We start from the raw sequence: 57671 nt of genomic DNA, 5'->3' as shown, positions 1-57671 counted from the left end.
GTAACGGCAACCGACCGCGCAGGAAATACTTCAGAACCACAGAGCATTACATTCACCTTGTCTACCAGTGCGTGGGTACGGTTCTATAACAATAAGCAAAAACTCTATGGAACAATTGCAGGTGTAGCAGGAACGCTGGGAGTGATCTGTCTGATGATTATGATCTGGCGAAGAAGGCGAAGGAATTGATTGCCAGGCTGCAGATGCAGACTTAAGCATTTCATATTTTTGTAATGGCTGATAATAGATGCTGAAAATCATAGATCGCATAGAAGAACGCAGAAAAATTTTCTGCGTTCTTTTTGAAATCATTTAAAAATTCTGTATATTTTGTTAAAAAATAAATTATTCTTGATAAAACTGTATACAATGATACAATAGTACAAAAATACAGCACGTGAACAAGGAGGAGAAAGCAGAATGGAAATGATCGTAAATTTCATCAATGAACTGGACGGACTTGTGTGGGGATGGCCAATGATCATCTTATTGTTGGGAACACACATTGTAATGACAGTCTGTACGGGAGGTATTCAACGGAAGATCGGAACAGCAATCAAGCTTTCCGTGACAAAGGATACAGAAGCAGAAGGTGAGGTCAGTCAGTTCGGAGCATTGGCAACGGCGTTGGCTTCCACTATTGGAACCGGAAATATCATTGGTGTGGGAACTGCAATTTACCTTGGCGGCCCGGGAGCGGTACTGTGGTGCTGGCTGACTGGTGTATTTGGAATTGCTACCAAATATGCAGAGTCTCTGATTGCAGTGAAATACAGAGTGAAAACTTCTGACGGACGCATGCAGGGAGGCGCTATGTATGCACTGGAGAGAGGACTGAACATGAAATGGCTGGGTCTGATTTTCGCATTCTTTGCAGCCTTTGCATCCTTTGGAATCGGATGTGCGACACAGGTCAACGCCATCGCAACTGTTTGTACTGAGAATCTTGGCATTCCGACATGGCTGGTAGGAGGTGCAGTTGCATTCTTTACAGCGTTGGTTATTTTTGGAGGAATCAAGTCCATTTCCAGCGTATGTGAGAAGCTGGTTCCGTTCATGGCATTATTTTATGTGCTTGGATGTTTCGTAATTCTTTGTATCAACGGAGATTTTCTTCTTCCTGCATTGAAGACGATCGTAACGCTGGCATTCCAGCCGGGAGCAGCTGCAGGCGGTCTGACTGGCGGAGGTATCATGCTGGCACTGCATTATGGGGTTGCGAGAGGATTGTTTTCAAATGAGTCCGGTATGGGTTCTGCCCCGATCGCAGCTGCAGCTGCACAGACGAGAAATCCGGTGCGCCAGGCACTGGTATCCGCAACCGGAACTTTTTGGGATACTGTGGTTGTATGCGCCATGACCGGTCTGGTACTGGTTACCAGTATTATGAAAAATTCAAATATTGATATTTCCAGAGTGGAAAATGGAGGTGTTTTAACGACACTGGCTTTTGATCAGATTCCGTACATAGGACCGATGATTCTCGTATTTGGAATTATTCTCTTCGCATACTCCACTGTTCTTGGCTGGGCATATTACGGAGAACGCTGTGTAGAGTACTGCCTGGGTAAAAAAGCATTGGTTCCGTATCGTGTTCTCTATATTGTAGTAGCTGCCATTGCTCCGGTTGTAGCGTTGGATCTGGTATGGACTATTGCTGATATCCTGAATGCATTGATGGCGATTCCGAATCTGGTGGCAGTGCTCCTGCTGTCTCCGGTGATTATGAAAGAAACCAGAAAATATATCAATAATCTGGATGCACACAGTAATGAAGCAGTTCCGGTGCTGAATACAGAAAAAGAAGACGTAGCTTAACATTATTATGAGATAGAAAACAGGAAAGAATAGGGCCCCGGGAAAGCGGTATTGCTTTCCCGGGGCTTTCTGTATTATAATACTATGGAATCTATAAAGATAAAGGAGACTACATCATTTATGATGAACATTTTATTTGTATCTCTTGGCTGTGACAAGAATCTGGTGGATTCTGAAGTTATGCTGGGACTGCTTTCAAACAAAGGTTATGCGTTTACCGATGATGAGACGGAAGCTGACGTCATTGTGGTAAATACCTGTTGTTTTATTGGTGATGCTAAGGAAGAGAGTGTTAACACAATCTTGGAGATGGCAGAGTATCGGAAAGCAGGAAAATGTAAGGCACTGATTGTGACCGGATGTCTGGCTCAGCGTTATAAGCAGGAGATCATTGACGAGATACCGGAAGTAGATGCGGTTCTCGGCACCACTACCTATGACAGCATCGTGGAAGCCATTGAGCAGGCTATAGGTGGTGAGCATATGCTCAAATGTGAGGATATTGACCGTCTGGTGCTGACTCCGGCAAAGAGAATACTGACTACAGGTGGACATTATGCACATCTGAAAATTGCAGAGGGCTGCGACAAACACTGCACCTACTGTATTATTCCAAAACTGCGCGGTAATTATCGGAGCTTCCCTATGGAGCGTCTGGTAAAGGAGGCAGAAGAACTGGCAGAGCAGGGTGTGAAGGAACTGATTCTGGTAGCCCAGGAGACAACCCTCTACGGAACCGATTTATATGGAAAGAAAAGCCTGCACCTGCTGCTGAAAGAACTTTGCAAGATCAAAGGCATCCGCTGGATTCGTGTGCAGTATTGTTATCCGGAGGAGATTTATGATGAATTGATCCAGACCATCAAGGAGGAGCCGAAAGTCTGTCATTATCTGGATCTTCCGATCCAGCATGCCTCCGACAGGATCTTAAAGAGAATGGGCCGCAGAACTTCCCAGGCAGATTTAAGAGCGATTGTTGCAAAATTAAGAGAAGAGATTCCCGATATCTGTCTTCGTACGACGCTGATCAGTGGTTTCCCGGGTGAAACTCAGGAAGACCATGAGGAGCTGATGGCATTCGTGGATGAGATGGAATTCGACCGTCTGGGTGTATTTGCTTATTCTCCGGAGGAGGACACTCCGGCTGCCACTATGCCGGATCAGATCCCGGAAGAAGTCAAAGAAGAGCGCCGGGACGAGATCATGGAGCTTCAGCAGGAGATTTCCTTTGAAAAAGCAGAGGATATGGTTGGAAAATCCCTGTGGTGTATGATTGAGGGAAAAGTAGCGGATGAGTATGCTTATGTGGCAAGAACTTATAAGGATGCTCCGGGTGTGGACGGTTATCTGTTTGTCCAGACCCTGGAGGAACTCATGTCCGGTGATTTTGTAAAGGTCAAAGTGACCGGTGCGGATGATTATGATTTGATAGGAGAGATTGACGATGAATCTGCCGAATAAACTGACGATTTTCCGGGTGATCCTGGTAATTCCTTTTGTGGCACTGATGCTGAATGGCTATGATCTGTGGGCAGTAGCTGTATTTATTATTGCGAGTCTTACAGATCTTCTGGATGGAAAAATTGCAAGAAAATATAATCTGATTACAGATTTTGGAAAATTCATGGATCCGTTGGCGGATAAGCTTCTGGTATGTGCGGCTATGATCTGTCTGGTGGAGATGGGACGTCTTCCGGCATGGATGGTGATTGTTATCATCAGCAGGGAATTTATCATCAGCGGTTTCCGTCTGGTGGCTTCTGACAATGGTGTGGTCATTGCGGCCAGCTACTGGGGAAAATTTAAGACAACTTTTCAGATGCTCATGATCATTGTATTGATTCTGAATCTGGGTGGTGTGTTCGACATGATTGGTCTGGTGCTTACCTGGATCGCATTGATTTTGACGGTTGTGTCCCTGATTGACTACCTGGTGAAGAACAAACAGGTGATTCTGGAAGGAGAAATTTGAGATGGAGAACGAAAGCGGATTTGTAAAACAGGTGAAGCTCTGCGGAGCAGAGATTCCGGAAGTGAGAGAAAAGATCAGTGATCTTCTGACTGCACAGGATGCAGCGAAGATCGATCTCGAGGGCGCTTTCGGTGAAGTGATGATAAAGATCTCTTCCGACGGGGAGAATGCAAGAGAAACGGTGAAAGCTGCCGTGCGAGAATTGAAGGTCCGCTTCGGAAGCAGTATTTATACAACCAAGAAAAGTGTATCTCTGGAACAGACTATAGTGGACCTGTTAAAAGAACAGCAGATGACCGTATCCACGGTAGAATCCTGCACAGGCGGAATGATCAGTGCGCGTCTGACAGATGTACCGGGATGCTCAGAGGTATTCCGGCAGGGATTTGTAACTTATTCAGACCGTGCGAAGAGAAAAATGGTCGGGGTAAAGAAATCTACACTTAAAAAATATACGGCAGTAAGTGAGCAGACTGCAAAAGAGATGGCAAAGGGAGGAGCTTTTATGGCAGAATCCGATGCCTGTGTCAGTGTGACCGGCTATGCAGGACCGGATGGCGGGGAGAACGGTGACCCGGTGGGGCTTGTCTATGTCGGCTGCTGTGTACACGGAAATGTTGAAGTGGAAGAATATCATTTTGCAGGAGACCGTGCAGCTGTCCGTGAACAGGCAGTTATTCGTGCGCTGACACTTCTCAGAAAATGTATTTTGGAGAATTATGACATATAAGTGGGGCAGAAAAAACGATGAGATATCATAATATTACCAAGGATGATATGTTGAACGGAGATGGACTTCGGGTAGTTTTGTGGCTGGCCGGATGTTCTCATCACTGCAAAAACTGTCAGAATCCCATTACCTGGGATCCCGACGGAGGTCTTATATTTGATGAGACAGCGAAGCAGGAAATTTACGAAGAACTGGATAAAGATTATGTAAGCGGTATTACATTCAGTGGCGGTGATCCACTTTTTGAAACCAACAGAGAAGAACTGACCGCTTTTGTCCGTGAAATAAAAACAAGATATCCGGATAAGACCATATGGCTTTATACCGGTTACCAGTGGGAACAGATTCAGAAATTGGAGTTGATTCAATATCTGGATGTTCTGGTGGATGGTCGTTTTGTAGAAGAGTTAAAAGACAATGCTCTTCCGTGGAAAGGAAGCGAAAACCAGCGTGTAATTGATGTGCAGATGACGAGAAAGCTTGGAAAAGTGGTGCTGTACGCATAATAGAAGGAGTTGCAACAGAAGAATGGAGACAATTAAGATTAAGTATTTTTCAGATAAAATCGAGAAGCTGACTTATGTCGCAGGAAAATCTGACTGGATTGACCTGCGCGCAGCAGAAGATATAACCATGAAACAGGGTGAGTTTAAACTGATCCCACTTGGTATTGCCATGGAGCTTCCCAAAGGATATGAGGCACATGTGATTCCGCGAAGCAGTACTTTCAAAAATTTCGGACTGCTGCAGACCAATAGCTGCGGACTGATTGATGAGAGTTATTGTGGAGACAATGACCAGTGGTTTTTTCCGGCACTCGCTATGAGAGATACCGAGATTCATGTAAATGACCGGATCTGCCAGTTCCGCATTATGGAACATCAGCCGCAGATTGTATTTGAAGAGACAGAAAAACTCACAGGAAAAGACAGAGGCGGATTCGGAACAACAGGACGTCAGTAAAGAAAAAGACGGGGGAACAGATATGGGTTGCAGGATATTCGGCGCAATTGATGTGGGAAGCTATGAAGTAAATCTGAAAATCTATGAGCTTTCTGCAAGAAACGGAATACGGGTGCTGAACCATGTGCGGCATCGGATGGAACTTGGAAGAGATACCTATGCAACCGGCAAGATCAGCACGGAGCTGACAGATGAGTTGTGTGCTGTGCTGCTGGATTTTAAACAGATGATGAAGGAATTCGGAGTGGAAGACTACCGTGCCTGTGCGACCAGCGCGATCAGAGAGACAAGGAATACACTGGTGTTCCTTGATCGCATTTTCCTGCGGACTGGTATCCGGCTTGAGATTCTAAGCAACTCTGAACAGCGTTTTCTCGGGTATAAATCCATCGCATCCAATGAGGAAAAATTCCAGGATATTATCGAGCAGGGAACGGCCATTGTGGATGTGGGTGGCGGAAGTATTCAGATCTCACTGTTTGATAAGGAAAATCTTGTGACTACGCAGAATATCCGCCTGGGTACTTTAAGGCTCAGGGAACGGCTGACCGACGTGGCGGAGCGTACGGTACATTATACGGCGGTTATGGAAGAGCTTCTGAATAATGAACTGCGCACATATAGGAAACTGTTTCTGAAAGATCGGAATATCCAGAATATTCTGTTGGTGGGAAGTTATATTCAGTATGTGAATCAGTACATTCACAGCAGTTCTGAGAGCAGTCGTATTACAAGAACAGAATTTTTTAACTTTTATGATGATTTCATGAATCAGGGATCGCAGGTGATGGCTGAAAAAATGGGAATTTCTCAGGAAAACAGTTCACTTCTCCTTCCGACGCTGGTGATGTATAAAAGGCTGATGGATGAGACCGGTGCGGAAAATGTAATCATCGTCGGCACAGATCTGGGAGATGGTCTTGCTTATGATTATGCGGAACGCAGCCGGATTGTAAAACCGAAGCATAATTTTGAAAACGATATCATTGAATCTGCGCGTAATATTGCAAAGCGCTATCATACGAACAAAAGCCATGCGCAGATGATGGAACATCTGGCACTGACTATTTTTGACAAGATGAAGTCGGTTCACGGACTGGATAGAAGGGAACGGCTGCTGCTTCAGATCGCGGTACTGCTTCATGACTGCGGAAAGTATATTAATATGGCACAGTCTTCTGCGTGTTCTTACAATATTATTATGGCAACGGAGATCATCGGCCTCTCTCATGCAGAACGTGAGATGGTGGCCAATGTGGTTCGGTTTAACAGCAGTCTGTTCATGTCCTATGAAGAACTGGCAGCAGGATCTCTGCTGGACAGAGAAGAATATCTGATTATTGCCAAGCTGACGGCAATCCTGCGGGTAGCCAATGCCCTTGACAGAAGCCATAAGCAGAAGATTAAAGATATTAAAGTGAGCATGAAGGGTGGCCATACCATGCAGATTCTGGTGGATACGGCAGAAGATCTGACTCTTGAGCAGGCACTGTTCAGGGAAAAGGCGGAATTCTTTGAGGAAGTATACAGTATTCGTCCGGTGCTGAAAGCAAAAAAACTCTTGTAGGAGGAGCGGAATATGAAAAACGAATATACCAGACCAGAATATTATGAAAACCGGGAATTGAGCTGGCTGGGATTTGACGAGCGTATCCTGAGTGAAGCGAGAGATAAAAGTATTCCACTCTTTGAACGCCTGAAATTCCTAAGCATTACCGCTTCTAATCTGGACGAATTCTTTATGGTTCGCGTGGCATCCCTGCTTGATATGGTAAATGCAGAATATAAGGGGAAAGATATTGCCGGCATGAATGCGAGAGAGCAGCTTGATGCGATTCATGACCGTGTGCATGAGTTTGTCAACGTACAGTATTCTACCTGGCAGCGTTCTCTGCTTCCGGGACTTCGCCAGTGCGGTCTGCAGGTGATTCAGGACTATCATGATCTGACAGAGGAGCAGGCGCGTTATGTGGATGAATATTTCATGGAAAATGTGTACCCAGTGCTGACACCCATGGCAGTAGATTCTTCCAGACCGTTTCCTCTGATTGTAAATAAAACGTTGAATCTCTGCGCACTTCTGAAGAAAAAGAATGAGGAAGATGCAGAACTGGAGTTTGCTACTGTGCAGGTGCCTGCAGTGCTGCCGCGTATTATCGTGATTCCGGAGAGCAGGAAGGGAGAGCGTTCCGTGATTCTCCTGGAGGAAATGATATCCAGGAATATGCAGAAGTTATTTTTGAGCTATGACATTCTCTGTGTACATGCATACCGGATTATGCGAAATGCAGATCTGACTATTGATGAAGATGAAGCATCCGATCTTCTGAAAGAAATTGAGAAACAGCTGAGAAAGCGGCAGTGGGGAGAAGTCATCCGGCTGGAAATTGATGAAAAAGTGGATAAACGGCTTCTGAAGATTCTGAAAAAAGAGTTTTCTGTTAAGGAAGATGGAATCTATCGGATTGGAGGTCCGCTGGATCTGACGTTCCTGATGAAGATGTACGGACTGGAAGGCTTTAATGGACAGAAAGAGCCGAAATATATCCCACAGCCGGTGCCGGAACTGACTGGAAAAAGTGATATTTTTGAGGAAATCCGTAAAGGGGATATTCTCATGCACCATCCATATCAGACGTTTGATCCGGTGGTGGATTTTGTAAAGCAGGCGTCGAGAGATAAAGATGTGCTTGCAATTAAACAGACATTGTACCGTGTCAGTGGAAACTCACCGATTATTGCTGCACTTGCTCAGGCGGCGGAGAATGGTAAACAGGTATCAGTGCTGGTAGAACTGAAAGCACGGTTTGATGAAGAAAATAACATCGCATGGGCGAAGATGCTGGAGCGCGCAGGCTGTCATGTGATCTATGGACTGGTAGGCCTGAAAACGCACAGCAAGATTACGCTGGTGGTGCGCAGGGAAGAGGACGGCATTCGCAGATATGTGCATCTGGGAACCGGAAACTATAATGATTCCACAGCAAAGCTTTACACGGATATGGGACTGCTCACCTGCTCAGAAGCAATCGGGGAAGATGCAACGGCAGTATTTAATATGCTGTCAGGTTATTCGGAGCCTGCCGGATGGAATAAGCTGTCACTGGCTCCGTTGTGGCTTCGGGATCGGTTCCTGATGATGATTCACAGAGAGACGGAGCATGCCAGAAATGGAAAATCCGCTCATATTGTGGCAAAGATGAATTCACTCTGCGATCAGGGGATCATTGCGGCGCTCTATGAGGCAAGTGCAGCAGGGGTGAAAATCGATCTTATTGTCAGAGGTATCTGCTGCCTGAAAGTGGGGATTCCGGGCATTAGTGAGAATATTAGTGTCCGCTCCATTGTGGGAACATTTCTGGAGCACAGTCGGATCTATTATTTCCTGAATGGCGGAAATGAGGAAGTTTATCTGTCCAGTGCTGACTGGATGCCGCGAAATCTTGACCGCCGTGTGGAGATTCTGTTCCCGATTGAGAATGAACATCTGAAAAAAGAAGCCATGCATGTGTTGGAAATTCAGCTGAAAGATACGTTGAAGGCGCAGGTGAAAAAACCGGACGGCACTTATGAAAAAGTGGACCGCCGCGGGAAGCAGGCACTCAGCGCACAGCAGTATTTTATGGAATATGCAAAGAGCCTTGTGAAAAAGCATGAAGAAGAGCAGGTACATGACCGGGTATTTATTCCGGCAGAACCCATGTAGGAGAGTATAAAAAATGGAACGAAAAGCACTGTTTCTGGATATGGATGGTACAACGCTGAATGACGAGATTCAGATTCCGAAGGAAAACTATGAGGCTATGGAAGCTGCCGCGAAGGCGGGACATGAGATTGTGATTACGACGGGAAGACCATATGCCAGTGCCAGAGGTCTTTTGAAAAAATGGGATCTGGAGAGGATCGGCCTTCGATATATTATTGCATTTAACGGCGGGCTGGTGCTGGATGCAGTGACAGGAGAGATTCTGTATCAGAAGACGATTCCGCTTCCACTAATGAGGACTGCAGTGCAGAAGGCAAGAAAAGCAGGACTTTACATTCAGACCTATGAGGGAGATTATGTCATTGCGGATGAAGACGGGGAATGTCTGCATCATTATACTCACAAAACAGGTATGATGCCGAAAGTGCTTCCGGATCTTTATGAGGGTATGCACGAGGAAGCCTGCAAAATGCTTGCCATTGATCTTCATGATTTTGAAAAGATCGATGCGTTCCGCAAAGATGACGCCTGGACAAAAGGGCAGATCAGCATGTGTTTCAGCTGCCGGGAGTACCTGGAGATTCTGCCCACCGGTGTGGAAAAAGGGGAAGCACTGAAAGCATTCTGCAAGCGGCTTGAGATTCCGATTGCGAATTCTCTGGCAGCAGGAGATGAGAATAATGATATTTCCATGATCAAAGCTGCAGGCACAGGCTGTGCAGTAGCCAATGCACGCCCGGAAGTGAAAGCGGCAGCAGATTATGTGACGCTTGCTGATAATAATCAGGGAGCTGTCAGGGAAATTATTGAGAAATTTATGTTATAGAAATCATACATTTTCTTTTTTCGGCTGTCAGCGGTTGACATTATAATCACCGGCGAGGTACAATAAGAGGAGTAAAGACAGATCGCCATGGAGAGAATGTAATGGCCAGAAAATTTCCTTTGTTTCTTGATATTTCAGATAAAAAGATTGTGGTGTATGGAGCCGGCAGAATCGCTTCCCGGAGAGTGGAAACGTTGCTGGCTTTTACGTCGTCTTTGACTGTTTTTGCACCGGAAGCTTCCGAACCGGTGCAGAAAGCGTGGAAAGAAGGAAGGCTCTCCTACAGTCAGGAGGCATATGCGCCGGACAGCATTCCGGAGGATGCTTTTATGGTACTGGCAGCGACTGACAGCGCAGAAGTAAATGAAGCCATCTGGCAGGAATGTCGGAAGAAAAAAATTCTGGTAAATGTCTGCAGCAACAGAGAACACTGTGATTTCCAATTTCCAGGAGTGGCAGTGAATGGCGATCTGGTAATAGGAATCAATGCCGGAGGCAGTGACCATCATCTGGCAAAGACATGGACAGATAAGATAAGAAAAGAGGTTTTTCAAGATGGATATGACGATTAGACCGAGAAGACTTCGGACGTCAGCAAAACTCAGAAAAATGGTGAGGGAGACCAGAATGGATAAAAGTTCCCTGGTATATCCTATGTTTGTGATGGACGGGGAAAATAAAAAAGAAGAAATCCCGACCATGCCAGGGCAGTTTCGTTATACGCTGGACCGTATGCCGGAAGCACTGAATGAACTGGCAGATGCAGGAGTTGGCAGTGTTATGCTGTTCGGAATCCCGGAGCACAAGGATGAAGTGGGAAGCGGTGCCTATGCCTGCGACGGTATCATTCAGAGAGCTCTGGAGAAGGCAAAGAAGGAAGTTCCGGATCTGTATTACATAGGTGATGTCTGCATGTGTGAGTATACCAGCCACGGACATTGTGGAATCCTGAAAGGAGAGTATGTGGACAATGATCTGACGCTGGAAAAACTGGCACAGATTGCAGTGTCCCAGGTACAGGCGGGAGCTGATATGGTAGCTCCGTCCGATATGATGGACGGACATATCCGTGCCATTCGTGAGGGCCTGGATAAGAATGGTTTTGTGACCACTCCGATCATGTCCTATGCAGTTAAATATGCGTCTGCTTTTTATGGCCCGTTCCGTGATGCGGCAGGTAGTGCACCGGCGTTCGGAGACCGGAAGAGTTATCAGATGGATTATCACAACAGAAGAGAAGGTATCAAGGAAGCAATGCTGGATATCGATGAGGGCGCAGACATTATTATGGTAAAACCGGCAATGTCTTATCTTGATATGGTGCGTGAGATCAAAGATCTGACGGATGTACCGATGGCAGCTTACAGTGTCAGCGGGGAATATGCCATGGTAAAAGCAGCTGCAAAGCTTGGTTATGTGGATGAAGCGGCCATTCTCTGCGAAATGGCAGCATGTGCATATCGCGCAGGCGTGGATATTTACATGTCCTATTATGCAAAAGAAATCGCGCATTTTATGGATGAGGGGAGAATTGGCTAGATGAAGACAGAAAGATCAGAAAAGCTTTTTAAAGAAGCAGTGAAAATGATTCCGGGTGGTGTTAATTCACCGGTTCGTGCATTTGGTTCTGTAGGAATGACACCGAGATTTATTGCATCTGCAGAGGGTGCTTACATGACAGATGCCGATGGCAACCGTTATCTGGATTATGTAGGTTCCTGGGGACCGATGATTCTTGGACATGCCAATGAGATGGTACTGGAGAAAGTAGCAGAGGCATGCAAAAAGGGATTGAGCTTTGGTGCAGCTACGGAAGCAGAAGTAGATATGGCCCGTCTGATCTGCGATATGGTACCGTCTATCGAGATGGTGCGTATGGTAAACTCCGGTACGGAGGCAGTCATGAGTGCTGTCCGTGCAGCAAGAGGCTATACAGGAAGAAATAAGATTATCAAATTTGAAGGATGCTATCACGGACACAGTGATGCCATGCTGGTAAAGGCAGGTTCCGGTGTTATGACTGCAGGAGTTCCTGACAGTTCAGGAGTTCCGGCAGGTGCAACGGAAGATACACTTCTGGCAGTTTACAATGATCTGGCAGGCGTGGAGAAACTGTTTGATAGCTGGGGAAAAGAGATTGCAGCCGTAATCGTGGAGCCGGTCGGTGCTAATATGGGTGTGGTTCCTCCGAAGGAAGGATTTCTGAAAGGTTTAAGAAAACTCTGTACAGAGAACGGTTCTCTTCTGATTTTTGATGAGGTAATTACCGGATTCCGTCTGGCAAAAGCGGGTGCGCAGGAGTATTTTGACGTGCAGTCTGATCTGACTACTTACGGAAAGATCATTGGTGGCGGTATGCCGGTCGGCGCATACGGCGGACGTAAAGAAGTGATGGAAGTCGTATCTCCGGTAGGAAAGGTATATCAGGCAGGTACATTGAGCGGTAACCCGGTAGCTATGGCAGCAGGTCTTGCGCAGCTTCAGTATCTGAACGGACATCCGGAAGTATATGCGCATCTCAATGCTTTGGGCGAGATGCTTTACGGAGGGATGGAGAAGATGTGTAAAGATCTGCAGCTTCCTTATCAGGTAAATCATGTTGGTTCTCTGGGAAGCCTGTTCTTTACTGACCAGCCGGTTGTGGATTATACCAGTGCAAAAACTTCTGATACGAAGAAATTTGCAGAGTACTTCCGCTATATGCTTGAGAACGGTGTGTATATTGCAGCCTCCCAGTTTGAGGCAATGTTTATTTCCGATGCACATACAGATGAGGAAATTCAACATACGTTGAATATTATGCACAATTATTTTGAAAAATAATCCCAAAATGCTTAACAAAAAAATAAAAATATGTTAATATTTTATTGATTGTGAGCAGAACCTTTGTCAGATTTAGAGAATTGCCAAATGGAGGAAAGCCATCATGGAAGAAAAAAATTATGTGGCATATGTAGGCACCTACACGCATGGCAGCAGCAAGGGAATTTATATCTATGATCTGGATGTGGAAAACGGACAGGCGAAGGAACGAAAGGTAGTTCCTATCAATAATCCGTCTTATATCAAAAAATCCCACAACGGGAAATACCTGTATTCCATTGCTGATGAAGGAGTCCGTTCTTTTCGGATTCTTCCAGACGGAGACCTTGAACCGATGAACAGTGCATCCATCTGCGGCATGCGAGGATGTTATCTGTCGACGGACAAGCAGGATAAGTTCCTGTTCGTTGGAGGCTGGCATGACGGAAAAGTCACGGTGATGCGCCTGAATGAGGACGGCACCATCGGAGAAATGACAGATGAGATCTTCCATAAAGGACTTGGAAGCGTAGCAGAACGGAATTTCCGTCCACATGTAAACTGTGTGAACATTACGCCGGATCAGAAATATCTGTGTGCGGTGGATCTTGGTGTGGATCAGGTGAAGATCTACAAGTTTAACCATGAAACCGGAAAGATCACGCTGGTAGACATGCTCCGCTGCGAACTGGAAAGTGCTCCGCGCATTATCAAGTTCAGCCCGGATGGACGATTTGCCTATCTGATCTGTGAACTGAAAAACTATATCAGTGTGTATTCTTATAAAGATGGTCCAAGAGGGCCGGTTTTCGAACTGCTACAGACCATTTCCACGCTGAATGATTATCATTCCAGCGGAAGCGCGGCATGTGTACTGCGTTTTTCCAGAGACTGGAAGTATGTGCTCTGCTCCAATGCAGGAGACAACAGCATTGGTATCTTCAAGATTGACAGGGAGACCGGAAAGCTGGAGAAGATCTGCATTCTGCCTATCAGCGGAGATTATCCGAAAGCGGCAGATTTCTTCCCGGATAACCGCCATATTATGTCTCTGAACCATGAGACGAATACCATGACGATTTTCAAGATTAATTATGAGAAGAAATACTTCAGTATGTGGGGCAAACCGTTAAAGGTGGAGACACCAAACTGCATTCTCGTATCTGAGATTGAAAAATTACCAGGTTAGTAAAGCTGCCAGAGACAGCGTTACCATTATATAATATTCTATTTATCAGGAGGATAATAAATTATGAAATTTATTGTTGAAACATCTGCACGTCACGTACATGTAACTCAGGAGGACCTGGAGGTCCTTTTCGGAAAAGGCTATCAGCTGACCAAGAAAAAAGACCTTTCTCAGCCGGGACAGTATGCTTCTAATGAGAAGGTAACCATCGTTGGACCGAAGAAAGAGATGACCGCTTCCATTCTTGGACCGGTTCGTTCCGCAAGCCAGGTAGAGATCTCCCTGACAGATGCACGTACTCTTGGAATTGCAGCTCCGGTTCGTGAGTCCGGTGATATCGCTGGAAGTGGTGCCTGTAAGCTGGTAGGACCGTGCGGCGAGGTTGAGCTGAAAGAGGGCGTTATCGCAGCAAAACGTCACATTCATGCTACTCCGGAAGACGCTGAGAAACTTGGTGTACAGGACAAAGAAGTTGTATCTGTTAAGATCGATACTGACGGAAGAAGCCTTGTATTCGGTGATGTAGTAGTTCGTGTAAGCCCGAAATTTGCTCTGGCTATGCATATCGACACTGACGAGTCTAACGCAGCTGGATGCGGCAGAGAAGTATACGGCGAGATCGTTAAATAAAAATTGCGGACATGAGCGGCTGCTCTGCGCACAGAAATATTATTCAAGTATAGGAGAAACATATCCATGAAAATTTTAGTTATCAACTGCGGAAGCTCTTCCCTGAAATATCAGCTGATCGATATGGACGATGAGAGCGTAGTAGCAAAAGGTCTCTGCGAGAGAATCGGTATTGAAGGCTCCAAACTGACTCATCAGGTACCGGGAAAAGACAAATACATTGTAGAGCAGGCTATGCCGGATCATAAAGTTGCTATCGGTCTGGTTCTGGATGCGCTGCAGGATGCTGAGCACGGTGTTGTTAAGAGTACTGACGAGATCGCAGCTGTAGGACATCGTGTACTGCATGCAGGAACCAAATACTGCGAGTCCATCGTTGTAAACGAAGATGTTAAGAAAGTAATCCGTGAGTGCTTCGATCTTGGACCGCTGCACAACCCGGCTAACCTGATGGGAATTGAGGCTTGTGAGGCTGTTATGCCGGGCAAAGCTAACGTAGCTGTATGGGATACTGCTTTTGGTATGTCTATGCCGGAGAAAGCTTATCTGTACGCAATTCCGCATGAGTACTATGAGAAATACAGCATTCGTCGTTACGGCTTCCATGGAACCAGCCATATGTTTGTATCTGGCGAGGCTATCAAATTCGGCAATCTGGATCCGGAGAACGCAAAAGTAATCGTTTGCCATCTTGGAAACGGTGCCAGCGTATCTGCTTCCATTGGTGGAAAATGTGTAGATACCAGTATGGGTCTGACTCCTCTGGAAGGTCTGATCATGGGAACCAGAAGTGGTGATATTGATCCGGCTGTATGCCAGTTCATCTGCAACAAAGAGGGTATCGACATCAACGAGATGCTGAATATTCTGAACAAGAAATCCGGTGTACTTGGTATGAGCGGCGGAATTTCCAGTGACTTCCGTGATATTGAGAAAGCAAAAGAAGAGGGAAATCATCTTGCAGATGTAGCTCTTCAGGCATTCGTATATCGTGTAGCAAAATATATCGGTGCTTACACTGCAGCTATGAATGGTGTTGATGCCATCGCATTTACTGCTGGTGTAGGTGAAAATGATAAAGTCAGCAGAAAAGCAATCTGCGATTACCTTGGATACCTTGGTGTTAAGATCGACGACGAAGCTAACAATGTTCGTGGCGAGAGAAGAGTGATCTCCGCAGCAGATTCCAAAGTAAAAGTTATGCTGATCCCGACCAACGAGGAGCTGGCTATCGCAAGAGAGACTCTGAGACTGACAAAATAAGAAAAAAACGCTTGACACACTGCTGATGCGTGTGTATAATTGATAAAGTGTGAGTGAGACGGACCTCCTGTGCAGGTTCGACGAACGATAAAATGAATCGAGAAAGCATAGAGGAGGTGTAACCTGTGTCTATTTGTCCTAAGAATAAATCTTCCAAAGGAAGAAGAGATAAGAGAAGAGCAAACTGGAAAATGAGTGCTCCGAACTTGGTAAAATGCAGCAAATGTGGTGCGCTTATGATGCCGCATAGAGTTTGCAAGGCTTGTGGAAGCTACAACAAGAAAGAGATCGTTTCTGTTGACTAAGCCAAAAAACATTGAAAAATCAAGGGTTTCTGAATGAAACTCTTGATTTTTTTTGCTTCCGTATCCCAATTTGGGATATATTCAAAAAAGATAAGGCATATATCAGTAGGTGATCGTTACGCAGAATTGTCGCAGCGAGTAAATAAGAATACCAATGCCAATATTGATTTAAGTGCCGATGACTATGCTGAATTCTTAGATATTAACAAACGATTGGCCGTATGCTTGATATCTTATGATAAAGAAAGTGTCAACCTATAAAAGGAACGTCCACAGTCCCAGTACTTCATGAGAACGAGCCAAAGGCGACGTTCGAATGTTAGTACTGCTGGACGAGGACTTAGCGAGAGCGGTTCCTTTTATAGGTTGACACGTCTTTTTTTCATGCGTATGCGCTGCATAAGAACAAATTGCTTTTTTATACAGATGAAGCACCACCGGCTCTGTATTCAGACGGTGTGACACCATAATAGCGTTTAAACAGGCGGCTGAAATACAGCTGGTCTTCAAAACCTACAGAGATGGCGACTTCCTTGATATAACTGTTCTTATCGGCCAGCAGTTCACCGGCGTGGGTCATACGAAGATTATTTATGTAGGCATTGATGCTGACACCTGTTTCTTCCTTAAAGATCCGGCAGAGATATCCGGAGCTTAATCCTACATGCTCGGCCACAGAAGCCAGACTGATCTTACGGCTGTAGTTCTCATGGATGTAGGAAATGGCCTGCAGAACCTCAGAACTGTACTGTTCCGTCTGCGCAGCAGAAGTGTCTGTCGGGCGGAAAAAGGTGGTTAGTGCCTGTTCCAGATGAAGACTCAGTTCTTCCTGACTGACGGCATTACGGATGCATTCGATTCTTTCCACGATCTGATCATGGGAAGCAATGCTGACACCGGAAATGTGATAGCCAAGCTCGTCCAGAAAACGGACGAAATATTGGATTACCCGGGAGGGCAGTACATTTTTTTGGCTGCAGGCATTGAGAATCTCAGAGACACGTTCCAGTGCGCTGTCCAGGCAGGTTTCTTTTGGCAGAGCCAGAATATCGGCGGCCAGATCCTTATAGGAAATAGCTGGGATCGTGGAGGTTGTATCAAGTCCGGCAGCGTCGGTGAGACCGAACATATGATAGAAGTTTAACTCCAGCAGATCCTGAAAACGATGATAGGTCTTGCGGGCTTCCTCGAGATTGGCAATTCCGTCCTGATAGAGGATAGCGGGAGACAGAGGCATATAGTACCGAAATAACTGTTCGATACGTGCAGCCAGTCCGGCTATGGTATTCTGATGAGCATTTAACTCTTCTTCAGGAATAACAATGAGCGTGTTGCTGGAACTGAAGAAGATGATTCTTCTGCGGTTGAAATGTTCCAGTGCGTTTTTCAGAGTACTCCGTATCAGTTCGGTTGACGGAAGAGTCTCCATCTGCTGATCATACCAGTCAAAAGAGATCTCGCAGAGCGCGAGAGAGCCGAGATTTGATGTGTCTGTGCCGGTGATGGAGAGCAGATCGGAGAGAGGATAGCTTTTGTGAGTGAAAAATTCACGCCATGCAGCATGCCGACCCTGATGGATCAGAGATTCCTCGACAGTATCTGCCTGTGTCTGCTGCTGTGTTTTCTTTTTCAGTTCCAGTTTTTCCCGGATCTTCTGTAACTGTGAGGTCAGCTCTTCCGGGCTGATACTCACCTTTAGGATATAATCGGATGCACCAAGAACCAGAGCAGTTCTTACATAATTAAAGTCTTCGTAGTTACTGATGACAAGAAATTCACAGTCCATCTTACGGTCTTTTGCTGTCTGGATCAGTTCAATTCCGTCCATAACCGGCATTTTCAGATCGCAGATAATGAGATCGGGTCGGTATTTTTCTGCCATTTCCAATGCTTCCTGCCCATTGGAAGCAGTAGCGCAGATATGAAATCCGAGAGTACCCCAGTCCAGCATGGAACGGAGTGCAATTTTAACAATGGGTTCGTCATCGACGATCAGTACTTGATACATAATTTCCTCCCTTTGCATCTTCTGTCTCAGAAACAATTGCCGGAATTAAAATTCTGCAGGTTGTTCCTTTGCCAGGGGCGCTTGTGACCGTTAAACCGTAATTGTCTGAAAAATACAGATGGATACGGTCATTTACATTACGGCTTCCGATACCACCCAGTCCTTTGGGGGCGGAAGCTTTATCATTCATATCAAATCCTTTGCCGAGATCAGCTACTTCCAGGACAATGTCATCCTGTTTACGGAAACAACGGACAAAAATTTCCATAATCGTTCCATCGTTATAAGAACCGTGAAGGACAGAGTTTTCTGCCAGCGGCTGAAGAATTAGCTTTGGCAGCATACAGTGTTCCAGTTCCGGGTCGATTTCATAATTCGTATGGAAGCTTCCGGCATAGCGGATCGCCTGTATGGAAAAATAATGTTTCAGGTTGGCTATTTCTTCCCGGATCGTAATAAATTCATGATCATTGATCAATGTGTTTTTCAAAAGTTCGCTCAAGGAACAGATGCCTTCTGCGACGACTTTGTCCTGATTCATCTGGGCAACCAGTCGGAGCGTATTCAAAGTATTGAAAAGAAAATGCGGATTGATCTGATACTGCAGCATTTTCAATTCCAGTTCCCGTTTTTTGGCTTCAGATTGCTGACGCTGTTCCAGAAGAAGCTGAATCTCTGTCACCATACTGTCGATATTGTCGGACAGGAAGGCGAGTTCATCATTTCCCTGATCATGGATACGTTTCTCCATATCACCGTCGGAGATGGTCTGGCAGGTTTCTACCATCTGATTGATCGGGCTGGAGATACTTAAATAAGTATAAGTAGTCATGGTCATAGAGACACATGCCATGAGAAGCGACAGTACCAGCACCTGTCCGGTGATGGAAGAAGTACCGTATCGAAAATAGGTGTAAATATAGACGGCAACCAGTGGAAGAACTGTGGATATAGAATAGGAAAGTATCAGCCGGTGCCGGATTTTCAGATTGCGCAGACCTACGAGAGCAAAGTTCTGTAGAGTGCGGAAAGATTTTTCTGTGTAATTTTCATCGAAATGCATGGAAATTCCTTTCGTGCATATTTGAACAGATAACAGTTACAGTATAAATGATTTTTGTTCAGTATGTCTATTTTAATAGGAAATAAGAAAATAATCCATAGGAAAAATAAAAAAATCCATATAAGGGTGTTTTAAGTTTTTTTCTTAAAATTTTATAGATATTTAATAATCGAAGATACTCCATAGGAAGGAGAAGATCGTAACTATACACTTCCAGCTGATTTTTATATAATAAAATCAACTTAAGAACGAGAGTTCAAAAAAAGGAGGAAAATGTAGATATGATGAAATATTTACAGAAACTTGGAAAATCCCTGATGCTTCCAGTTGCATGCCTTCCGGTATGTGGTATTCTGATGGGAATTGGTTATGCGCTCTGTCCGAGCACCATGCAGGGTGGTGACATCAGCGGCGCAGCTCAGATCATTGGATTCTTCCTGGTAAAAGCAGGTGGAGCACTGATCGATAATATGTCCTGGCTGTTCGCTATCGGCGTAGCAGTAGGTATGGCAGATGATAATGATGGTACAGCAGGTCTGGCAGGTCTGGTATCCTGGCTGATGATCACCAACCTTCTGTCCAGCGGTGTTGTAGCTACTCTGACCGGAGCTGAGGCGAATGCAGCATTTGCTAAAATCGGCAATCAGTTCATCGGTATTCTTGCAGGTCTGATTGGTTCTGCCTGCTACAACAAATTCAAAGGAACCAGACTTCCGGATGCACTGTCCTTCTTCTCTGGCAAACGTTGTGTTGCTATTGTAACGGCAGTTGTTTCCATTATCGTAGCAGCTATTCTGTTCTTCGTATGGCCGATCGTTTACACTGCACTGGTATTTGCAGGTGAGAAAATCGTTGGTCTTGGAGTTGTTGGTGTAGGTATTTATTCTTTCCTGAACCGTCTTCTGATTCCGTTTGGTCTGCATCATGCACTGAACTCTGTATTCTGGTTTGACGCAGCAGGAATCAATGACCTTGGTTCTTACTGGGCAGGTGAGCTTCTCAATGGAGCAGGCGGAAGCGCAGGTATGTACATGGCTGGATTCTTCCCGAGTATGATGTTCGGTCTTCCGGCAGCAGCAATGGCAATTATCCACTGTGCAAAACCGGAGAAGAAAAAAGCAGCAGCTTCCCTGATGGGTGCAGCAGCGATCTGTGCATTCATCTGTGGTGTTACTGAGCCGTTCGAGTTCGCATTTATGTTCCTTGCTCCGGCACTGTATCTTGTATATGCAATCCTTTACGGAGTATTTGCAGCAGTTACTGTAGCACTTGGCTTCAGAGCAGGTTTCTCCTTCTCCGCAGGACTTACCGACCTGGTATTCAGTGCATCTCTGCCGGCACATGCTAAGACATGGCTGATCATCCCGATCGGTATTGTAGCAGCTATCGTATTCTACGTAGTATTCCGCTTCGCAATCACTACCTGGAATCTTAAGACTCCGGGCCGTGAGGATGATGAAGAGGATGAGACCAAGATCGAACTTGCAAATGATGATTTCACCAGCATGGCAGCAATCATTCTTGAAGGTCTTGGCGGAAAAGAGAACGTAACAAGCGTTGACAACTGCATCACCAGACTTCGTCTGGAGATCAAAGACTACACTGCAGTAGATGAGAAGAAGATCAAATCTGCAGGAATCAGCGGAGTTATCCGTCCGAGCAAAACTTCTGTTCAGGTTATCATTGGACCGAAGGTACAGTTCGTGGCTGATGAGTTCAAGAAGCTGATGTAATTACATCCACTATCCTAAAACACACATATATTCAGAAAAAAGCTCCGGTTTCCGGGGCTTTTTTCATACAGAAATAAAGACAGAGCATTTGACATAAGAGAGGTGATTTGCTATCATAATATGATAACATTATGGCAATATACGGCAAAAGAGGGAGTAATGCTGTGAAATATGCGTATCGCCTTGGACGGGCTTTAATGCTGCCGGTGGCATGTCTGCCGGTGGCAGGACTTTTGATGGGAATCGGGTTCTGGATGGATCCGATTGGTCACGGGGACAGTTATCTGCTTTCACGGGTTCTGGTGGCTGCAGGAAAGGCATTGATCGACAATATGAGTCTTCTGTTTACCCTCGGTGTGGCTGTGGGGATGGCCGATGAGCAGGACGGGACAGCTGCACTGGCAGGTGTTGCCAGCTGGATTGTGGTTCAGCAGATTCTGACAGTTGACAATGTGCTGATTCTGACAGGAGACATGGTTGATGCCTCTTCTTTTGAACATATTGACAATCAGCTGGTTGGAATTTTCTGCGGTATGCTGGGAGCGTACTGCAGTGATACTTATCGGAAATGTCATTTTGATGGTTTGCTGCATGTATTTGGCGGAAAACGGCTTGCAATTCTGATGGCTGTTGCACAGTCTGCAGCCGCATCACTGGCTTTTCTGTTTTTGTGGCCGCCGCTTTATGGGATCTGTGTATATCTGGGAGAATCCCTGGTAGAGACAGGGGCGCTTGGAGCAGGTGTCTATACATTTCTGAACCGGCTGTTGATTCCAAGTGGCCTTCATCATGCGCTGAATTCCGTATTCTGGTTTGATGTGGCAGGAATTTCCGATCTGAATCAGTTCTGGAGCGGAACAGGAGTCTATGGACAGACTGGCATGTATATGACCGGTTTTTTCCCGGTTATGATTTTCGGACTCCCCGGGGCTGCGTTGGCCATGTACCATACTGCGTTTCCGGAATATAAGAAGATGGCGGGAGGACTGCTTCTGACTGCTTCTATCTGCTCTGTACTGACCGGAGTAACGGAACCACTGGAATTTTCCTTTATGTTCCTGGCACCGGAACTGTTTCTGCTTCATGCATTGCTGACGGGACTGTCAGGATTTGTATGTGCGGTTCTGCCGTTCCGCGTCGGATTTAATTTCAGCGCTGACCTTCTGGATTACATACTGTCGTTAAATGCGCCGATGGCGGAAAATCCGTGGATTCTCTGGCCTGTGGGACTGTTGTTTGGTCTCCTGTATTATGGTCTGTTTCGTTTCTGTATCCAGCGTTTCAGAATAAAGACGCCCGGACGGGTACCTATGGAAAAAACAAAATCTTCCATATAGAGCAGGAAATAATGAATAGACGTTGCTTAAAGCCTTTGATATACTGGACAACATAGCAGGGAAGGATGAAAGCCCAAAGAGCAGGAGGAAGAATATGTTTGATTTTTTTAAGAAGAAAAAAGCGCCGGAAGGATATAAGATGACGGCAGCTGCAGATGGTAAGGTAATTCCTATGAGCGAGGCAAAGGATCCGGTATTTTCGTCCTGTGCACTTGGAAATGGTGTAGTAATCCAGCCGACGGGTGAGGTAGTGGTTGCCCCGGCAGCAGGAACTGTGACGGTTACCATGGATGACAGTAATCATGCAGTCGGACTGGAGCTGGAAGGCGGTATTGAGATTCTGATTCATATCGGCGTTGATACGGTAGAACTGAAGGGTGAAGGATTTGAATCTTATATCAAGAACGGGGATAAAGTAGAAGCAGGTGCAAAACTGATCCATTTTGACAGAGAAGCCCTGGAAGCAAAAGGATATTGCATGGAAGTAATGCAGATCGTAATGGAAGGAGATAAATCCGCGGGAGTTTCCTATCAGACGGGAATGGATGCTGTAGCAGGAGAGACTGTTGTGGCAGAATGGAAATAGTCTGTTTATGAAAATGAATACAGGATGCATTGCGGGAAAAGGCATGCATCCTGTTTTTTCTTTTTCGCTTTTTTAAAGGGAAACTATTGACTTCGGGAAATGCTTTTCGTATTATGATATAGATGACAAGGAGGAGAAAGCATGCAGGAACTGGTGAGAGTGGCAGTCGATGCCATGGGCGGAGACAACGCACCGCTGGAGATTGTGAAGGGAGCTGTGGAAGCACTTGAACTTCGAAAAGATCTGAAAGTGATTCTGGTAGGTCCGGAAGAGACAGTCCGTGCGGAACTGAAGAAATATTCTTATGATGAAGCCAGAGTGGAAGTGGTGAACGCGTCTGAAGTGATTGAGATGGCAGAGCCGCCGGTACAGGCAATTCGTACAAAGAAAGATTCTTCTATTGTAGTAGCCATGAAACTGGTGAAGAATGGTGAGGCAGATGCCTTTGTAGGGGCAGGAAGCACAGGAGCCGTTCTTGTAGGAGGACAGCTGATCGTTGGAAGGCTGAAAGGTGTGGAACGTCCGCCGCTTGCTCCGCTTTTACCTACTGAGAAGGGAGCTTCCCTGTTAATTGACTGCGGAGCCAATGTGGATGCAAGACCTTCCCATCTGGTACAGTTTGCAAAGATGGGTTCCATCTACATGGAGAATGTAATGGGCATTCAGAACCCCAGAGTAGCGATTGTGAATATCGGTGCCGAGGAAGAAAAAGGCAATGCACTTGTAAAGGAAACGTTCCCGCTTTTGAAAGAGTGCAAGGATATCAATTTCATCGGAAGCATTGAGGCGCGTGATATTCCGTCCGGATATGCGGATGTCATTGTATGCGAGGCATTTGCCGGCAATATTATCCTGAAACTCTACGAAGGAGTCGGCGCAACGCTGATCTCCATGGTGAAAAAAGGTATGATGACAAGTCTGCGCAGCAAGATTGGCGCACTGCTGGTAAAACCGGCATTGAAGCAGACGCTGAAACGCTTTGACACCAGCCAGTACGGAGGCGCACCGATGCTTGGACTGAAAGGTCTGGTAGTGAAGACTCATGGAAGTTCTAAGGCAGTGGAAGTGCGTAATTCCATCATCCAGTGTGTAACCTTCACGGAACAGCGGATGAACGATAAAATCAAAGCCGGGATTCAGGCAGAAGAAAACTAGGAAGGATTGAAAATCATGGAATTTGACAAATTACGGGAAATCATTGCGGAAGTATTGAATGTGGATGCGGACGAGATCACAATGGACACTACCTTTGTGGATGACCTGGGAGCGGATTCCCTGGATGTATTTCAGATTATTATGGGCATCGAAGAGGAATTTGATATTGAGATTTCAAACGAGGACGCTGAGAAGATCGTATCAGTCGGGGATGCTGTTGAGCAGATTAAAAATGCAATAAACTAGACAAATGAAAAGCCCCTTCGGTAGAAAGGGGCTTTTTCTTTCCGGAGAAGAATGAAATGGATATGAAGAATAAATTAAAAGAACTGGAAGAGAAGATAGGATATACCTTCCATGACAAGGATCTTCTGGAACAGGCCATGCGTCACAGCTCCTATGCCAATGAGCACCATATGGGCAGACTGCGGAGTAATGAACGTCTGGAATTTCTGGGAGATGCAGTGCTGGAGCTGACAACCAGTGAGTATTTATATGAGAAATTTCCGGAGATGCCGGAAGGGGATGCTACGAAGACAAGAGCGAGTATTGTATGTGAGCAGAGTCTGGCATTCTGTGCAAAAAGTATTCCGCTGGGAGATTACATCCTGCTGGGAAAAGGTGAGGAATTAAGCGGAGGACGTTTAAGAGCTTCGATTACTTCAGATGCATTTGAAGCACTGATCGGAGCAATTCATCTGGATGGTGGTTTTACTAGCGCAAAAGAGTTTATCGCAAAATTTGTACTGGACGATTTGGAACACAAACAGCTCTTTTTTGATAGCAAGACCATTTTACAGGAACGGATTCAGGCCCATCATGCGGATACTCTGCATTATGAACTGGTGGGAGAAGAGGGACCGGATCATCTGAAACAGTTTATTGTGGAGGCAAGGCTGGGTGACCGTGTCATCGGCCGCGGTGTCGGCAGAACAAAGAAAGCGGCAGAGCAGGAAGCAGCTTATCATGCTCTGACAGGAAAAGATGTATGTATTTAAAAAGTATAGAGGTGCAGGGGTTCAAATCCTTCGCAAATAAGATCGTATTTGAATTTCATAACGGCATTACGGGAATTGTAGGTCCGAACGGCTCCGGAAAAAGTAATGTAGCTGATGCGGTGCGCTGGGTATTAGGTGAGCAGCGTGTGAAGCAGCTGCGAGGCGGTACCATGCAGGATGTTATTTTCTCAGGAACGGAGAACCGAAAACCGTTAAGCTTTGCATCGGTTGCCATTACCATGGATAACTCAGACCACAAGCTTTCCGTGGCATATGAGGAAGTAACGGTTACCAGACGGTTATACCGATCAGGGGAGAGCGAATATCTTTTAAATGGAACTGTCTGCAGACTGAAGGATATCCAGGAACTTTTCTATGATACCGGTATAGGTAAAGAAGGCTATTCTATTATCGGACAGGGTCAGATTGACCGGATCTTAAGTACCAAGCCGGAAGAAGCCAGAGAGCTTTTTGATGAGGCTACCGGTATCGTAAAATTCAAGAAGCGCAAGAAGACCGCGGAGAAAAAACTGGAAGACGAAAAACAGAACCTTCTGCGTGTTAACGATATTCTCACAGAGTTGGAAAAACAGTTGGGACCTTTGGAACGTCAGTCGGAAAAGGCGAGAGAATACCTGAAGAAGAGAGAAATTCTGAAAGAGTATGAAGTACATGTATTCCTCATGGAGATGGAAAACATGAAAGCACAGCTTACCAGACTGGAAGAGGCAGAAAATGCTGCCAAGTCAGATCTGGCTGAGACGACAGACGCTTTTGAGAACACAAAGCTTGAGTATGAGCGGATTGAAAAAGAACTGGAAGCAGTAGAGCGGGAAATTGATCAGGCAAAAGAAAATGCAGCGCAGGCGAGAGTCGAAAAGCAGCAGGTGAAAGGACAGATTGCAGTCCTTGAGGAACAGGCCCGTTCTGCAAAGTTGAGTTCCAGACATTATCAGGAACGCATGGAGAGTATGGAAAAAGAACTTCTCGTGCGTGAAAAAGAAAGAGCAGAAGTGCTCAAAGAAAAGACGGATCTGGATACAGAGCTTGCACAGGCAGAGAAAGTACAGGAGGCAGCTGACCGGAAATTACAGGAAATACAGCAGCGTATTGCAGACAGTCAGACCAATATTGAAAATAGTAAAAGCGAGATTATGGCACTCCTGAATAATCGGGCAACGATTAAGGGAAAACTGCAGCGCTATGCGGCTATGACGGAGCAGATTCAGATCCGGAAAGCAGAAGTGAATCAGAAGCTGATTCAGATGCGAAGCGAGGAGATGGGTCAGGAAGAACTACTGAAAGCACGGGAAGAAGAACTTGCAGCTGTGCAGAAGGAACTTCAGGAGAAAAATGCAGAGCGCGAAGCAGCAGAAAAGAAAATTGCCGGGCTTCAGCAGCAGATTACGATCTGCAGAAAGAGACTGGAAGACGGTCAGACCGCTTATCACAGAGAAGCATCGAGGTTGGAATCCTTACAGAATCTTGCGGAGCGATATGATGGTTATGGTGGAAGTATCCGTAAAATCATGGAGCGGAAAAATCAGGAGCAGGGCATCTGCGGCGTGGTTGCAGACCTGATTCAGACGGAAAAGACCTATGAAACTGCTATTGAGACCGCACTTGGCGGAAGTATTCAGAATGTAGTTACAGAAGATGAGGAGACAGCAAAACGCCTGATCCAGTATCTGAAACAGAACCGTTTTGGCCGGGTGACATTTTTACCGCTGACAGCAGTCAGAAACGTGCAGGAATTTAAAAACCTGCAGGCATTAAAAGAGCCGGGCGTTATTGGCCTTGCCCACACGCTGGTGCAGACCGATGCCAGATACCGGAATATTATGGCGCAGCTTCTTGGCAGGACGCTGGTTGTGGATCAGATCGATCATGCGATTGCTCTGCAGAGAAAATATCACCATATGCTGCGAATTGTAACACTGGAAGGAGAATCCTTAAATCCGGGAGGTTCCATGACAGGTGGTTCTTTCCGAAACAGCAGCAGCCTTTTAAGCAGAAACCGCGAGATTGAGGAACTGCGGGAAAAGGTAGAACAGTCACGAAAAATACTGGAAACTGCCAGAGCAAAATTGGTGGAATTCCAGAACGACCGCAGTAGCTGCTATTCACAGCTCGATCAGAATGCAGCAGTGCTGCAGGAGATCCGTGTACGTGAGAATACGGCCCGCATGAATGTGGAACAACTGAAAGCACAGCGGGAAGCCGCTGGAAGTGGACTTTCTTCTCTCAGAAAAGAGGAGGCAGAACTGCTTCACCAGACACAGGAAATCGCAGCACTGAAAGAGCAGAATCAGACAGAATTGAAGGATTCTGAGAGTATGGAAAAAGCTCACACTTATGCAGTGGAGACTTACCAGAAACGACTGGATGAGGATCGCGGACTGGAAGCAGAAGCAGCAAAAGAACTGGAAGAGCTGCATCTGGATACAGCATCCATCAAACAGAAAGCAGAATTTGCGGCATCCAATCTGAAGCGAATCGAAGGTGAGATCGCAAGAGTTACGCAGGAACAGGCAGAGTTGAAGATTAGCCGGGAACAGTCAGAATCCGATACCAGAAGCCGGGAGGAAGGCATTCAGGCTCTGAAACAGGAAATGAATTTGCTCACGGAGAAAACTGCTTCGCTGGAGGAACGGACAGCAGAACTTCAGGAGAAGAAGGAGGAGCAGTCTGCTTCTCACAAATCTTTCTTTGGAAAGAGAGAAGAGTTATCATCCAGAATGAATGAACTGGATAAGGAACTGTTCCGTATTAACAGTCAGAAGGAAAAACTGGATGAGAATTCCGAGAGTCTCATGAACCATATGTGGTCAGAATATGAACTGACCTATAATGCAGCACTCCCGCTTAGAAAGGAAGAATATACCAGCCTTTCGGAACTGAAGAAGAACTGCAGCCAGATGAAAGATGAGATTAAGGCACTTGGAAATGTTAATGTGAACGCCATTGATGATTATAAAGAAATCTCGGAACGTTATACCTTCATGAATGGTCAGAGAAATGACCTGCAGGATGCGGAAGAGGCGTTGAAAAAGATTATTTCCGAACTGGACGAAGGTATGAAACGGCAGTTCAAAGAGCAGTTTGTACTGATACAGACAGAGTTTGACAAGGCGTTCAAAGAATTGTTCGGCGGAGGAAAAGGTACACTGGAGCTGATCGACGAGGACGATGTGCTGGAGACCGGTATCCGGATTATTTCCCAGCCGCCTGGAAAGAAACTGCAGAACATGATGCAGCTGTCCGGTGGAGAGAAGGCACTGACTGCCATTGCGCTTTTGTTCGCCATCCAGAACTTAAAGCCGTCTCCTTTCTGTCTTCTGGACGAGATCGAGGCAGCACTGGACGATTCCAACGTTGATCGTTTTGCAAAATATTTACATAAGCTTACCAAAGATACGCAGTTTATTGTTATCACCCACAGACGTGGTACGATGAATGCGGCAGACCGGCTGTATGGTATCACCATGCAGGAGAAGGGTGTATCCACTCTGGTATCGGTCAATCTGATTGAAAATGATCTGGATAAATAGGAGGAAAATGTTATGGCAGAGGAGAGAAAAGGTTTTTTCAGACGTCTGGCAGAGGGTCTGACAAAGACCAGAAATAACATTGTGTCCGGCATGGACGCTATTTTCAGCGGATTTTCGGATATTGACGATGATTTTTATGACGAGATCGAAGAGATCCTTGTCATGGGTGATATCGGCATCAATGCGACTACCGCAATTATTGCCAATCTGAAACAGAAAGTAAAAGAGCAGCATATTAAGAACCCGCAGGAATGCAAGGAACTTCTGATCAACAGCATTAAAGAACAGATGCAGGTAGGTGAGACTGCCTATGAGTTTGAACATCGGACTTCCGTTGTGCTGGTGATCGGTGTCAACGGTGTCGGTAAGACTACTTCCGTTGGAAAACTGGCCGGAAAGCTCAAAGACCAGGGGAGAAAAGTCATTCTGGCGGCAGCAGATACGTTCCGCGCGGCAGCAGGCGAGCAGCTCACCGAGTGGGCGAACCGCGCAGGTGTGGAGATTATCGGCGGCAGCGAAGGTGCAGATCCGGCATCTGTGGTTTACGATGCTGTATGTGCGGCAAAAGCCAGAAAAGCAGACGTTTTGTTGATTGATACAGCAGGCAGACTTCATAATAAGAAGAATCTGATGGAAGAGCTGAAGAAGATCGACCGCATTATTGAGAGGGAGTTCCCGGATGCTTACCGTGAGACTCTGGTTGTCCTGGACGGAACCACCGGTCAGAATGCGCTGGAGCAGGCAAGACAGTTCGGCGAGGTGGCTGACCTGACCGGAATCATTCTGACGAAATTGGACGGAACCGCCAAGGGTGGAATTGCAGTGGCAATTCAGTCCGAACTCAATATTCCCGTGAAGTACATCGGTGTCGGAGAACATATTGATGATTTACAGAAATTTGATGCAGACACATTTGTAAATGCACTGTTCCTGACCGAGACCGAAGACTAATATATATTTTCGCAAATACAAACACACATTTTACAACAGGAGGAAACACCAATGGCAGACAAAATGACTTTGGAAAAATTTGAGGAGGCCTGCGAGATCGTGGGTAAGGTCACTAATAAGACCGGCTTGATGTACAGTCAGTGCTTCAGCGAACAGACCGGAAACAAGGTATATCTGAAACCGGAAAATATGCAGAAGACCGGCGCTTTCAAAATCCGTGGGGCCTACTATAAGATCAGCACCTTAAGTGAGGAAGACCGTCAGAAAGGATTGATTACTGCATCGGCTGGAAACCATGCCCAGGGAGTAGCCTATGCGGCAAGAGAGTATGGCTGCAAAGCTGTTATCGTAATGCCGACTACAACACCGCTGATTAAAGTAAATCATACCAAAGAGTATGGTGCAGAGGTTGTTCTCTACGGAAATGATTATGATGAGGCATGCGCGCATGCAGTCGAGCTTTCCAAGGAGCATGGCTATACCTTTATTCATCCATTTGATGATCTGGATGTGGCAACCGGACAGGGAACTATTTCCATGGAGATTTTCAAAGAACTTCCTCTGGTAGACTACATTCTGGTTCCCATCGGAGGAGGCGGACTCGCATCTGGTGTGGCAACGCTGGCAAAAATGCTGAATTCGAAGATTAAAGTGATCGGTGTGGAGCCAACCGGTGCAAACTGTATGGAACAGTCTCTGAAAAAAGGCGAGGTAATCTGTCTTGACCACAGTGCAACCATCGCAGATGGTACCGCTGTCAGAAAACCGGGCGAAAAGATCTTCCCGTACATCCAGAAGAATATCGACCAGGTCATTTCTGTGCCGGATGACGAATTGATCGTTGCATTCCTTGACATGGTAGAGAATCATAAGATGATCGTGGAAGGCTCCGGACTGTTAAGCGTGGCAGCCCTGAAGCATCTGGATGTAAAGAATAAGAAGATTGTCTGCATTTTAAGTGGTGGCAATATGGATATTATTACTATGTCTTCAGTAGTGCGGCACGGATTAATTCAGAGAGACCGTATTTTCTCCATCTCTGTACTTCTTCCGGATAAGCCGGGTGAGTTGGTGCGCGTGGCATCCGTTATTGCTAAAGAACAGGGTAATGTCATCCGTCTGGATCACAATCAGTTTGTCAGCATCAACAGAAATGCAGCTGTAGAGCTGAAGATCACGCTGGAGGCATTTGGAAGCGAACACAAGCAGCGGATCATCAAAGCGCTGCAGGAGAATGGATATACTCCAAAAAACATTAGTGTAAATATCTAGGAAGCAGGAGAGAAAATTATGGACAGCAGAATTAAGGATACCATCGTAAGACATGACAAAGGATTTAACTGTGCACAGGCAGTGGCCTGTACTTACTGTGATCTTCTTGGTTATAAGGAAGAAGATATTTTCCGCATGACAGAAGGATTTGGTGCAGGAATGGGTGGAATGCAGGCAACCTGTGGCGCTTTGTCGGGAGCAGTGCTTTTGGCAGGACTTAAGAACAGTGACGGAGCTATTGATGCACCGAAGACGAAGGGAAGAACTTATCAGCTGTCCAAAACCATGGTAAATCAGTTCCGCGAGAAATGCGGATCCACTGTATGTTGTGAGCTGAAAGGTATCACAACCGGAACACCGATTCATTCCTGTGCAGACTGCATCATGGATGCGGCTGCCATTGTGGAAAATGTACTGTTTGGAGGAGAAGAATGAGCAAATATAAGGAAATCAAGGTGGCACTTCTGGGTGCCGGAACCGTAGGCGGCGGCGTCTACAAGCTGGTAGAAAGAAGAACTGCTGAGATGCCGGATAAAGTAGGTGCTGAACTGAAGATTACAAAAGTTCTGGTAAAGAATCTGCAGAAGAAAAGAGAGGGGATTCCGTCTGAAGTACTGACCGATGACTGGGAAGGCATCATTCATGATCCGGAGATCAGCATTGTGATCGAGCTGATGGGCGGAGTGGAGCCGGCAAGAACTTATATTCTGCAGGCGTTGGAAGCAGGCAAAAATGTAGTGACTGCCAACAAGGATTTGCTGGCAGAGCACGGACAGGAACTGATGGAGGCTGCGGAGAGAAATCACCGCGATCTTTGTTTTGAAGCAGCAGTAGGTGGCGGAATTCCCATTATCCGCCCCTTGAAAGAGTGTCTGGCAGGCAATGAGATTACTGAGGTAATGGGAATTGTCAACGGTACGACCAACTATATTCTGACCAAAATGACCCAGGAAGGCTGGGATTTTGATGACGCCCTCAAAGAAGCACAGAGACTGGGATTTGCAGAGGCAGATCCGACTGCAGATGTGGAGGGACTTGACGCAGGGCGTAAGATGGCAATTCTTGCTTCCATCGCATTCCATTCCAGAGTGACATTTAAAGATGTGGATGTAAAGGGAATTACCAAGATTACTGCAAAAGATATTCAGTATGCCAAAGAGTTTGGTTATACACTGAAGCTTCTCGGTGTGGCAAGAAACGAAGAGGGCAAGATGGAAGTCGGGGTTTCTCCGATGATGATTCCGAGTACCCATCCGCTGGCCAATGTCAATGATTCCTTTAATGCGGTCTTTGTACATGGTGATGCTGTAGATGATGCCATGTTCCAGGGAAGAGGAGCCGGCGAGTTCCCGACAGCAAGTGCGGTTGTTGGTGATCTGATCAGTGTGGCACGAGATATGCAGTATGACTGTTGCGGACGGATCGGCTGCAGCTGCTATAAGAATCTGTCTATGAAACCGGCAGGAGAGGCAAGACACAAATATTTTCTGCGTCTCATCGTAGAGGACCGCACCGGCATTCTGGCAGGTGTGGCAGGTGTTCTTGGAAACAACGGCGTCAGCATCAATCAGGTGATCCAGAAACCGGCAGTGAACGGTGTGGCAGAGCTTGTTGTCATTACCGATAAAGTGGAGACCAGACATCTTAACGATGCAATGATGATTTTTGGCGAAATGTCCATGATTCGAGAAGTTGCTTCCGTGATCCGTGTTTACACTCAGAAATAAAAAGGGGCTGTGAAGGTCTGCGGATGCTTTGGGCAAATTTGGGGTACACTGCTACTGTGCAGTTCAGAAAGGAGTGTGCCGATTGGAAATCAAGAAGATTGCCGGGGACAGTTTTCAGACTGAAGTGACAGAGGCGGGTGTACCAGTACTGCTGGATTTCTATGCAGACTGGTGCGGCCCCTGTAAAGCACAGCTTCCCGTTTTAGAACAGGCAGCGGAGGAAGCCTGCGATGTGAAATTCTGCAAAGTCAATGTGGATGAGGAACCACGGCTTGCAGAACAGTTTCAGGTCATGCAGGTACCTACCATGCTGATCATGAACGGTGAGCAGATATTCCGGAGAATCACAGGATTTCATCCGTTGGAAGAGATCCTGGAATTTCTGGAGATGTAAAAGAATGGAAAAAGAGGCTGCGGTAAACCGCGCCTCTTTTTCTGTGGGAGAGAAAGGAGCACCTATGCAGCTTCAAAAGCTTTTAAGTCTTATCCGCCAGGCGGTGGACCGATACAACATGATTGCAGAGGGAGACAAAATTGCAGTGGGAGTGTCCGGCGGGAAGGACAGTCTGACGCTTCTCTATGCACTGAAAAAGTTATCGCAGTTTTACCCGAAGCATTTTACGGTCTGCGCGATCTGTGTGGATCTTGGTTATGACAATACGGATTTTACGGGAATCGATGAATTCTGCAGAAATCTGGATGTGCCGTTGACACTGATTTCCACGCAGATTGGAAAGATTGTTATGGAAGAGCGGAAGGAGAGCAATCCCTGCTCTTTATGCGCGAAGCTTCGAAAGGGAGCGCTGGTGGACGAGGCTGTCCGGCTTGGCTGCACCCGGATTGCCTATGCGCATCACAAAGATGATTTTGTGGAAACCATGCTCATGTCCATGATTTTTCAGGGAAAATTTTATGCGTTTCCGCCGGTAACCCTTTTTGAAGATAAAAACCTGCGAGTCATTCGTCCATTGATGCTGGTGGAAGAATCGCAGGTCAAAGGTTTTGTAAAAAGGCAGGAGTTTCCGGTGTTGAAAAGCCCCTGCCCGATTGACGGAACAACGAAACGTGCTTATGCGAAAGAACTGGTGGCACAGTTGCAGAGAGAGCATCCGGGCACCAAGGAACGATTGTTCCATGCCATTACGGAAGGAAAAATCGAGGACTGGGCTCTGCCGGGAGTTTAACTGTTTTCCAATTCCCGCAGAATCACTTTCAGGCGCTGGATCGCTTCCTCCACCTGGTCTCTGGCGGTATTGATGCGGTCCTGTACCATCCAGTCTACGAAAAAGCCGTCAAAGAACCAGTCGGCAAAAGAGAGAAAATCATCGGTCTCAATGTCCAGATGAGAAATCATATTCACATCTTTCAGTTCCTCGCTGAAATTTCGCAGATCCCATTTGGCCTGCTCCATATGCTGGCGGGCCTGGTTCATTTTGGAGCGCTTTGCCAGACTGGAGATAAGTCCTCCGGCGAACATATCAAAAAGCCCCCAGTTGTGGGCACTGTCCAGATTTTCCTTTGCGGTATGAAGGCTTTCCAATGCTTTGTTGCCGGCATCAATGGCTTCTCTTTTTTCTTTTTCAAAATTATATGCCATATTTTTCCCCTGTTAAAATCATTTTCCTAATGTATTGCTGTTTTTTGCAGCTGTTTTTGCAGCAAGAGTGTTTGTAGCTTCGAACAGGGAAGAAGTAGGAGCAACAGGACTCATCAGGACACGGCCGGTTCCGCGGTATACATTCACAAGTCCTTCTCCGCTGACAGCTGATCCAACCAGGGTTTTTGTGGTTCGTTCTACGGTGAAATCAAGGTCAGATGACCAGCACACGGCCAGATTTCCATCAATCTTCAGTTCATCGTCTTCCAGAATGATCTCAATCAGTTCCTCTTCCGGCACATTGCTTTCCAGAGCAACCGTACCGGTACCATGCAGGCTGAGATTAAAAAATCCTTCACCTCCGAGAACTGCGGATGATACATTTTTTCTTGCAACTATTTTGTTCTGAACATGGGAATCACAGGCAAGAAACATGCCGTCTTCGATGGTCATCCCGGAAGAACCCCATTCAGAAATATCTTTTAAAAGAATGTATTTATAGGTAGGCTCCAGAACCAGATAGCCATTGCCGACATATTCTGGTTTGATGGCGGTTTCCTTGGTGACAGCGCCTTTTAAGGCTTTCCCAAATAAATCACCAATACCTTTTACTCCGGTAGTTGCCTGAATATCACCGCCCATCCACTGCATGGCACCAGCCTGGATAATGGCAGAGTGTTCCTTGTCGAGTTCGATGACTATCTGACGTCTTCTGACATTCATCTGGCTCATAAAATATTCTGTCTGGGCGTTCATGGGAGAGACGCTGGCATCCTGTATGTATTCCAGTACATGAAAATTATTTACAGTTTTGACAAATTTTCTGCTTTCGTTTTCTAAATTGACGATCTTCATTGGAACCTCCCTTTTTTGATATAAAATGAATCATGAAAGTATGTATAAGACTATTATAACGTATTTGAAGAGAAAATAAATCTGAAAAAAGAATGAAGTTCATAGTTTAATGCTTCAGCAGTTTCTTAATCCGTTCATAAATCTCCGGTGTGCAGGTGAGTATATCGGAATTAGCGAGGAAGGGAAGGCGGGTGCCGTTCCAGTCGGTGATCTTTCCGCCTGCCTCTTCGATGATCAGGGAACCGGCAGCGTAATCCCACGGTTTTAAGTTCAGCTCGAAGAATCCATCGATGCGTCCGGCAGCCAGGTAGCAGAGATCCAGGGCAGCAGAAGCACTTCTACGGAAATCAGCGGTTTCCATGAAAACTCGCTGGAAGATGGGAAATAACATGGAAGCCCGCTCTTTTTCATAAGGCGCAGAGCCAAAGGCAATAATACAAGTATCAAGGGCTTCCCGATGGGATACATGGATGGGTTCGCCGTTTAAGAATGCTCCTTTTCCAAGAGAAGCATGGAAGGTTTCTTCCGTAAACGGATTGTAGACCACGCCGAAGGTCATCTGTCCATTCTCATAAAGTCCAAGAGAAACTGCGCTCATGCGATAATCATGAATCAAGTTGGTGGTGCCATCGATGGGGTCGAGAATCCAGTAGGATTTTGCCAGATCCAGGTTATTATTTTCCTGCTCTTCTGCAAGGAGAATGACGTCAGGTGTCCGGGCAGCCAGTTCTTTTCGTAAATATTCCTGGACGGCAACATCCACTTTGGTCACATAGTCCGCAGCACCCTTGACAGTGACCGCATGAGCCATTTCTTTGTTGTAAATAATGGATTTTGTGCTGTGCACCAGCTCTATGATTTCTTTTTCGTTCATATTCATGGGATACTCCTTGTTCTGTTGGAAATTTAAAGGATTTTCAAAAAATTCAATGTTCCTTCCGGATTGCCGGTGCCTCGTTCCATGAGAGAGACCAGTCCCTGAATGGTTTGATGAATCTCCTCCGGCGTGGAAGGAACCAGTGTATTATCAATCTTTACTGCAAGTACAATCAATGCGATCTCGGAGAGAGCTTCGGGATTGTCAAAGTCAATGAGCCCGTCCTCAATACCCTGGGATATAATCCGGGTGAGGGTGGGCTTTAATTCTGTAATCAGATGATTCAGAAATTTTTGATGAATGTAGGCATTCTCCGGTGCATTGGCAGCGGAAGAGGTGTGATCACTTTTGCGGAATTCCAGAGAAGAGCTGTGGCAGGCCTGAAAAATCATGGCCATCCGCGTAAATGGGGATATTTCCGTCTGGTCAGCCAGGTGTTTTGCGGTCAGCAGAGGTTTTTCATAGCTTCGTTCTACCAGTGCTTCCAGCATGGCATCCTTGGATGGAAAATAATAATAGATGCTTCCTTTTCCAATCCCGGCAGTCTGGGCAATCTCACTGACGGAGATGGTCTGTATATCTTTCTGCTCCAACAGAGACTGGAGCGCATCCAGAATCATATCGTATTTCTGAGTCTTGGACATTTCTATCGTTCTCCTTCGTCTGAAAATCCTTATTAGTATAGCATATGTAGAAGAAAACCGCCAACCTGGAATATTGCCATAATAATCGACTGCCAGTCGAAAATAAACTGTGCAAAAATCATATTGACCGCTGGTCGAAAAGATGCTAATTTAATAATTAAACAAGTTCGACCGATAGTCGAAAAAGAACAAGGAGGAAAACCGGTGCATAAATGGAAAAAAGCTGGAATTCTGCTAAGTCTTCTGTCTGTGGCAGAAGCAGGAAGTTCTGCTTACTTTTATAAAAGAACCATGAAACGTGGGATGGCAAGTACGGAACGCACGATGAAGATGGCAGGTACTGACTGGAGCCAGTATGAGGATCTTTTGAAAGAGCGGAAAGAAAAGTTTCTGGCGCGTCCGCGGGAGGATGTGTCCATCCGTTCCAGAGACGGACTGCGGCTGCGGGGAACTTACATACCAAACGGCGATGAGAAAAAGATCGTGATCTGTTTCCACGGATATACCAGTCAGGGTATGAGCGATTATATTGGTCTTTCTGATTATTATCTGCGTCATGGATTTTCCATGTTATTGCCGGATGCCAGAGCTCATGGAAGAAGTGAAGGCACGTATATCGGATTCGGATGTCTGGACCGGTATGATGCCCTCTGCTGGATTCGTTGGATGATTCATAAGGCAGGGGATGATGCAGAGATTCTTCTTCATGGAACTTCCATGGGGGGAGCCACAGTATTGATGGCCACCGGACTGGAACTGCCTGCCCAGGTAAAAGGCATTATATCAGACTGCGGATTTACATCGGCGAAAGAAGTTTTTACCCATGTACTTCATTCCATGTATCATCTGCCGGCATTCCCCATGATTCAGATTGCCAGTATGGTGAATCGGAAGAAAGCAGGGTACGGGCTTGATGACTGCAATTCTGCAAGAGAGGTAAGAAAAGCCACCGTTCCGGCACTTTTGATTCATGGCTCCGGAGATACGTTTGTACCGTGCAGTATGTGTGACCGCATTTATCAGAATTATGCATGTGAAAATAAGAAAAAACTGATTGTGGAGGGCGCTGCCCACGCAGAGAGTTATTATAAAGATCCGGCAGCCTATGAGGCAGCGCTGGATGCATTTATTGGAGGGATTATCAAATGATGAGAAAGAGAAAAGGTCATCCGGTGTATCCGCTGACTGCTGCACAGAAATTTCATTTTTTCTATCAGAATTTCTGCCCGAAGAAAGAAGTTCTGAATATCGGTACCAGTCTGACCATTGAGATGGAGCTGGATATGGAGCTGCTGAAGAAAGCTATTTATCAGGCCTATGACCGATGCGAGGCCATGAGACTTCGCTTTGCCCAGGACAAACAGGGTACCTGGTATCAGTATGTGGCAGACAAAGAGGAACGGGATATTGAATACGTGGATTTCTCCAATGGAACCATGGAGGAAGCGGAGAAAACCATGACTGCATGGACAGCGGTTCCCTTTAAGCCGCAGGATTCTCCCATGAACCGGATTGTCATGATTAAGACACCGGATGGTTATGAAGGAATCTATTTCCTGGCAGACCACAGAACGATGGATGACCAGTCTTTGATCTGTTTTTTAAGAGATGTGATTGAGCTTTACTGCAGTCAGAAATATGAGGGTGTTCCGGCACCGAAGGAGATGGCGTCCTATGTGGAGCAGCTGAAAAAAGACCTGGCTTATGAGATGGGCAGCAAAGCAAAAGAGCGGGACGAGGCTTATTTCCAGAAGCTGATTGATGAGATGCCGGAGCCGATTTACAACGGCATTGACGGAGACGGTGCATTGAAAGCAGAACGGGAAAAAACCGGAGATCCCAATGCCAGAGCGGCAGTCAATGTATCTGACAGCGTGGATTCTGCTCTGGATATCTTCCATCTGGAAGCTGAGCCGACGGAGCGGCTGATGAAATTCTGCGAGCAGCAGCATATTTCCCTGGCGAGTCTCCTGCTCATGGGACTTCGGACCTACTATCAGAAAATGAATGGAAATGATGATGTTTCCATCAATACGGCCATTGCCCGTCGTGCTACCTTAAAAGAAAAGAAATCCGGCGGAACCAGGATTCATTCTTTCCCATTCCGAACGATCATTACACCGGATAAGACATTCCTGCAGGGACTCTTTGAAATACGTGATCTGCAGAATGAATATTTTCGCCATGCCAATTATGACCCGGTAGCTTATTTTGCATATCGGGGAAGAAAGTATCCGCATCCGGGTGGAGAAACCTATGAACCCATGTCACTGACCTATCAGCCCATGACGCTGAAAGATAAAAGACTTGATGATCTGGGCGGTATCAAATACAAGACCAAGTGGTATCCAAACGGGGCAACCACCCAGGCCATGTATCTGACCGTCATGCACCGGCCGGATGATAATGGACTGGATTTTAATTTTGAACATCAGGTGAAAGCCGTGACCAGAGAAAAGCTGGAATATTTCTACTATTATCTGTGCAGAATCTTGTTCCGGGGCATTGAGTCACCGGATATGACCATCGGTGATCTGATAGCACAGGTATAAAGAAAAAAAGGGGAGAAAAAGAAATGCTGGAACAGTTAAAAGAAATTATTTGTAATTATGTGGAAGTAGAGCCTGAGCAGATTCAGCCGGAATCCCGTTTTATGGAAGACCTGGGATTTACGTCCTTTGATTTTATGAGCATGCTTGGAGAACTGGAGGATACCTTTGAAGTGGAAGTAGATCAGCAGACAGCAGCAGGTATCCGCACCGTGCAGGAGGCAGTGAACTATCTGGAGAAGCTGACCGGAGAGGAGTAGATATGAAGGTAAGCACCATACGGGAATTGTTGGTACAGGCGGAAGAAACCTGGGGAGAGGAAATTGTCATTCGTTATAAGTCAGGAAAAGGCACGGTTGCTGAGAAAAGTTATACGGATCTTCGAAAAGACAGCGAGCATTTTTCTGATCTTCTGGAAACACTGAAGGTCAGAGGCGGGCATGTGGCGCTGATTGGTCCTACTTCCTATGAGTGGATTCTGTCCTATTTTGGAACGGTGAACAGTGGAAGCGTTGCAGTACCGCTGGATGCATCCCTTCCGGCTGCAGATGTCTGTGAACTGGTCGACCGTGCAGATGCAGTGGTTCTGGTGGCAGATGAAGCTAGAAAAGATGTGCTGGAAGCAGCAAGAATCCAGTGTCCAAAGCTTCGTTATCTTATTTCCATGCAGAAGACAGAAGATGGAGATGGCATCCTGGCTTTGCCGAAGCTGATGGAAATGACACTGGAGGAGATGGAACCGGGAACTGGTGCGAGGGCGGATCTGCAGCCGGATCAGCTGGCTTCTATTCTCTTTACCTCCGGTACTACCGGAAAGAGTAAGGGGGTTATGCTTACCCATCGGAATCTTGCAGAAAACGCCACCTGTCTGGATATGAAATTTCCGGAACGAAGTGTGCTTCTCTCTGTGCTGCCGGTTCATCACGCTTATTGTCTGAGCATGGATATTTTAAAAGGTATTTCAAGCGGATCTGTGATCTGTATTAATGATTCCCTGTTCCGGATGGCGGCCAATATCAAACTGTTTCGGCCAAACATCATGCTCATGGTGCCCATGATGATTGAAACCCTGGCGAAAAAGCTGGCTGCAGCAGGAGATAAAGATCCGAAAATGGTGAAAGAAGCAGTATTTGGAGAACAATTCCACACGATCTGCAGCGGTGGTGCCTATCTCCAGCCGGAGCTTTTGGATCTGTTTGCAAAATATGACATTGCCATTTTGCAGGGATACGGTATGACAGAATGTTCCCCGGTGATCAGCACGACGTTGAGCTGGAATATCCGAAAAGGTTCTGTAGGACAGCTCCTTCCTAACTGTGAGGCAAGAGTGGTGGATGGAGAACTGCAGGTGCGCGGCAGCAGCATCATGCAGGGATATTATCATATGCCGGAGGAGACAGCGGAAACATTACAGAATGGCTGGCTTCTGACCGGAGATCTGGGATATGTGGACGAAGACGGTTTCCTTTTCCTGACCGGAAGAAAGAAGAACCTCATCATTACGAAGAATGGGGAAAATGTTTCACCGGAAGAACTGGAAAATAAGCTGTTGGAACAGCCCCTGATCAGGGAGATTCTGGTACGGGAGGCAGAAGGTGTCATTGAAGCGGAAGTATTCCCGGACGAAGAGGAGATGAAAGCCCAGGGACTTGCTGAAAACAGCATCACAGAGGCACTCCAGAAACTTATCGATGGCTATAATGAGCAGGCACCGGCGTATAAGCGGATTTATCGACTGAAGGTCAGAAATACAGAGTTTCCAAAGACACCGTCGAAGAAAATTAAGCGGTATTAAGCATAAAGTACCTTGACACAGGGGGGACTTTGTTATATTATGTATCCCGATAAAGGGGAGTAACCTACGTTTGGGAATCCGCGTTTGCAGTGTCGTCAGTACGGTGGAGACACCCGGTACTGCAAGAAAATGGTGAGACTTTTATTGCATTATTTGTGATGCAATAAAGGTCTCTTTTTTTATATCATTTTATGAAAAAAACCTTTCATTGCATCAGAATTACAGTTGTTATAAGTTTGTAAAAAAGGAGGCAAAAGTAATGAAGGAAATTTATCAACAGACAGTTGAAGAAGTTTTCGATCGTGTGGAAAGCAGGAAATCAGGGCTTACCAGTGAAGAGGTCCAAAGGGCCAGAACGAAATGTGGATGGAATGAGCTTGCAGAAGGAAAGAAAAAAAGCATTTTGCAGATTTTCCTTGAGCAGTATAAGGATTTTTTAGTGCTGATCCTAATTGCATCTGCAGTGATATCCGGGATCCTTGGAGATGCGGAAAGTGCAGCGGTTATCGTGATTGTCATTACGATCAATGCGATTTTGGGAACTGTGCAGACAGTAAAAGCGGAACAGTCCCTGCAGAGTTTAAAGAAGCTTGCCTGTCCGGAGGCAAAGGTATTGCGTGATGGGGTAACGGTACAGCTCCCGGCAAGAGAGCTGGTTGTTGGAGACGTGATTCTGCTTGAAGCAGGTGATATGATTCCGGCAGACGGAAGGCTGATTGAAAATGCCAGTCTTAAGGCTGATGAGAGTGCCCTTACCGGCGAAAGCCTTGCAGTTGAAAAGAGTATGGATACTATTTTGACAGAAGCACCCCTTGGTGATCGGACAAACATGCTGTTTTCCAGCAGCTTTGTGACATATGGGCGAGGCAAAGCAGTTGTAACAAATGTAGGAATGCAGACAGAGGTTGGAAAGATTGCGGGACTTTTGAAATCAACTTCGGAAAAACAAACACCCCTTCAGGCAAATCTGGATGAATTTGGAAAGAAACTTTCCATTCTTATCATTGTATTTTGCGGAATCCTGTTTGGAATCAATGTACTTCGCGGTGAGAAGATCAGCAGTGCATTTATGTTTGCAGTAGCCCTTGCAGTTGCAGCAATTCCGGAAGCCTTAAGTTCTATCGTGACAATTGTTCTTTCTTTTGGAACCCAGAAGATGGCAAAAGAGCATGCAATCATTCGTAAGCTTCAGGCTGTGGAAGGCCTGGGAAGCGTGTCTGTCATTTGTTCGGACAAGACAGGAACGCTCACGCAGAATAAAATGACAGTGGAAGATTATTATATTGACGGAAAAAGGATTGCATCAGACGCAATTGATGTGGCAGACCCGGCACAAAGATGTCTTTTGGATTACAGCATTTTGTGTAATGACTCGACAAATGAAAATGGAGTGGAAATCGGAGATCCGACGGAAACTGCATTGATCAATCTGGGCAGTCGATATGGAATAGAGGCCGCAAGTGTAAGAAAGGTTTATCCGAGGAAAGGAGAACTTCCTTTTGACAGTGACCGTAAGATGATGTCAACACTTCACAGAATCGACGGTGAGAACCGGATGATCGTAAAAGGAGCGGTCGACCGGCTTCTGGAGCGGACAGAGCGAATCTGGACGAAAGACGGAGTCAGGGAAATTACGGAAGCAGACAGAGAAGAAATCCAACGGCAGAATCAGGATTTTTCGATGGAAGGGTTACGGGTACTGGCATTTACCTATCGTGAAATTCCGGAGAATCATGTATTGACAACGGAAGATGAGAAACATCTGGTATTTCTTGGCCTGATTGCTATGATGGATCCGCCAAGGGAAGAATCCAGGGCAGCAGTTGCAGAATGTATAAAAGCAGGAATTCGACCGGTCATGATCACGGGAGACCATAAAATTACAGCAGCGGCAATTGCAAAGAGAATTGGAATTTTGCATGATTTATCAGAGGCCTGTGAGGGCGCTGATATTGAAAATATGAGTGATGAGCAGCTGAAAGAATTTGTTCCCCATGTTTCTGTGTATGCAAGAGTGTCACCGGAGCACAAGATCCGTATTGTACGAGCATGGCAGGAGAAAGGGATGATCGTGGCAATGACTGGAGATGGTGTGAATGATGCTCCGGCATTGAAGCAGGCAGATATTGGTGTTGCAATGGGAGTGACCGGAACAGAAGTTGCAAAGGATGCCGCAGCGATGGTGCTTACAGATGATAATTTTGCAACTATTATAAAAGCAGTGGAAAATGGACGAAACTTATATCAGAATATCAAGCGCGCGATACAATTTCTCCTGTCAGGAAACTTTGGTGCAATTCTGACAGTCCTTTGTGCATCCGTTGCAGGACTTCCGGTTCCTTTTGCACCGGTACATTTGCTGTTTATTAACCTCCTGACGGACAGTCTTCCGGCAATTGCCCTGGGTGTGGAACCCCATAACAGTGAGGTGATGAATGAAAAACCAAGATCTGCAAACGAGTCCATACTGACCAGAGACTTTATTGAAAAAATCGGCCTGGAAGGTCTGGTGATTGGGGCAATGACGATGGTCGGATTCCTGACTGGATATCATCAGAATGGTGCGCTGCTCGGAAGTACCTATGCTTTCGGAACACTTTGCCTGGCACGTTTGTTCCATGGATTCAACTGTAAATCAGACCATCCGGTTATCTTTACAAAACGGTTCTTTAATAACAAATGGCTTCAGGCAGCATTTGCCCTTGGGGCAGTGCTCATTACGGCTGTACTGACGATTCCGGGACTTCATCACATGTTTAAAGTGGAGACGCTGAATCTGATGCAGCTTGGCTGCGTATATCTGTATGCATTTGCCAGTCTTCTGATCATTCAGCTGCTCAAATGGATACGTATGAAAGTAGGAAAATAAGGAGAATGTTAGTGGATCCAAGCAAAATATCTGTCAAAAAAATCCGGGAACTCATTGTCTTTACAGCGTTTCTTGTGGCTGCCTTGTGGAAGTTTGATGTGATGCTCGATGTGTTAAAGGAAATATGGAGTATTCTATTTCCCTTTGTGCTTGGTGGGGTGATCGCATTTGTAACCAATGTGCCAATGAGCTTTTTGGAAAAGAAAATTTTTACGAAGGTAAAAAAAGAAAATAAAGCAGTTGGAAAACTGGCAAGACCGATAAGCCTGCTCCTTACAATCGTATTGGGGATTGGTGTGATTGCACTGGTGATGTTCGGGGTGATTCCGCAGCTTACAAGGACAATGGGAACTCTGGTCATGAGCATTTCTGATTTTATTCCGCAGATGCAAAGCTGGATTCGGGAATTTTCCCACAATAACCAGGAGATTATGAAGCTGGTAGATCAGGTACAGTTTCATCCTGACCAGGCGATCAAGTGGGGGATCAGCTTTCTTGGAAATGGCGCAGGAAATATGATGAATACGACAGTGTCGGCCGTGGGTTCCATCGTCAGCGGAGTAGCAACCTTTTTCATTGCTTTCTCTTTTTCCTGTTATATTCTTTTTCAGAAAGAAAAGCTGCACATACAGATCAGAAAAGTGTTTTTTGCTTTCCTTCCAAAAGAAAAAGCAGAGGCTTTTCTTCGAATCTGTTCTCTGACTTATCGGACATTTGCGAATTTTCTTACGGGTCAGTGTCTGGAAGCCATCATTCTCGGATGTATGTTTTGTGTTACATTAAGTATTTTGAGAATGCCATATGCACTTTTGATAGGCGTTTTAATTGCGTTTACGGCATTGGTTCCCATTTTCGGGGCATTCATCGGCTGTGCAGTGGGAAGTTTTTTGATCTTCATGGTAAGCCCGAAACAGGCAATCTTATTTATAATCGTATTTCTGGTGCTGCAGCAGATTGAAGGAAATCTGATCTATCCCCATGTGGTTGGCGAATCTGTAGGACTTCCATCAATCTGGGTGCTGGCAGCAGTTACCATCGGCGGAAACCTTATGGGGATTGTGGGAATGCTTGTTTTCATTCCGCTGTTGTCAGTGCTCTATACGATTTTTCGGGAGTTCGTATATCTGCGTCTGAAAGAACGACATATTAAACGGGTGACAAAAACTGAAATAGAGGAAATGTAAAGATGGCATATATAGGCACATATCATTCTCCATTAGGCAATCTCTTACTGGCGGCTGATGATACTGGCCTTACAGGACTGTGGTTTGAGGGGCAGAAATATTTTGCCAGAACCCTTCCGGAAGAACAGCTATTAAAGGAAACACCGGTTCTTGCAGAGACAAGACATTGGCTGAATATATATTTTTCCGGCAAGGAACCTGCATTCACTCCGCCCCTTCATCCGGCTGGATCCGCCTTCCGACAGGCGGTGTGGCAGATTCTGTTACAGATTCCCTATGGCAAGACCATGACTTATGGAGAGATTGCCCGGGAGATGGCCAAAAGACAGCAAGTTTCCCATATGTCTGCCCAGGCAGTAGGTGGCGCAGTAGGGCATAATGCAATTTCTATTATCATTCCCTGCCATCGGGTAATAGGAGCCAATGGAAGTTTGACAGGCTATGCGGGCGGAATTGATAAAAAGGCTGCATTGCTGGAACTGGAACGTACAGTTTTGTGATGAATCATAAAATAACTGACACCCGGAAGGTGTTGTCGGTCACATCGAATTTGATCTGTCCGTTCAGGCGTTCTGTCAGAGCGCGGACGGACTGGGTGCCGATGCCATCACCATCATGTTTGGTGGAGAGGTATCGGCCTTTGTGGGTATGGATCTGATTGGAATGGCTGTTCTCTACCCGCAGACAGAGTTTTTCACGCTGCCATCCCGCCTGAAGGCGGATATATTTCCGACCGTTTATTTGAGAAGTGCAGGCTTCAAAGGCATTTTCGAGAAGGTTGCCAAACAGGATGGAAAGATCTGTATCTGAGTAGGGCAGTTCCGCGGGAAGCTCTGCATGGACAGACAGATCAATGTGATTTTGCTGACAGCGGGTATTGTAATACTGCAAAATCGCATCGATGATCAGATTCCGACAGAGGACGGTACGGTTGTCCGTATTAGAAGCAATTCGATAATCTTTCAGATAGTCTTTTAATTTCTCATATTCTCCCTCTTCTACCAATGTATTTAAAAGCTGCATATGATGGCGAAAATCATGTCGGATGCGCACCGTTTCCTCGATGCGGTCGGATAAGTCCTGATAGTGGGTTTTCTGGATCGCAATCTGCCGGGTCAGTTGTCGCTGTTCTTCAGAGAAGGTGAGCCGGAAAGAATATGCCTTCACCAGATCATTCCACAATGTATAAAGGATCATCAGCAGCAGGAGGGAGGTACCCCATTCGGAGAACCATCCGCCATAGACAGGCTCAAATTTCGGAAGCAGCAGATCCCAGAAAAAGGAAGTGGCATAGAAAAGGTCTCCATAGAATAAAGGTACAGATTCCGGGGTCTGCCGTTTGAAAGCCAGGGATGCGGTTATAAGAAGCCACAGGACAAGAAAGACTTTGTAGGTGAAGACCAGACCGGAAAATACCTGCATGAGTCCGGTGGTGAGCATGGGCGCACAGGCACTGTAGCCAAAGGACAGCAGGCAGAAGAAAAGTGCAAGGTACTGGCTGATCATTGACGGGCGGCGGTCAGTTTCGCAGATCTGGTTGTGAAGCAGAAGCACGAAAAACGGAATCAGATAGCCGCAGAAGAGTTCCATGGCATACAGAGGAAATACAGGTAATTCAAAAAAAGTATGAATCAGCGGATAGGATGTAAATCCTACCATGGCAAGGCAGAGTCCTCCGAAGCAGAGTGCATTTTTATAATGCATACGGAAACCCAGATAGAATGCCAAAAGGGCAATGAGCAGCGCCAGTGCATCCGCAGCCATGCAGATGCCAAGACGCAGATTCTGATACCGGGAGACTGCTTCCGGGGTTCCGAAGGCAGGCGGATAAGTAAGTCCGCTGTAGTAGTGGGAATAATCACTGACGGATAGCAGAATCCGGGTATTTCCGGTGGAAGTAAAAGTCAGAAAATGCTCCTGAGTTCTTGCTTTATAGGCAGACGGATCCGGGTTGCCGGTCCGGAAGATGAGGTGGTCATCTATATAGACATTGCAGGAACTGAAGATTTCCGGCAATTCCAGGGCGCAGACTGTTCCTGGGGGCAGAGAAAGCCACAGGGCATAAGTGGCACTTCCATGAGGAAGCTGATCATTTCCCGTCAGGTCAAAATGGGAATATTGTCCTATTTCCGTATAGATCATATAATGGTTTGATGTCTGGTTGTCAAAATCTGCGGGGGTAAGAAGCACATCAGGATAGTATGCCCAGCCGGAGGTCAGAAATGTAAGAGGCTGGGCGGCAAGGTCTTCTTCAGACAATACAAGCAGTCCGTTGGCAGGCTGCAGGGACGGACGGGTATATTTATTATTGAAATGATACAAAAACAGATAACTGCCTGATGCAATCAGAATAACTGCAAGCATCAGGCAGATCCCTGAAATGATTTGTTTACGTGTCATCGGAAGATCCTCCGTCTGAGAATCAGAAAACTACCGCCAAGAGACAGCGCAGAAAGACCCAGATAAAAGGGGAGTCCATTTCGGTTGAAGAGACCGCCGGAAGGGTCAGATGGCGGCAGCTCGGAAGTATGGATGGTGCTTTCGCTGTCGACTTCCCGTTCGGGCAGTTCATAAGTACCGGTCTCCTGCACGGTAAAGGAATAAAGCTTGCCGTTGACAGGGGCAGTGATTCTGGTGTCCGGAATCTCTGCGACCGTTTCGCCGTTTTTTGATACGGAAATAGTCACGGAGGATGGTGTTTCCTGTTTGATTTCCACAGTCAGAGAATCAGAAGCTCCAATATCCAGACTGTCGAGGGTATCAGAAGAAAGGGTGGCCTGAATGTCGTGTTTGGAAAAAGAGGCGCTTCCACCATGGTTTTTTCGGGACAGGTCAAGACGGGTACCGTAGATGGTATCACTGTCTTCTGTAAAAGATTCCATGGGTGCAGTTGTTTCCGGCTGTGAAGGTGTCTCAGCAGGAGCAGTGGGCGCCGGCTGAATTACATCATCTGCTCCGGGATTGTCAGAACTTCCGTCCCGGTTTCCTCCGATACTGGCATAGGAGCATTTTTCACCGTTATCCTGCAGCATCACAATTGTGGAACTGCAGGAATCGGAACGGATCTGATAATAATAGTAATGTCCCACAGTAAGATTCCGTCTGAGAACAGACATGCAGTTGGCGTCAACGTTCAGAGATCCATTGGTGTCGACTGACCAGTCTGCAGTGGGCAATTCGTCCGGAGACAGTTCTGTCTCACTTTCCAATGTATAGAGCTTAAAAGAGGAATCCAGTTTTTTTAAATAATCAAAAGAAAAGGAGTCGTTATCATATTTGGTAATCCACAGTTCAAAAGCATCCGGATCAGAGATTTTTACCGGTACGCGGATTTTCTGAAGATGTTCCGGGAGGCTGAAAGATACCTTGTTTTCTTCCGATACTGCCAGTGTGATGATAATCTCATATTCTCCGGGAACGGAGAGATCCACAAGCGTATCATCAATAGAGACGACTTCCAGATAAGCAGGCTGTTCATCTTCTGTAAGACCATACATAGTCGTAGCCATGTAATGGAGATCGTCTATGGCCTCATTCCAGCTTTCGATATCATTCAGTGCAAGCATGATACCGCCATCGCAGAGATTCTGATTGGCAATCAGAGTGATCGGATAAACCTCATCTGCAGATTTGATCTGAAAAGGAACAATAATCTGGGTAATGACTCCTTCTGCGAAGGTATATCCATCCGGAGCCAGAATGTCACCGGTCATTTGATAAAGTCCCGGAGAAGACAGATCCACATCAGGACCTGACCAGCAAACCGTCAGTGGCATTTCGGCAGAGGTACCGTTTTCATCGACGGTAGCGACTACAGATGCCAGCATCTGTCTATATTCCTGCACGCAGGCATCAAGGGTGGAAGAATCTTCGTTACTGTAAAATACCAGAGGCGGAATAGAAGAGAGTAATCCTTGTCTCTGAATAGCGGTAATGATTCCTCCACAGGAAACCTCAGAAGAAAGCTCTTCTTCAGCAAATACGAAAGAAGCAGGAACTGTCATACATAAAACCAGTACACAGACTGGAAGCAACAGCAATTTTTTCATGTCATAATTCCTCCTTCACAATAGTTGTCCAGATCAGAGCATATGCTCAAATTGAAAATCAATATAAGCGTCATTGACAGCTGCATACTGTCTTCGGCTGATGGGAATCGGTGCTCCATTGTCCATAAGAAAACGATCTTTTTCCAGCGCTTTTACATGAGCCAGATTGACGACCACGCCGCGGGCACATGAAATGAACCGGAAATCCTGGAGCAGTGGTTCTATGGTTTTCGTAAAAGTGTGTCTTGCGGACAGGCGGATACAGGTGTCTTTCAGATGGAGTTCAATATTATTGCCCACCGACATAATATAGAGAATCTTTCCATAGGGAACTTCATAGTTCTGTTTGCCGGAAGAGACAGCCAGACGTCGGTTTTTCAGTACCGTCTGTGCGAGAAACTGGTCGATAACCGCGTGAACTTTTTCAGGAACCGGTGGTTTGGTCAGGTAACGCAGAGCCTGCACTTCATAGCCTTCATAGACATAGTCTGCACTGCTGGTCAGGAAAACAATGGCCAGCTCCGGATCCAGCTCCCGGATTTGTCTGGCAGCGTCCATTCCATTCATTTTTTTCATATAAATATCGAGAAAACAGAGATCGAAAATTTCCGGTTCAAAGACAGAGAGAAAGTCTTCTGCACTTTCAAACTCACTGATCTCAACGGCAATGCCGGTTTTCTCAAAAGAGCCGGACACAAGAGAATGGAGGAAGCTCCGGTCTGACGGATCATCATCCACAAGAGAGATTTTTATCATAACAGACCTCTTTTATATCATTATTTTCCAGTATAGCACATCTTTTTTGTCATATCCAGAAGTAAATATATTTGCCGTTTGAGGAACATAAATTACCGTTTGCCGAACCTTGGTTGAAGCGGAAAGAAGAACTGCGTATAGTGAAACTATAGAATGATACAAAGGATGGGTTTGGCAGATGGCAGCAGGGACAACTTATAAAAAAGAAGTCCATATTGATAATCGGGAGCTTGATGAAAGGCTCTGCAATGACCTGATGCGTTATGATTTGATCTTGCTGCAGGCTCCCATCGGATGGGGAAAACATACTTTTCTCATGGGTTTTGCGGAACATCATCCGGAGGTTTCCATACAGATGCTGGAAGAAGGTTATGCAGCAGAACAGCTTCAATCTCTTCCGGAAGAGGATGGACAGATTTTTATCATTACAGATCTGAATGAAATTCTGCCGGAGGAAAGTGACCGGGAGCACCTGTGGAAAAGGATCGGAAAAAGCAGCCACGGCGAAAAATATGTGATTGCGTCTTCAGCACCGATTGCGGAAGAATTACTTCCATTCCGTGTAGCCGGACGGCTCATTACCTATGGAATCAGGGAAATGAAACCAAACAGGGAAGAAGTGCGCCGGTATTTCGGGAAAAAGGGAATTTATCTGAGTGAAGAAGATGCATTTCGGATAGAAAAAGATTTTCGAAATATGCCATTATGCCTCTATATGCTGGAAAATCCTCTGAGCAGTTCAAAAAAAGGTTATTGCAGGGTGGTGAAAGAACAGTGTCTGGAAGATGTCTACAGCTGGATTGATCTTTATTTTTTCCGTACATTACTGGTGGAAGATCAGAATATTCTTGTCAGACTGAGTTTTTTCGAAGAACTGACCGAAGAACTGATCTGGAGTCTGGCAGATTTATCAGTAAAAGAAAGCAAAGCGTTTATACAGAGACTTTTAAAAAAGGGAAGTATTCTCATTCCGACCGGTGTGGGGCGATGGGAGTTTTCGATACTGTTTGGAAAATTTCTGAAACGGTGCGTACAGAAATATATGGATCAGGAGATGTTAACCGATCTGTATCGGAGATCCATGGAATACTATGAGCAGAAGAATGACTGCTTCTCGGCACTTCGTTTCGCAGACCTTTTAAATGACTGGGAACATATGGTGGTTCTGCTTGGAAACATTTTCCGGGGGAAACTTTCCTGTGAGGTGTTTTTAAAACTGGAAGATGCCTGCCTGAGAATTCCGGAACTGTACTTAAAAAGCTGCCCGGAACTTCTGATGGCCAGATCTGTGCAGGAGGCGATCCGCGGAAATGCAGAGGAGAGCCGGCTCTATGAGCAGCAGTTGTATCGGATGCTGGAACAGACATCGGGGAAAGAACAGATCCGGATCAGTCAGGCATTGTTCTGTCTGGAGCAGGTAAGGCCAGGTGGTGTGACAGCAGAGAAGCTGCGGCAGGTGATGTCCCTTCCGGGAGGCATGGAGATCTTAGGAAGAGGAGAGTATCAGGGTAATTTTTTGCCGGAACAGATTTCTATCCTGCATGGAAATAAAGACTTCTGCCGCTTTCTGGAAAAAGGAGGGGCATTTTCAGAGAAAGATGTATTTCCACAAAACATGGGATCGGTAGTCGGTCCCGGGTATTATGTGCTGGAACGGTTCTTCCGGGCAGAAGTCTGTTACGAATATAACCGTCTGGAAGAAGCCGGAAACCTCTTGTCAGAAGCTTTTTATGAAGCGAGAAAACAGCAGAACAGCAGGTTTCAGAAGCTGTGCAGTCTGAAAATGGCAGATCTTATGATAGCCAGGAATCAGGCTCAGGGGGCGGATGCCTTCGTGCTTTACCGTCTGGAGGAAGAGGCAGAAGAGGATGAATTCTGGAATACCAGTTTCGATGCCCACAGAATCCAGTATCATCTTCTGAAAAATAATAAAGAACAAATTCTCACATGGATGAAAAATAAAGCTCCGGATGACAGCGGCAGATTCCAGAGTCCCATGTATTATTCGTATCTCATGAAAACAAAAATCTATATCTGGCAGGAAAGCTATATGGCGGCGCGTCTTCTGCTTCGTTCTCTGCTGGAATTTGCTGTCAATTATCAGATGTATTATCTGGAGATTCAGGTTCGTATGCTGGAAGCCATTATTGATTATCGGGAAGAACAGTCCTGCTGGCAGGAAAAACTGACAGAAGCACTGGAGCTGGGACGTAAGACCAGGTTCATCCGGGTATTTGCTGATGAAGGAGAGGCGGTCTATGAGCCATTGTCTGCACTGACAGAGCGGAGAGACGAATGGAAGAAAGATCCGTATATCCGGGAAGTTATGAGCGCCTGCAGGGCGCAGATGCTGATCTATCCGGGATATTTAAGGCAGCGGGAGACCATGAGGCTTGATCAGTTTACCAGTTATGAAAAAGATGTGCTTCATCTGCTGGCTTTGGGAGAGAAGAATGCAGAGATCGCTGCCCAGCTCTGTGTTTCAGAAAATACCGTCAAATATCACCTGAAAAATATTTATCAGAAACTGGGAGCGAAGAACCGCAGCCAGGCGGTCAATATGATCAAAGAATACAGGCTTTTATAGAGACAGGAACAAGGACTACCCGTTCGGGCAGTGCGGTTCCTGTCTTTTTCTGTCAAAATGTATCTTACAATAGACTGCGTGTGGCCGGAGGTAGACGGAATGAAAGCAGAAAGAGACTTACAGCAGAAGAAAAAAGAACATTTTCGGGAAGTGTCAGACCGTCTGACAGCGGCAAGCCATGTGCAGATAGAATATTTCGCAAAACATACAAAAATAGAGGGCTATTATGAGAGTCAGATGGCTGGACATCTGTTTGGCTGTGATCGTCTGCTGAAACAGGAGAATATGTTCGGCACGCTGCAGATGGGCTATAACCCGAATCGGGAACGGGTATTCCTGTTTGCAAATCTGAAAACCTCCCGTTATGACACCGTGGCAAGCCGCTATCAGAGAGAGATGAAAGAATATCAGCAGAAATCTCTTCTGAAAGGCAATAATGAGAACAGGGCTTATGTTTCCAAACGATGGGAGATGGCATCTGTCCTGATCGAGAAAAAAGAGAATAAGCCATGGACCAGATATTCCATTCAGACTTATCTGGGAAGAAATAATATGGAAGCCATACAGAAGACGATGCCGTTTTTTATGAAGTCGGAGGAAACAGAAGAGCTGACCCAGATACGAAAGCGCAGAAAAGAAATACAGGAAGCAATCCGGGAGAACCAGGAGAAATCAGAAGAGGTGAGAGGGCTTCGAAGAGAAGCAGTGGAAAACCTGACGATGGAAAACCTGACGGAATCCATTCTGACGAGAAAAGAGACTGCACAGAAGCATTTTTTAAGAAGACTTAATTATGCATATGATTTTCAGAAACAGGATATAGAAGCCTATTACAGGGAAAAGAAAAAGACACTTCAGGAGACAGCGGAAAGAGAAGTACCGGAAGAAACAGAACCGGGGGATGAGAATGGATGAAAAATATGGATGATTACAGATTTCAAAATGAACTGGAATATCAGCTGGCTTTATTGGAAAGTATCCGAAAACTGTTACTGGTATATGAGAAATTTTACCAGGAGGAGACAAAAGGCGATATGCTTCCGAGAATTGGCGGAAGTATCCTGTCCCATCAGGAGCTGACCCGGACGCTTCAAAAATCTCATCCGGAGTTCTGGAATCATAAGAAAGAAGCACTTCAGGAACTGTCCCATATCCGGGAATGCGGAAAGAAAAGTATGCGGGAAAACGGAATCGTCATCGCCATGGAATATGTAATTCATGCATTCGGACTTACGGACTTTGAAGCTTTTTTGCTCATTCTTGCCTGGGCATCACAGATGGATCATGAGACGGGCCTTGCTGTCTCTGCAATGTGCGAATATCAGGGAGGAAAGGGGCCAACGATTCATTTCTGCACCAGACTGTATGCTCTGGAAGAAGCGGAAACCATAGAGATTAAAAGAAAATGTCTGTCAAGAAAAGAACTACTTTCCTGGCTGTTTGCCGGGACGGAAGCAGGTCAGAGAGGGGAATCACTTCTGGAAAAAGGACTTCATCTGGATGACAGAATTTTTGCTTACCTGCAGGATTATGGATCGGTGGATGACGAACTTAAGATGTATGTAGATTATACATACCACCCGGAACCAAAACTTTGGATCCAGCAGGAAATACAGACCGGAATCAGCAGAAGCATCAGGCAGAAAAAAAGGATATTTCTTTTTGGAGAACAGGGTTCCGGGAAAAAATATCAGGTCGCAGCATTTTGTCAGACCTTCGGACGGGAAATACTGCTTGTGAGAGGAAACACTTTGCCGGATACCCTCTGTGAGTTATCCATGCTGGTTCAAAGGCTGAAAAGGGAGACCGTTTTAAGAGGTAATGCCATTTTGTGCTTTGCTGATCTGCCGGAAGATGGCGGGATTTCCGAACATCTGCTGCAGGAACTGGGTGAGTGGGAAGAACCTGTATTTTTTACATCTGTTTTTAAAAATCCAACAAAGCAGCACGACAACAGAAGCCAGACGATTTATATGGAAATACCGAAGACAACTACAGAGGAACGGCTGATCCTGTGGAAACATGTGCTGAGAGAAGAACAGATACCGGATGCGTTTGATCTTTTGTTTCTGTCAGATAAATATCAGCTGACTCCGGGAGCAATTGTGATAAGTGCCGAAGAATATGAAAACCGTCTGAAGATGGAAGGAAAAAAGACGGAAGCAAAATGGATTCTGGAAGCCTGCAGAAACCGGCTGGAACACAGCCTGGGAGACGATGCAGTCAGAATTCAGGCACAATACCAGTGGGATGATCTGGTGCTGCCGGCATTCCAGAAAAAGATGCTTCAGGATGCCTGTGACCAGGTGATGTGTCATCATCAGGTCTATCATCAATGGAAATTTGAAGAGAAGATTGCCTATGGAAGAGGCGTGTCCATGATCTTCTACGGACCTCCCGGAACTGGCAAGACCATGGCGGCTCAGGTCATGGCAAACCGCCTTGGAATGGAACTGTATAAGGTAGACATGGCAGGGGTGATGTCCAAATATATAGGGGAATCCGAGAAAAAACTGGGAAATATTTTCAGACAGGCGGCGAAGAGCCAGAGCATCCTCTTCTTTGATGAGGCAGATGCCTTATTCGGAAAAAGAACGGAGCAGCGGGATTCCAATGATAAGTATGCAAATGCCAGCACGGCATACCTGCTTCAGAAAATAGAGGAATACGAAGGCGTGATGATCCTTGCGACGAATCTTCTTCAAAATTTTGACAGTGCATTTTTACGAAGATTTAAATATGTCATTGAATTTCCCTTTACGGATATTACGAGACGTCGGAAAATCTGGGAGCATGTATTTCCGGCAGAAGTTCCGAGAGAAATGCTGGATGTGGAATTCCTTGCAGAAGAATACAAATTTTCAGGCAGCCAGATAAAGAATGTGGCAGTCGCAGCCGCTTTTCTTGCGGCAGCAAAGAAGGAAAAGGTAACCATGAAGCACGTGCTGACCGGGGTAAAGCGGGAACTTGCGAAGACCGGGAAGCAGATGATTGCCAGTGATTTTGGACCTTATTATTATCTGATGGAAGAACAGGAGGAGTAGCAGATGCCGGGGTTATTAAGAAAATTATTTGGAAAACCATCAAAGAAAACAGCAGCACCTGTCAAACAGGAATACAGACCGCCTGTTCCACGCACGGATAAGGAACGGTCGGCAGATCAAAATTACAGAAAGCGGATTATGGATCAGGTCACGCAGCTGACAAGAAATGCGGAATCCGCAGGCGGAGCCCTTGACAGAGAAAAACTGGATGATGCCAGAGGACAGTTTGAAAATATGCAGCGGATGGCAAGAGGAATGAATCTTCAGGGGGATGCGGAGTATCAGGCACTGGAACAGGAGTTTCTCTCCAAAGCGGATGGGGCGCAGGATGCCATTGATCATAAGGCCAGAAAAGATGCAAAAGTCAGGGAACAGAAAGAAAACATCCTGAAACAAAAGGGAACTCCGTTGGAGACATTGATTAAAAAGGTCAAAACATTAAACGGCGGAGCAAATGCAGATGCAGATTATCTTACCGGACATGCGGATCCGGCAACTTCAACGGAAAGTACAGATTATGAAGCAGACAAGAAAGACAGATTATCCATTGCCAAGGAAAAACTGGGGAAAGCTTTTTCTCTTACTGCATTCAAAGAGTTTTTAAAGGAGCGCCTGAAGGATTGGCATGGAACCATTAGCGCGATTGCTGAAACGGCAGCCACTTCCAGTGGAATTGCCGGAGATAAGAAGGATTATGGAGAAGCGGCTGAAACGGCCGAAAAATTTATAAAACGGGGAAATAATAAAACAAGACTGAATAAAGAAGACTCTGTAGATGCGAACGGAATCGTGGGGAATATATTAAGTTTGATCAGCGGAGTTCTGCATGTAATCAGTCTTGTGAAAGCAGGAGCCAACTGGATAAAAGCAGCCAATGCCACAGAAGGATCTCAGCTGGATGCCCAGCAGAGATGGAAAAATATCAAAGGAATCTTCCATAAGCTTGTGGATGTGTTTGGAGATATCAATGGAACCCTTTCTGTTTTTACCGCGCTGGTGCCTCTTCTGGGAAGCTGTCTTTCTTTAACCCAGGGGGGACTTGCCATAATACTGAATCTGACAGATATGGTTGATTCCAGTGTACATATAGAGATGATGAGAAGAGACCGCAACCAGATTTTTGACCGAATTCAGAAAAAGAAAGCAAAATATGAGAATGCTGCGACGAAGGATGAAACGGCAGCAGAAGCATACACACTGCAGGAAGAACGGTATCGCAGCAGATCCGGTGATGTAAACGAAAAAAGAAAAGCTCTGCTTCAGAAGGTGGCCTTGGGAAATCAGAACGGCGCGTCCCAAATTCATATCGTGAAAAGTGATGAGATGCGCTCCAGAAATGACTCCAGATACCGGGAGGCCCAGTACGGAATAGGAGAGCGAATGGCAGTACTTCGGAATGAAATTGCGGAAGACCGGGCAAAAGAGGAACGGGGAGAACGCGTACAACCCAACAAAATGAAAGAGAATAAATCAAAACTTCGGCAGATGGAAGCACTGGAACTGATGGAAGAGTATAGAGAGCTGGATAAATCTCATAAGAAAATGAGAAAAGCTTTATATCATCAGCTGGAAGAGATCGGAAAAGGAACCGTAGGATTGATTAGTTCAGGAACGAAACTTACCGGAGAAATCGCATGTATGACCGGAGCTGGGGCAGTCGCAGGTGCAGCACTGCTGGGAACAGCATCGACAGTCGGGATTGTCAACGGAGGATATTCTCTGGCACGGGGAGGTGCGGCACAGGTCTATGGGATTGCACGCAAACTGACAGGAACTGCAGATAATAAAGAAACTACCAGAAATGACATGGCAATTATGATGATAGACCGTATGAGCGAGGTGGGAAATTCGGATATCTGGACGCAGACCAGAGGCTTCAAGAATGAGCCGGAGCTTGATACCGTGAATCCTAAGACCATTGTCCGGCAGGGAAGAAATGTAAGCCAGCTGCACAATGTCTTAAGAAGAGGACTGGATGCAGATATGCCGGAATTGATCAATGCGCCAAGTAAAGCGGAGCTGAGAAAGAAGATCGCAGCCTCATTTGGGCAGGAGTGATGGAGGAAAGCATGGATACGATCGGGAAGAAAATACGAGATCTGGAGCAATTAAAAAAAGAATTGGAAGAGCTGGATCTTGCAGCAGAGGTGCTGACGCCCGGAAGGTTAGCAGAGGATGCCACTTTGTTAGTATGTCTGCCCAGCGTGGATGAAGTGCCGGATGACCTGGATGATATAGAAAGTGAAGATCTTCATCTGGCCAGTGGAATGCTGGTGGATT

The 57671-nt window shown here is 46.0% G+C and carries 51 protein-coding genes (2 of these 51 running past the window's edge); 42 read left to right on the top strand and 9 right to left on the bottom strand.

The annotated features are described in order from the left end of the window. The 17 genes from LKD36_RS06200 to rpmF form a co-directional block, all read left to right on the top strand. On the top strand, positions 1-189 hold the 3' end of the coding sequence (locus LKD36_RS06200) for a hypothetical protein (RefSeq protein WP_308459091.1). 5994 nt of this gene lie to the left of the window's left edge; the window shows 189 of its 6183 coding nt (coding positions 5995-6183); its start codon lies beyond the left edge, outside the window; its stop codon occupies positions 187-189. Between the two features lie 231 nt (positions 190-420). Next, complete coding sequence (locus tag LKD36_RS06195) at positions 421-1818, top strand: alanine/glycine:cation symporter family protein (RefSeq protein WP_308459090.1); 1398 nt, start codon at positions 421-423, stop codon at positions 1816-1818. Positions 1819-1941: 123 nt separating this feature from the next. After that, a complete protein-coding gene (rimO, locus tag LKD36_RS06190) occupies positions 1942-3279 on the top strand; it encodes a 30S ribosomal protein S12 methylthiotransferase RimO (RefSeq protein WP_308459128.1) in 1338 nt (445 codons plus the stop codon). Further along, on the top strand, positions 3263-3790 hold the full coding sequence (gene pgsA / locus LKD36_RS06185) for a CDP-diacylglycerol--glycerol-3-phosphate 3-phosphatidyltransferase (protein ID WP_118769447.1): 528 nt from the start codon (positions 3263-3265) through the stop codon (positions 3788-3790). The genes rimO and pgsA overlap by 17 nt, the downstream gene beginning before the upstream one ends. A gap of 1 nt (position 3791) precedes the next feature. Beyond that, positions 3792-4520 carry a CinA family protein gene (locus LKD36_RS06180; RefSeq protein ID WP_118769448.1) on the top strand — a complete coding sequence of 243 codons (729 nt, stop codon included), beginning with the start codon at positions 3792-3794 and terminating at the stop codon, positions 4518-4520. 17 nt (positions 4521-4537) lie between these two features. Further along, positions 4538-5026 carry an anaerobic ribonucleoside-triphosphate reductase activating protein gene (nrdG, locus tag LKD36_RS06175; protein WP_308459089.1) on the top strand — a complete coding sequence of 163 codons (489 nt, stop codon included), beginning with the start codon at positions 4538-4540 and terminating at the stop codon, positions 5024-5026. Positions 5027-5048: 22 nt separating this feature from the next. Beyond that, entirely contained in the window at positions 5049-5483 is a 435-nt protein-coding gene (locus LKD36_RS06170) for a dUTP diphosphatase (protein WP_118769450.1), read from the top strand. Positions 5484-5505: 22 nt separating this feature from the next. Continuing rightward, positions 5506-7050, top strand: coding sequence for a Ppx/GppA phosphatase family protein (locus LKD36_RS06165; RefSeq protein WP_308459088.1), 1545 nt, complete (start codon positions 5506-5508; stop codon positions 7048-7050). A gap of 12 nt (positions 7051-7062) precedes the next feature. Beyond that, a complete protein-coding gene (locus LKD36_RS06160) occupies positions 7063-9189 on the top strand; it encodes an RNA degradosome polyphosphate kinase (RefSeq protein WP_308459087.1) in 2127 nt (708 codons plus the stop codon). Between the two features lie 13 nt (positions 9190-9202). Then, positions 9203-10015 (top strand): Cof-type HAD-IIB family hydrolase, encoded by an 813-nt coding sequence (locus LKD36_RS06155; RefSeq protein ID WP_118769453.1) that lies wholly within the window; start codon positions 9203-9205, stop codon positions 10013-10015. Positions 10016-10116: 101 nt separating this feature from the next. Beyond that, entirely contained in the window at positions 10117-10587 is a 471-nt protein-coding gene (locus LKD36_RS06150) for a precorrin-2 dehydrogenase/sirohydrochlorin ferrochelatase family protein (RefSeq protein WP_308459086.1), read from the top strand. Next, a complete protein-coding gene (gene hemB, locus LKD36_RS06145) occupies positions 10571-11554 on the top strand; it encodes a porphobilinogen synthase (RefSeq protein WP_308459085.1) in 984 nt (327 codons plus the stop codon). Before LKD36_RS06150 ends, hemB begins: the two co-directional genes overlap by 17 nt. Continuing rightward, on the top strand, positions 11555-12838 hold the full coding sequence (gene hemL / locus LKD36_RS06140; protein ID WP_308459084.1) for a glutamate-1-semialdehyde 2,1-aminomutase: 1284 nt from the start codon (positions 11555-11557) through the stop codon (positions 12836-12838). It abuts the gene before it with no gap. A 103-nt stretch (positions 12839-12941) separates the two neighbouring features. Beyond that, a complete protein-coding gene (locus LKD36_RS06135) occupies positions 12942-14006 on the top strand; it encodes a lactonase family protein (RefSeq protein ID WP_118769457.1) in 1065 nt (354 codons plus the stop codon). A 63-nt stretch (positions 14007-14069) separates the two neighbouring features. Next, a complete protein-coding gene (locus tag LKD36_RS06130; RefSeq protein ID WP_118769458.1) occupies positions 14070-14636 on the top strand; it encodes a PduL/EutD family phosphate acyltransferase in 567 nt (188 codons plus the stop codon). A gap of 66 nt (positions 14637-14702) precedes the next feature. Continuing rightward, positions 14703-15899, top strand: a complete 1197-nt coding sequence (locus LKD36_RS06125; protein WP_118769459.1) for an acetate/propionate family kinase — start codon at positions 14703-14705, stop codon at positions 15897-15899. Between the two features lie 125 nt (positions 15900-16024). Continuing rightward, on the top strand, positions 16025-16204 hold the full coding sequence (gene rpmF, locus LKD36_RS06120; RefSeq protein ID WP_021953116.1) for a 50S ribosomal protein L32: 180 nt from the start codon (positions 16025-16027) through the stop codon (positions 16202-16204). A 418-nt stretch (positions 16205-16622) separates the two neighbouring features. Here the strand turns inward: rpmF and LKD36_RS06115 are convergent, their stop codons facing one another. Then, entirely contained in the window at positions 16623-18212 is a 1590-nt protein-coding gene (locus LKD36_RS06115) for an AraC family transcriptional regulator (protein WP_308459083.1), read from the bottom strand. Continuing rightward, positions 18187-19275: a sensor histidine kinase gene (locus LKD36_RS06110; RefSeq protein WP_118769462.1), complete on the bottom strand. Its 1089-nt coding sequence runs from the start codon at positions 19273-19275 to the stop codon at positions 18187-18189. The genes LKD36_RS06115 and LKD36_RS06110 overlap by 26 nt, the downstream gene beginning before the upstream one ends. Positions 19276-19559: 284 nt before the next feature. On the opposite strand from LKD36_RS06110, the gene nagE reads away from it, so the two are divergent. The 13 genes from nagE (at position 19560) to LKD36_RS06045 (ending at position 33769) form a co-directional block, all read left to right on the top strand. Then, on the top strand, positions 19560-21008 hold the full coding sequence (gene nagE, locus LKD36_RS06105) for an N-acetylglucosamine-specific PTS transporter subunit IIBC (RefSeq protein ID WP_334301338.1): 1449 nt from the start codon (positions 19560-19562) through the stop codon (positions 21006-21008). A 164-nt stretch (positions 21009-21172) separates the two neighbouring features. Then, a complete protein-coding gene (locus tag LKD36_RS06100) occupies positions 21173-22345 on the top strand; it encodes a PTS transporter subunit EIIC (protein ID WP_308459081.1) in 1173 nt (390 codons plus the stop codon). Positions 22346-22439: 94 nt separating this feature from the next. Beyond that, on the top strand, positions 22440-22931 hold the full coding sequence (locus tag LKD36_RS06095; RefSeq protein ID WP_118769465.1) for a PTS sugar transporter subunit IIA: 492 nt from the start codon (positions 22440-22442) through the stop codon (positions 22929-22931). Positions 22932-23072: 141 nt separating this feature from the next. Next, positions 23073-24086: a phosphate acyltransferase PlsX gene (gene plsX / locus LKD36_RS06090; protein ID WP_118769466.1), complete on the top strand. Its 1014-nt coding sequence runs from the start codon at positions 23073-23075 to the stop codon at positions 24084-24086. 15 nt (positions 24087-24101) lie between these two features. Further along, positions 24102-24332 carry an acyl carrier protein gene (acpP, locus tag LKD36_RS06085; RefSeq protein ID WP_118769467.1) on the top strand — a complete coding sequence of 77 codons (231 nt, stop codon included), beginning with the start codon at positions 24102-24104 and terminating at the stop codon, positions 24330-24332. Positions 24333-24394: 62 nt separating this feature from the next. Continuing rightward, on the top strand, positions 24395-25084 hold the full coding sequence (gene rnc, locus LKD36_RS06080) for a ribonuclease III (RefSeq protein ID WP_118769642.1): 690 nt from the start codon (positions 24395-24397) through the stop codon (positions 25082-25084). Beyond that, a complete protein-coding gene (gene smc, locus LKD36_RS06075) occupies positions 25075-28635 on the top strand; it encodes a chromosome segregation protein SMC (protein ID WP_308459080.1) in 3561 nt (1186 codons plus the stop codon). Before rnc ends, smc begins: the two co-directional genes overlap by 10 nt. 12 nt (positions 28636-28647) lie before the next feature. Next, a complete protein-coding gene (gene ftsY / locus LKD36_RS06070; RefSeq protein WP_118769469.1) occupies positions 28648-29586 on the top strand; it encodes a signal recognition particle-docking protein FtsY in 939 nt (312 codons plus the stop codon). Between the two features lie 51 nt (positions 29587-29637). After that, complete coding sequence (ilvA, locus tag LKD36_RS06065; RefSeq protein WP_308459079.1) at positions 29638-30858, top strand: threonine ammonia-lyase; 1221 nt, start codon at positions 29638-29640, stop codon at positions 30856-30858. Positions 30859-30876: 18 nt separating this feature from the next. After that, positions 30877-31293, top strand: coding sequence for a C-GCAxxG-C-C family protein (locus tag LKD36_RS06060; RefSeq protein WP_308459078.1), 417 nt, complete (start codon positions 30877-30879; stop codon positions 31291-31293). Further along, positions 31290-32585, top strand: a complete 1296-nt coding sequence (locus LKD36_RS06055) for a homoserine dehydrogenase (RefSeq protein WP_308459077.1) — start codon at positions 31290-31292, stop codon at positions 32583-32585. The genes LKD36_RS06060 and LKD36_RS06055 overlap by 4 nt, the downstream gene beginning before the upstream one ends. Before the next feature lie 82 nt (positions 32586-32667). After that, positions 32668-32979 (top strand): thioredoxin family protein, encoded by a 312-nt coding sequence (locus tag LKD36_RS06050; RefSeq protein WP_118769473.1) that lies wholly within the window; start codon positions 32668-32670, stop codon positions 32977-32979. Between the two features lie 64 nt (positions 32980-33043). Then, positions 33044-33769 carry a tRNA lysidine(34) synthetase gene (locus LKD36_RS06045; RefSeq protein WP_308459127.1) on the top strand — a complete coding sequence of 242 codons (726 nt, stop codon included), beginning with the start codon at positions 33044-33046 and terminating at the stop codon, positions 33767-33769. Here LKD36_RS06045 and LKD36_RS06040 read toward each other — a convergent pair. The 4 genes from LKD36_RS06040 to LKD36_RS06025 all read right to left on the bottom strand — a co-directional run bounded on the left by LKD36_RS06040 (position 33766) and on the right by LKD36_RS06025 (position 36558). Beyond that, the gene (locus LKD36_RS06040; RefSeq protein WP_308459076.1) at positions 33766-34182 is read right to left on the bottom strand and encodes a hypothetical protein; all 417 of its coding nucleotides are present in this window, start codon (positions 34180-34182) and stop codon (positions 33766-33768) included. The two genes, LKD36_RS06045 and LKD36_RS06040, sit on opposite strands and share 4 nt — an antisense overlap. An 18-nt stretch (positions 34183-34200) precedes the next feature. Continuing rightward, positions 34201-35037 carry an AIM24 family protein gene (locus LKD36_RS06035; protein WP_308459075.1) on the bottom strand — a complete coding sequence of 279 codons (837 nt, stop codon included), beginning with the start codon at positions 35035-35037 and terminating at the stop codon, positions 34201-34203. A 106-nt stretch (positions 35038-35143) separates the two neighbouring features. Then, complete coding sequence (locus LKD36_RS06030; protein ID WP_308459074.1) at positions 35144-35911, bottom strand: inositol monophosphatase family protein; 768 nt, start codon at positions 35909-35911, stop codon at positions 35144-35146. Between the two features lie 32 nt (positions 35912-35943). Beyond that, complete coding sequence (locus tag LKD36_RS06025) at positions 35944-36558, bottom strand: TetR/AcrR family transcriptional regulator (protein ID WP_118769477.1); 615 nt, start codon at positions 36556-36558, stop codon at positions 35944-35946. A gap of 204 nt (positions 36559-36762) precedes the next feature. On the opposite strand from LKD36_RS06025, the gene LKD36_RS06020 reads away from it, so the two are divergent. From LKD36_RS06020 to LKD36_RS05990, 7 genes are all read left to right on the top strand, one after another. Then, positions 36763-37707, top strand: a complete 945-nt coding sequence (locus LKD36_RS06020) for an alpha/beta hydrolase (RefSeq protein ID WP_308459073.1) — start codon at positions 36763-36765, stop codon at positions 37705-37707. After that, a complete protein-coding gene (locus LKD36_RS06015; protein WP_308459126.1) occupies positions 37707-39110 on the top strand; it encodes a condensation domain-containing protein in 1404 nt (467 codons plus the stop codon). The genes LKD36_RS06020 and LKD36_RS06015 overlap by 1 nt, the downstream gene beginning before the upstream one ends. Before the next feature lie 23 nt (positions 39111-39133). Continuing rightward, a complete protein-coding gene (locus LKD36_RS06010) occupies positions 39134-39367 on the top strand; it encodes an acyl carrier protein (protein WP_308459072.1) in 234 nt (77 codons plus the stop codon). Between the two features lie 2 nt (positions 39368-39369). Beyond that, on the top strand, positions 39370-40902 hold the full coding sequence (locus tag LKD36_RS06005) for a class I adenylate-forming enzyme family protein (RefSeq protein WP_308459071.1): 1533 nt from the start codon (positions 39370-39372) through the stop codon (positions 40900-40902). Between the two features lie 259 nt (positions 40903-41161). Continuing rightward, positions 41162-43771 carry a cation-translocating P-type ATPase gene (locus tag LKD36_RS06000; RefSeq protein ID WP_308459070.1) on the top strand — a complete coding sequence of 870 codons (2610 nt, stop codon included), beginning with the start codon at positions 41162-41164 and terminating at the stop codon, positions 43769-43771. 11 nt (positions 43772-43782) lie between these two features. Next, positions 43783-44955 carry an AI-2E family transporter gene (locus LKD36_RS05995; RefSeq protein ID WP_308459125.1) on the top strand — a complete coding sequence of 391 codons (1173 nt, stop codon included), beginning with the start codon at positions 43783-43785 and terminating at the stop codon, positions 44953-44955. 2 nt (positions 44956-44957) lie between these two features. Continuing rightward, a complete protein-coding gene (locus tag LKD36_RS05990) occupies positions 44958-45455 on the top strand; it encodes a methylated-DNA--[protein]-cysteine S-methyltransferase (protein ID WP_308459069.1) in 498 nt (165 codons plus the stop codon). A gap of 4 nt (positions 45456-45459) precedes the next feature. On the opposite strand, the gene LKD36_RS05985 is transcribed toward LKD36_RS05990, so the two are convergent. The 3 genes from LKD36_RS05985 to LKD36_RS05975 are packed head-to-tail and all read right to left on the bottom strand — an operon-like array spanning position 45460 to position 49760. Then, on the bottom strand, positions 45460-47355 hold the full coding sequence (locus LKD36_RS05985; protein ID WP_308459068.1) for an ATP-binding protein: 1896 nt from the start codon (positions 47353-47355) through the stop codon (positions 45460-45462). Further along, entirely contained in the window at positions 47352-49004 is a 1653-nt protein-coding gene (locus tag LKD36_RS05980) for a hypothetical protein (RefSeq protein ID WP_308459067.1), read from the bottom strand. The genes LKD36_RS05985 and LKD36_RS05980 overlap by 4 nt, the downstream gene beginning before the upstream one ends. Positions 49005-49037: 33 nt before the next feature. Next, positions 49038-49760, bottom strand: a complete 723-nt coding sequence (locus tag LKD36_RS05975) for a LytR/AlgR family response regulator transcription factor (RefSeq protein WP_308459066.1) — start codon at positions 49758-49760, stop codon at positions 49038-49040. 178 nt (positions 49761-49938) lie between these two features. On the opposite strand from LKD36_RS05975, the gene LKD36_RS05970 reads away from it, so the two are divergent. The 5 genes from LKD36_RS05970 to LKD36_RS05950 form a co-directional block, all read left to right on the top strand. Further along, positions 49939-52347: a LuxR C-terminal-related transcriptional regulator gene (locus LKD36_RS05970; protein ID WP_308459065.1), complete on the top strand. Its 2409-nt coding sequence runs from the start codon at positions 49939-49941 to the stop codon at positions 52345-52347. A gap of 99 nt (positions 52348-52446) precedes the next feature. After that, positions 52447-53262, top strand: coding sequence for a hypothetical protein (locus LKD36_RS05965; protein ID WP_118769486.1), 816 nt, complete (start codon positions 52447-52449; stop codon positions 53260-53262). Continuing rightward, positions 53259-55391 (top strand): ATP-binding protein, encoded by a 2133-nt coding sequence (locus LKD36_RS05960; protein WP_308459064.1) that lies wholly within the window; start codon positions 53259-53261, stop codon positions 55389-55391. Before LKD36_RS05965 ends, LKD36_RS05960 begins: the two co-directional genes overlap by 4 nt. 3 nt (positions 55392-55394) lie before the next feature. Continuing rightward, positions 55395-57449, top strand: coding sequence for a hypothetical protein (locus tag LKD36_RS05955; protein ID WP_308459063.1), 2055 nt, complete (start codon positions 55395-55397; stop codon positions 57447-57449). 11 nt (positions 57450-57460) lie between these two features. After that, a protein-coding gene (locus LKD36_RS05950) for a hypothetical protein (protein WP_308459062.1) crosses the window boundary here: on the top strand, positions 57461-57671 show its beginning. It continues 308 nt past the right edge of the window; the window shows 211 of its 519 coding nt (coding positions 1-211); it begins with the start codon at positions 57461-57463; the stop codon falls past the right edge of the window.

Source organism: Hominiventricola filiformis (genome assembly GCF_020686965.1).
GTDB lineage: Bacteria > Bacillota > Clostridia > Lachnospirales > Lachnospiraceae > Hominiventricola > Hominiventricola filiformis.
Note: the sequence above shows the minus strand (reverse complement) of the source record. Positions and strands in the feature narration are given on the sequence as shown.

What these genes read in the sequence shown, in the direction of transcription:
- LKD36_RS06195 (WP_308459090.1), top strand. Translation starts at nt 421, where the DNA reads ATGGAAATGATCGTAAATTTCATCAATGAACTGGACGGACTTGTGTGG.
- rimO (WP_308459128.1), top strand. Translation starts at nt 1,942, where the DNA reads ATGAACATTTTATTTGTATCTCTTGGCTGTGACAAGAATCTGGTGGAT.
- pgsA (WP_118769447.1), top strand. Translation starts at nt 3,263, where the DNA reads ATGAATCTGCCGAATAAACTGACGATTTTCCGGGTGATCCTGGTAATT.
- LKD36_RS06180 (WP_118769448.1), top strand. Translation starts at nt 3,792, where the DNA reads ATGGAGAACGAAAGCGGATTTGTAAAACAGGTGAAGCTCTGCGGAGCA.
- nrdG (WP_308459089.1), top strand. Translation starts at nt 4,538, where the DNA reads ATGAGATATCATAATATTACCAAGGATGATATGTTGAACGGAGATGGA.
- LKD36_RS06170 (WP_118769450.1), top strand. Translation starts at nt 5,049, where the DNA reads ATGGAGACAATTAAGATTAAGTATTTTTCAGATAAAATCGAGAAGCTG.
- LKD36_RS06165 (WP_308459088.1), top strand. Translation starts at nt 5,506, where the DNA reads ATGGGTTGCAGGATATTCGGCGCAATTGATGTGGGAAGCTATGAAGTA.
- LKD36_RS06160 (WP_308459087.1), top strand. Translation starts at nt 7,063, where the DNA reads ATGAAAAACGAATATACCAGACCAGAATATTATGAAAACCGGGAATTG.
- LKD36_RS06155 (WP_118769453.1), top strand. Translation starts at nt 9,203, where the DNA reads ATGGAACGAAAAGCACTGTTTCTGGATATGGATGGTACAACGCTGAAT.
- LKD36_RS06150 (WP_308459086.1), top strand. Translation starts at nt 10,117, where the DNA reads ATGGCCAGAAAATTTCCTTTGTTTCTTGATATTTCAGATAAAAAGATT.
- hemB (WP_308459085.1), top strand. Translation starts at nt 10,571, where the DNA reads ATGGATATGACGATTAGACCGAGAAGACTTCGGACGTCAGCAAAACTC.
- hemL (WP_308459084.1), top strand. Translation starts at nt 11,555, where the DNA reads ATGAAGACAGAAAGATCAGAAAAGCTTTTTAAAGAAGCAGTGAAAATG.
- LKD36_RS06135 (WP_118769457.1), top strand. Translation starts at nt 12,942, where the DNA reads ATGGAAGAAAAAAATTATGTGGCATATGTAGGCACCTACACGCATGGC.
- LKD36_RS06130 (WP_118769458.1), top strand. Translation starts at nt 14,070, where the DNA reads ATGAAATTTATTGTTGAAACATCTGCACGTCACGTACATGTAACTCAG.
- LKD36_RS06125 (WP_118769459.1), top strand. Translation starts at nt 14,703, where the DNA reads ATGAAAATTTTAGTTATCAACTGCGGAAGCTCTTCCCTGAAATATCAG.
- LKD36_RS06115 (WP_308459083.1), bottom strand. Translation starts at nt 18,212, where the DNA reads ATGTATCAAGTACTGATCGTCGATGACGAACCCATTGTTAAAATTGCA.
- LKD36_RS06110 (WP_118769462.1), bottom strand. Translation starts at nt 19,275, where the DNA reads ATGCATTTCGATGAAAATTACACAGAAAAATCTTTCCGCACTCTACAG.
- nagE (WP_334301338.1), top strand. Translation starts at nt 19,560, where the DNA reads ATGAAATATTTACAGAAACTTGGAAAATCCCTGATGCTTCCAGTTGCA.
- LKD36_RS06095 (WP_118769465.1), top strand. Translation starts at nt 22,440, where the DNA reads ATGTTTGATTTTTTTAAGAAGAAAAAAGCGCCGGAAGGATATAAGATG.
- plsX (WP_118769466.1), top strand. Translation starts at nt 23,073, where the DNA reads ATGCAGGAACTGGTGAGAGTGGCAGTCGATGCCATGGGCGGAGACAAC.
- acpP (WP_118769467.1), top strand. Translation starts at nt 24,102, where the DNA reads ATGGAATTTGACAAATTACGGGAAATCATTGCGGAAGTATTGAATGTG.
- rnc (WP_118769642.1), top strand. Translation starts at nt 24,395, where the DNA reads ATGAAGAATAAATTAAAAGAACTGGAAGAGAAGATAGGATATACCTTC.
- smc (WP_308459080.1), top strand. Translation starts at nt 25,075, where the DNA reads ATGTATTTAAAAAGTATAGAGGTGCAGGGGTTCAAATCCTTCGCAAAT.
- ftsY (WP_118769469.1), top strand. Translation starts at nt 28,648, where the DNA reads ATGGCAGAGGAGAGAAAAGGTTTTTTCAGACGTCTGGCAGAGGGTCTG.
- ilvA (WP_308459079.1), top strand. Translation starts at nt 29,638, where the DNA reads ATGGCAGACAAAATGACTTTGGAAAAATTTGAGGAGGCCTGCGAGATC.
- LKD36_RS06060 (WP_308459078.1), top strand. Translation starts at nt 30,877, where the DNA reads ATGGACAGCAGAATTAAGGATACCATCGTAAGACATGACAAAGGATTT.
- LKD36_RS06055 (WP_308459077.1), top strand. Translation starts at nt 31,290, where the DNA reads ATGAGCAAATATAAGGAAATCAAGGTGGCACTTCTGGGTGCCGGAACC.
- LKD36_RS06045 (WP_308459127.1), top strand. Translation starts at nt 33,044, where the DNA reads ATGCAGCTTCAAAAGCTTTTAAGTCTTATCCGCCAGGCGGTGGACCGA.
- LKD36_RS06040 (WP_308459076.1), bottom strand. Translation starts at nt 34,182, where the DNA reads ATGGCATATAATTTTGAAAAAGAAAAAAGAGAAGCCATTGATGCCGGC.
- LKD36_RS06035 (WP_308459075.1), bottom strand. Translation starts at nt 35,037, where the DNA reads ATGAAGATCGTCAATTTAGAAAACGAAAGCAGAAAATTTGTCAAAACT.
- LKD36_RS06030 (WP_308459074.1), bottom strand. Translation starts at nt 35,911, where the DNA reads ATGAACGAAAAAGAAATCATAGAGCTGGTGCACAGCACAAAATCCATT.
- LKD36_RS06025 (WP_118769477.1), bottom strand. Translation starts at nt 36,558, where the DNA reads ATGTCCAAGACTCAGAAATACGATATGATTCTGGATGCGCTCCAGTCT.
- LKD36_RS06015 (WP_308459126.1), top strand. Translation starts at nt 37,707, where the DNA reads ATGAGAAAGAGAAAAGGTCATCCGGTGTATCCGCTGACTGCTGCACAG.
- LKD36_RS06010 (WP_308459072.1), top strand. Translation starts at nt 39,134, where the DNA reads ATGCTGGAACAGTTAAAAGAAATTATTTGTAATTATGTGGAAGTAGAG.
- LKD36_RS06005 (WP_308459071.1), top strand. Translation starts at nt 39,370, where the DNA reads ATGAAGGTAAGCACCATACGGGAATTGTTGGTACAGGCGGAAGAAACC.
- LKD36_RS06000 (WP_308459070.1), top strand. Translation starts at nt 41,162, where the DNA reads ATGAAGGAAATTTATCAACAGACAGTTGAAGAAGTTTTCGATCGTGTG.
- LKD36_RS05990 (WP_308459069.1), top strand. Translation starts at nt 44,958, where the DNA reads ATGGCATATATAGGCACATATCATTCTCCATTAGGCAATCTCTTACTG.
- LKD36_RS05985 (WP_308459068.1), bottom strand. Translation starts at nt 47,355, where the DNA reads ATGACACGTAAACAAATCATTTCAGGGATCTGCCTGATGCTTGCAGTT.
- LKD36_RS05980 (WP_308459067.1), bottom strand. Translation starts at nt 49,004, where the DNA reads ATGAAAAAATTGCTGTTGCTTCCAGTCTGTGTACTGGTTTTATGTATG.
- LKD36_RS05975 (WP_308459066.1), bottom strand. Translation starts at nt 49,760, where the DNA reads ATGATAAAAATCTCTCTTGTGGATGATGATCCGTCAGACCGGAGCTTC.
- LKD36_RS05970 (WP_308459065.1), top strand. Translation starts at nt 49,939, where the DNA reads ATGGCAGCAGGGACAACTTATAAAAAAGAAGTCCATATTGATAATCGG.
- LKD36_RS05965 (WP_118769486.1), top strand. Translation starts at nt 52,447, where the DNA reads ATGAAAGCAGAAAGAGACTTACAGCAGAAGAAAAAAGAACATTTTCGG.
- LKD36_RS05960 (WP_308459064.1), top strand. Translation starts at nt 53,259, where the DNA reads ATGAAAAATATGGATGATTACAGATTTCAAAATGAACTGGAATATCAG.
- LKD36_RS05955 (WP_308459063.1), top strand. Translation starts at nt 55,395, where the DNA reads ATGCCGGGGTTATTAAGAAAATTATTTGGAAAACCATCAAAGAAAACA.